Source organism: Psychrobacillus insolitus, from assembly GCF_003254155.1.
GTDB classification, from domain to species: Bacteria; Bacillota; Bacilli; order Bacillales_A; family Planococcaceae; genus Psychrobacillus; species Psychrobacillus insolitus.
In genome coordinates this window covers 230,685-288,355 of the sequence record NZ_QKZI01000001.1, presented here as the reverse complement: position 1 = coordinate 288,355, position 57,671 = coordinate 230,685, and the positions used below count along the sequence as shown (strand labels likewise).

General features: G+C 36.5%; 60 protein-coding genes, 1 other RNA gene and 2 other annotated features (2 of these 63 cut by a window edge). Of the genes, 6 read left to right on the top strand and 55 right to left on the bottom strand.

All coding sequences use genetic code 11. The features are described from left to right. The 17 genes from C7437_RS01380 to gpr all read right to left on the bottom strand — a co-directional run. A protein-coding gene (locus C7437_RS01380) for a sporulation protein YqfD (protein ID WP_111437861.1) crosses the window boundary here: on the bottom strand, positions 1-852 show its 5' portion. The gene continues 255 nt to the left of window position 1, outside the view; 852 of the gene's 1,107 nt are visible here — the first part of the coding sequence; its start codon is at positions 850-852; its stop codon lies beyond the left edge, outside the window. Then, positions 852-1,091, bottom strand: a complete 240-nt coding sequence (locus C7437_RS01375) for a hypothetical protein (RefSeq protein WP_111437860.1) — start codon at positions 1,089-1,091, stop codon at positions 852-854. The genes C7437_RS01380 and C7437_RS01375 overlap by 1 nt, the downstream gene beginning before the upstream one ends. Positions 1,092-1,140: 49 nt before the next feature. After that, positions 1,141-1,572, bottom strand: a complete 432-nt coding sequence (locus C7437_RS01370) for a hypothetical protein (RefSeq protein ID WP_111437859.1) — start codon at positions 1,570-1,572, stop codon at positions 1,141-1,143. A gap of 24 nt (positions 1,573-1,596) precedes the next feature. Beyond that, on the bottom strand, positions 1,597-2,598 hold the full coding sequence (floA, locus tag C7437_RS01365) for a flotillin-like protein FloA (RefSeq protein ID WP_111437858.1): 1,002 nt from the start codon (positions 2,596-2,598) through the stop codon (positions 1,597-1,599). Further along, a complete protein-coding gene (locus C7437_RS01360) occupies positions 2,595-3,917 on the bottom strand; it encodes an NfeD family protein (protein ID WP_111438950.1) in 1,323 nt (440 codons plus the stop codon). Before C7437_RS01360 ends, floA begins: the two co-directional genes overlap by 4 nt. Positions 3,918-4,186: 269 nt before the next feature. Beyond that, positions 4,187-4,360 carry a 30S ribosomal protein S21 gene (gene rpsU / locus C7437_RS01355; protein WP_111437857.1) on the bottom strand — a complete coding sequence of 58 codons (174 nt, stop codon included), beginning with the start codon at positions 4,358-4,360 and terminating at the stop codon, positions 4,187-4,189. A 105-nt stretch (positions 4,361-4,465) separates the two neighbouring features. After that, positions 4,466-5,137 (bottom strand): deoxyribose-phosphate aldolase, encoded by a 672-nt coding sequence (gene deoC / locus C7437_RS01350; protein WP_111437856.1) that lies wholly within the window; start codon positions 5,135-5,137, stop codon positions 4,466-4,468. A 101-nt stretch (positions 5,138-5,238) separates the two neighbouring features. Then, positions 5,239-5,979 carry a 16S rRNA (uracil(1498)-N(3))-methyltransferase gene (locus tag C7437_RS01345; RefSeq protein WP_111437855.1) on the bottom strand — a complete coding sequence of 247 codons (741 nt, stop codon included), beginning with the start codon at positions 5,977-5,979 and terminating at the stop codon, positions 5,239-5,241. Positions 5,980-5,990: 11 nt separating this feature from the next. Further along, positions 5,991-6,935, bottom strand: a complete 945-nt coding sequence (gene prmA / locus C7437_RS01340; protein ID WP_111437854.1) for a 50S ribosomal protein L11 methyltransferase — start codon at positions 6,933-6,935, stop codon at positions 5,991-5,993. A gap of 14 nt (positions 6,936-6,949) precedes the next feature. Then, positions 6,950-8,068 (bottom strand): molecular chaperone DnaJ, encoded by a 1,119-nt coding sequence (dnaJ, locus tag C7437_RS01335; RefSeq protein WP_111437853.1) that lies wholly within the window; start codon positions 8,066-8,068, stop codon positions 6,950-6,952. 295 nt (positions 8,069-8,363) lie between these two features. Next, on the bottom strand, positions 8,364-10,190 hold the full coding sequence (gene dnaK, locus C7437_RS01330) for a molecular chaperone DnaK (RefSeq protein ID WP_111437852.1): 1,827 nt from the start codon (positions 10,188-10,190) through the stop codon (positions 8,364-8,366). A gap of 51 nt (positions 10,191-10,241) precedes the next feature. Beyond that, positions 10,242-10,793 (bottom strand): nucleotide exchange factor GrpE, encoded by a 552-nt coding sequence (gene grpE, locus C7437_RS01325; RefSeq protein ID WP_111437851.1) that lies wholly within the window; start codon positions 10,791-10,793, stop codon positions 10,242-10,244. A gap of 15 nt (positions 10,794-10,808) precedes the next feature. After that, positions 10,809-11,852 carry a heat-inducible transcriptional repressor HrcA gene (gene hrcA, locus C7437_RS01320; protein WP_111437850.1) on the bottom strand — a complete coding sequence of 348 codons (1,044 nt, stop codon included), beginning with the start codon at positions 11,850-11,852 and terminating at the stop codon, positions 10,809-10,811. A gap of 170 nt (positions 11,853-12,022) precedes the next feature. Further along, positions 12,023-13,156, bottom strand: coding sequence for a radical SAM family heme chaperone HemW (gene hemW, locus C7437_RS01315; RefSeq protein ID WP_111437849.1), 1,134 nt, complete (start codon positions 13,154-13,156; stop codon positions 12,023-12,025). A gap of 194 nt (positions 13,157-13,350) precedes the next feature. Continuing rightward, the gene (lepA, locus tag C7437_RS01310; protein ID WP_111437848.1) at positions 13,351-15,180 is read right to left on the bottom strand and encodes a translation elongation factor 4; all 1,830 of its coding nucleotides are present in this window, start codon (positions 15,178-15,180) and stop codon (positions 13,351-13,353) included. 215 nt (positions 15,181-15,395) lie between these two features. Further along, complete coding sequence (gene spoIIP, locus C7437_RS01305) at positions 15,396-16,226, bottom strand: stage II sporulation protein P (RefSeq protein ID WP_111437847.1); 831 nt, start codon at positions 16,224-16,226, stop codon at positions 15,396-15,398. A 55-nt stretch (positions 16,227-16,281) separates the two neighbouring features. After that, complete coding sequence (gene gpr, locus C7437_RS01300; protein ID WP_111437846.1) at positions 16,282-17,298, bottom strand: GPR endopeptidase; 1,017 nt, start codon at positions 17,296-17,298, stop codon at positions 16,282-16,284. A 161-nt stretch (positions 17,299-17,459) separates the two neighbouring features. Between gpr and rpsT the strand changes: the two genes are divergently transcribed. After that, the gene (rpsT, locus tag C7437_RS01295; RefSeq protein WP_111437845.1) at positions 17,460-17,708 is read left to right on the top strand and encodes a 30S ribosomal protein S20; all 249 of its coding nucleotides are present in this window, start codon (positions 17,460-17,462) and stop codon (positions 17,706-17,708) included. A 148-nt stretch (positions 17,709-17,856) separates the two neighbouring features. On the opposite strand, the gene holA is transcribed toward rpsT, so the two are convergent. Further along, complete coding sequence (gene holA, locus C7437_RS01290) at positions 17,857-18,861, bottom strand: DNA polymerase III subunit delta (protein WP_111437844.1); 1,005 nt, start codon at positions 18,859-18,861, stop codon at positions 17,857-17,859. Between the two features lie 152 nt (positions 18,862-19,013). Here holA and C7437_RS01285 point away from each other — a divergent pair, with 152 nt between their 5' ends. After that, on the top strand, positions 19,014-19,148 hold the full coding sequence (locus C7437_RS01285) for a YqzM family protein (RefSeq protein ID WP_111437843.1): 135 nt from the start codon (positions 19,014-19,016) through the stop codon (positions 19,146-19,148). Positions 19,149-19,195: 47 nt separating this feature from the next. Here the strand turns inward: C7437_RS01285 and C7437_RS01280 are convergent, their stop codons facing one another. From C7437_RS01280 to C7437_RS01225, 12 genes are all read right to left on the bottom strand, one after another. Continuing rightward, complete coding sequence (locus tag C7437_RS01280) at positions 19,196-21,454, bottom strand: DNA internalization-related competence protein ComEC/Rec2 (RefSeq protein WP_111437842.1); 2,259 nt, start codon at positions 21,452-21,454, stop codon at positions 19,196-19,198. 23 nt (positions 21,455-21,477) lie between these two features. Beyond that, positions 21,478-22,041: a ComE operon protein 2 gene (locus C7437_RS01275; RefSeq protein WP_111437841.1), complete on the bottom strand. Its 564-nt coding sequence runs from the start codon at positions 22,039-22,041 to the stop codon at positions 21,478-21,480. A 70-nt stretch (positions 22,042-22,111) separates the two neighbouring features. Beyond that, positions 22,112-22,738 carry a helix-hairpin-helix domain-containing protein gene (locus C7437_RS01270; protein ID WP_111437840.1) on the bottom strand — a complete coding sequence of 209 codons (627 nt, stop codon included), beginning with the start codon at positions 22,736-22,738 and terminating at the stop codon, positions 22,112-22,114. A 71-nt stretch (positions 22,739-22,809) separates the two neighbouring features. Further along, positions 22,810-23,547 carry a class I SAM-dependent DNA methyltransferase gene (locus C7437_RS01265; RefSeq protein WP_111437839.1) on the bottom strand — a complete coding sequence of 246 codons (738 nt, stop codon included), beginning with the start codon at positions 23,545-23,547 and terminating at the stop codon, positions 22,810-22,812. Beyond that, complete coding sequence (gene rsfS, locus C7437_RS01260; protein WP_111437838.1) at positions 23,547-23,900, bottom strand: ribosome silencing factor; 354 nt, start codon at positions 23,898-23,900, stop codon at positions 23,547-23,549. The genes C7437_RS01265 and rsfS overlap by 1 nt, the downstream gene beginning before the upstream one ends. Continuing rightward, positions 23,897-24,472 carry a bis(5'-nucleosyl)-tetraphosphatase (symmetrical) YqeK gene (gene yqeK / locus C7437_RS01255; protein WP_111437837.1) on the bottom strand — a complete coding sequence of 192 codons (576 nt, stop codon included), beginning with the start codon at positions 24,470-24,472 and terminating at the stop codon, positions 23,897-23,899. The genes rsfS and yqeK overlap by 4 nt, the downstream gene beginning before the upstream one ends. Further along, complete coding sequence (locus C7437_RS01250) at positions 24,462-25,034, bottom strand: nicotinate-nucleotide adenylyltransferase (RefSeq protein ID WP_111437836.1); 573 nt, start codon at positions 25,032-25,034, stop codon at positions 24,462-24,464. Before C7437_RS01250 ends, yqeK begins: the two co-directional genes overlap by 11 nt. Beyond that, positions 25,031-25,336: a ribosome assembly RNA-binding protein YhbY gene (gene yhbY, locus C7437_RS01245; protein WP_111437835.1), complete on the bottom strand. Its 306-nt coding sequence runs from the start codon at positions 25,334-25,336 to the stop codon at positions 25,031-25,033. Before yhbY ends, C7437_RS01250 begins: the two co-directional genes overlap by 4 nt. After that, positions 25,323-26,153, bottom strand: a complete 831-nt coding sequence (aroE, locus tag C7437_RS01240) for a shikimate dehydrogenase (RefSeq protein ID WP_111437834.1) — start codon at positions 26,151-26,153, stop codon at positions 25,323-25,325. Before aroE ends, yhbY begins: the two co-directional genes overlap by 14 nt. Positions 26,154-26,165: 12 nt before the next feature. Continuing rightward, positions 26,166-27,269: a ribosome biogenesis GTPase YqeH gene (yqeH, locus tag C7437_RS01235; RefSeq protein ID WP_111437833.1), complete on the bottom strand. Its 1,104-nt coding sequence runs from the start codon at positions 27,267-27,269 to the stop codon at positions 26,166-26,168. Further along, complete coding sequence (locus C7437_RS01230) at positions 27,266-27,787, bottom strand: YqeG family HAD IIIA-type phosphatase (protein WP_111437832.1); 522 nt, start codon at positions 27,785-27,787, stop codon at positions 27,266-27,268. The genes yqeH and C7437_RS01230 overlap by 4 nt, the downstream gene beginning before the upstream one ends. A gap of 37 nt (positions 27,788-27,824) precedes the next feature. After that, the gene (locus C7437_RS01225; protein ID WP_111437831.1) at positions 27,825-28,607 is read right to left on the bottom strand and encodes a phosphatidylserine decarboxylase; all 783 of its coding nucleotides are present in this window, start codon (positions 28,605-28,607) and stop codon (positions 27,825-27,827) included. A 191-nt stretch (positions 28,608-28,798) separates the two neighbouring features. Between C7437_RS01225 and pssA the strand changes: the two genes are divergently transcribed. Further along, the gene (gene pssA / locus C7437_RS01220) at positions 28,799-29,338 is read left to right on the top strand and encodes a CDP-diacylglycerol--serine O-phosphatidyltransferase (protein WP_111437830.1); all 540 of its coding nucleotides are present in this window, start codon (positions 28,799-28,801) and stop codon (positions 29,336-29,338) included. Between the two features lie 121 nt (positions 29,339-29,459). After that, positions 29,460-30,188: an RNA polymerase sporulation sigma factor SigK gene (sigK, locus tag C7437_RS01215; protein ID WP_111438949.1), complete on the top strand. Its 729-nt coding sequence runs from the start codon at positions 29,460-29,462 to the stop codon at positions 30,186-30,188. A 346-nt stretch (positions 30,189-30,534) separates the two neighbouring features. Here the strand turns inward: sigK and mtnN are convergent, their stop codons facing one another. The 17 genes from mtnN to cymR all read right to left on the bottom strand — a co-directional run bounded on the left by mtnN (position 30,535) and on the right by cymR (position 47,853). Next, positions 30,535-31,227, bottom strand: coding sequence for a 5'-methylthioadenosine/S-adenosylhomocysteine nucleosidase (mtnN, locus tag C7437_RS01210; RefSeq protein WP_111437829.1), 693 nt, complete (start codon positions 31,225-31,227; stop codon positions 30,535-30,537). A gap of 210 nt (positions 31,228-31,437) precedes the next feature. Beyond that, the gene (locus C7437_RS01205; protein ID WP_111437828.1) at positions 31,438-32,130 is read right to left on the bottom strand and encodes a YrrS family protein; all 693 of its coding nucleotides are present in this window, start codon (positions 32,128-32,130) and stop codon (positions 31,438-31,440) included. Positions 32,131-32,481: 351 nt separating this feature from the next. Further along, positions 32,482-32,955 carry a transcription elongation factor GreA gene (gene greA / locus C7437_RS01200; RefSeq protein ID WP_111437827.1) on the bottom strand — a complete coding sequence of 158 codons (474 nt, stop codon included), beginning with the start codon at positions 32,953-32,955 and terminating at the stop codon, positions 32,482-32,484. Positions 32,956-33,069: 114 nt separating this feature from the next. Continuing rightward, positions 33,070-33,708: a uridine kinase gene (gene udk / locus C7437_RS01195; protein ID WP_111437826.1), complete on the bottom strand. Its 639-nt coding sequence runs from the start codon at positions 33,706-33,708 to the stop codon at positions 33,070-33,072. Beyond that, entirely contained in the window at positions 33,708-34,982 is a 1,275-nt protein-coding gene (locus C7437_RS01190; protein ID WP_111437825.1) for a peptidase U32 family protein, read from the bottom strand. The genes udk and C7437_RS01190 overlap by 1 nt, the downstream gene beginning before the upstream one ends. A 21-nt stretch (positions 34,983-35,003) precedes the next feature. Further along, on the bottom strand, positions 35,004-35,933 hold the full coding sequence (locus C7437_RS01185; RefSeq protein ID WP_111437824.1) for a peptidase U32 family protein: 930 nt from the start codon (positions 35,931-35,933) through the stop codon (positions 35,004-35,006). Positions 35,934-35,938: 5 nt separating this feature from the next. Next, complete coding sequence (locus C7437_RS01180; protein WP_111437823.1) at positions 35,939-36,574, bottom strand: O-methyltransferase; 636 nt, start codon at positions 36,572-36,574, stop codon at positions 35,939-35,941. 92 nt (positions 36,575-36,666) lie between these two features. Beyond that, positions 36,667-37,788: an endolytic transglycosylase MltG gene (mltG, locus tag C7437_RS01175; protein WP_111437822.1), complete on the bottom strand. Its 1,122-nt coding sequence runs from the start codon at positions 37,786-37,788 to the stop codon at positions 36,667-36,669. 123 nt (positions 37,789-37,911) lie between these two features. Beyond that, positions 37,912-38,214, bottom strand: coding sequence for a DUF1292 domain-containing protein (locus C7437_RS01170; protein WP_111437821.1), 303 nt, complete (start codon positions 38,212-38,214; stop codon positions 37,912-37,914). Between the two features lie 11 nt (positions 38,215-38,225). Beyond that, positions 38,226-38,645 carry a Holliday junction resolvase RuvX gene (gene ruvX / locus C7437_RS01165; protein ID WP_111437820.1) on the bottom strand — a complete coding sequence of 140 codons (420 nt, stop codon included), beginning with the start codon at positions 38,643-38,645 and terminating at the stop codon, positions 38,226-38,228. Continuing rightward, positions 38,614-38,913, bottom strand: coding sequence for an IreB family regulatory phosphoprotein (locus C7437_RS01160; RefSeq protein WP_111437819.1), 300 nt, complete (start codon positions 38,911-38,913; stop codon positions 38,614-38,616). Before C7437_RS01160 ends, ruvX begins: the two co-directional genes overlap by 32 nt. A gap of 162 nt (positions 38,914-39,075) precedes the next feature. After that, the gene (gene alaS / locus C7437_RS01155) at positions 39,076-41,709 is read right to left on the bottom strand and encodes an alanine--tRNA ligase (protein ID WP_111437818.1); all 2,634 of its coding nucleotides are present in this window, start codon (positions 41,707-41,709) and stop codon (positions 39,076-39,078) included. Positions 41,710-41,764: 55 nt separating this feature from the next. Beyond that, positions 41,765-41,975 (bottom strand) — a binding site (T-box leader). 36 nt (positions 41,976-42,011) lie between these two features. After that, complete coding sequence (gene recD2 / locus C7437_RS01150) at positions 42,012-44,453, bottom strand: SF1B family DNA helicase RecD2 (protein ID WP_111437817.1); 2,442 nt, start codon at positions 44,451-44,453, stop codon at positions 42,012-42,014. 20 nt (positions 44,454-44,473) lie between these two features. Continuing rightward, complete coding sequence (locus C7437_RS01145; RefSeq protein ID WP_111437816.1) at positions 44,474-45,130, bottom strand: tetratricopeptide repeat protein; 657 nt, start codon at positions 45,128-45,130, stop codon at positions 44,474-44,476. A 14-nt stretch (positions 45,131-45,144) separates the two neighbouring features. Then, on the bottom strand, positions 45,145-46,257 hold the full coding sequence (mnmA, locus tag C7437_RS01140) for a tRNA 2-thiouridine(34) synthase MnmA (RefSeq protein ID WP_111437815.1): 1,113 nt from the start codon (positions 46,255-46,257) through the stop codon (positions 45,145-45,147). A gap of 22 nt (positions 46,258-46,279) precedes the next feature. Continuing rightward, positions 46,280-47,419, bottom strand: a complete 1,140-nt coding sequence (locus tag C7437_RS01135; protein ID WP_111437814.1) for a cysteine desulfurase family protein — start codon at positions 47,417-47,419, stop codon at positions 46,280-46,282. Between the two features lie 11 nt (positions 47,420-47,430). After that, a complete protein-coding gene (cymR, locus tag C7437_RS01130; RefSeq protein WP_111437813.1) occupies positions 47,431-47,853 on the bottom strand; it encodes a cysteine metabolism transcriptional regulator CymR in 423 nt (140 codons plus the stop codon). Positions 47,854-48,057: 204 nt separating this feature from the next. Here cymR and C7437_RS01125 point away from each other — a divergent pair, with 204 nt between their 5' ends. Beyond that, positions 48,058-49,344, top strand: a complete 1,287-nt coding sequence (locus C7437_RS01125; protein ID WP_111437812.1) for a replication-associated recombination protein A — start codon at positions 48,058-48,060, stop codon at positions 49,342-49,344. Between the two features lie 73 nt (positions 49,345-49,417). On the opposite strand, the gene C7437_RS01120 is transcribed toward C7437_RS01125, so the two are convergent. The 6 genes from C7437_RS01120 to hisS all read right to left on the bottom strand — a co-directional run bounded on the left by C7437_RS01120 (position 49,418) and on the right by hisS (position 54,434). After that, positions 49,418-49,612: a hypothetical protein gene (locus C7437_RS01120; RefSeq protein WP_111437811.1), complete on the bottom strand. Its 195-nt coding sequence runs from the start codon at positions 49,610-49,612 to the stop codon at positions 49,418-49,420. 66 nt (positions 49,613-49,678) lie between these two features. Further along, on the bottom strand, positions 49,679-50,440 hold the full coding sequence (locus C7437_RS01115; RefSeq protein WP_111437810.1) for a tRNA threonylcarbamoyladenosine dehydratase: 762 nt from the start codon (positions 50,438-50,440) through the stop codon (positions 49,679-49,681). 131 nt (positions 50,441-50,571) lie between these two features. Then, a non-coding RNA gene (ssrS, locus tag C7437_RS01110) (6S RNA) lies at positions 50,572-50,753 on the bottom strand. Positions 50,754-50,881: 128 nt separating this feature from the next. After that, entirely contained in the window at positions 50,882-51,145 is a 264-nt protein-coding gene (locus C7437_RS01105) for a YqhV family protein (RefSeq protein WP_111437809.1), read from the bottom strand. Positions 51,146-51,382: 237 nt separating this feature from the next. Next, positions 51,383-53,143, bottom strand: a complete 1,761-nt coding sequence (aspS, locus tag C7437_RS01100; RefSeq protein ID WP_111437808.1) for an aspartate--tRNA ligase — start codon at positions 53,141-53,143, stop codon at positions 51,383-51,385. After that, positions 53,136-54,434: a histidine--tRNA ligase gene (gene hisS, locus C7437_RS01095; protein WP_111437807.1), complete on the bottom strand. Its 1,299-nt coding sequence runs from the start codon at positions 54,432-54,434 to the stop codon at positions 53,136-53,138. Before hisS ends, aspS begins: the two co-directional genes overlap by 8 nt. 56 nt (positions 54,435-54,490) lie before the next feature. Continuing rightward, positions 54,491-54,723: a binding site (T-box leader), on the bottom strand. Between the two features lie 112 nt (positions 54,724-54,835). On the opposite strand from hisS, the gene C7437_RS01090 reads away from it, so the two are divergent. Next, entirely contained in the window at positions 54,836-56,377 is a 1,542-nt protein-coding gene (locus C7437_RS01090) for an N-acetylmuramoyl-L-alanine amidase family protein (RefSeq protein WP_111437806.1), read from the top strand. 211 nt (positions 56,378-56,588) lie between these two features. Here the strand turns inward: C7437_RS01090 and dtd are convergent, their stop codons facing one another. Both dtd and C7437_RS01080 read right to left on the bottom strand, forming a co-directional pair. Further along, entirely contained in the window at positions 56,589-57,026 is a 438-nt protein-coding gene (dtd, locus tag C7437_RS01085) for a D-aminoacyl-tRNA deacylase (RefSeq protein WP_111437805.1), read from the bottom strand. 13 nt (positions 57,027-57,039) lie between these two features. After that, positions 57,040-57,671, bottom strand: partial view of a RelA/SpoT family protein gene (locus tag C7437_RS01080; RefSeq protein ID WP_111437804.1) — the 3' portion only. It continues 1,561 nt past the right edge of the window; 632 of the gene's 2,193 nt are visible here — the last part of the coding sequence; its start codon lies beyond the right edge, outside the window; it ends in the stop codon at positions 57,040-57,042.

Below are 57,671 nucleotides of genomic sequence, written 5' to 3'. Positions count from 1 at the left end.
TGAAATCAGCTTTGGAAGGACAATTCCTTTCCAAAAGACTGGTTTTTTCTCTGTCTTTTGTTGAACAATTAACTCTTTTTTACTCGGTTGCGTTAGTTTCAATTCTTTAGGTAGTTCAAATTCAAGTTCAATCCAGTAACTAGCAAACACCTTTCCTTCTGCACTTGTAAGGATTTGTTTCTTCCCTTGCGTAACAAATCCATTAACAAGCCTATCTCCTTTTTCAACAGAAACATTTTTTTGAACTGCTCTTTCACCTTTAACTAGTTCAAAGTCAGTTATTACTCCACTTCTTTTCGCTATTAAATTAGTGGGAGGTAAGTCTTTTATGACCGTGTCTTCTTGAACAGGTGCTAGCATTGGTGAAACGATTAATTTAGATCCAGATCTTGTAAAATGGACCCAAGAATACTCTTTGTACTCGGTCAATAACTTTTGCCTTATTATTTGTTCAGATGGCAATTTTCTTGATTGAATATTTTGGCGGATATCCATTTCTTTTAATTCTTCTAGTAAGAGGATATTCGTCTCTGGTGAACTAGTGTCAATTTGAATAGACCAAATAAACTGCGCAAGAATTACTGGAATACAAAGAAAAAGCAAGACGCCGACTATAGTAATAGAGCGGATATCTATGATTCCCTTTGCTTTTTGATCGATCATCATGACTTTTAACTTCAATTTCCTTCTTACTTTTCGAAAAGCTGATAAATCTTTTTTCCGAATAGAAAAGTAAATATATTTTTCTGTACTATACACTTGAAATACGTGAATATTAACCGCGAGTAATCTTTGAAACAATAAAAACTGATCGGTTTTTACTGAAATTCTTATTTGAATAGTTTGTTGCATCAGCTTTTCACTTTCTTCTGCAATTTCATGTAGTGTAAATCACTCACCTGAATACAAATTTGTTCGGTTGTTAGCGACTTAATCAAAATAGAATTTGCACTAACTTCCAATGTGAAATCCGTGTAAGAGCATTCAACCAAGTTTTCATTTAAACGAAGAATCGTCATGTCATTATCCAAAATAATTTCACTAAAATTATCGATTAAGATACTCGCGTGGAGTGGAAATAGCTTTTGCAAAAAAACACCCCTTTACATGACTTTATGCATGTAAAGGGGTGTTCATGAGTTATCTTTTCGATTTTGGAGGCGCTAATACTTCTGCAAAAATAATCGATTTTATTAGTTCTTCCTTCGAACTAGGTATTACGCTATTTACAAGTGGTTTAGCTGCTTGACGCTCAGGATTTTTTTCTTGAAAAACAGATAAACGACCAGTGCCTCTTGACACTCCTTGATCTCTTTTTTGTGATCGTTCCATTTTTTCTTGGACAACTGGAATGTCCTTCACAACTGGAGGAACTTCTTTCATCTTCATTTGTTGGTCTTTTGTAAACTCTTTGGCAAAATCAGCTAAATCTTTAAAAGGATTTTGGGAAACTGGTTTAGGCTGAGGCGCTGAGTTTGTTCTTTTATTTGCCGGTTCTTTTTCGCTCGACTTTTTATTTTTAAATAAAGCACTAATAATCATTAAGATGATTACTGGAATAAGACCTTCCAAGGAGAAAACCTCCTTTCCGCTATATTATTTTAGCTCATCAGTAGAAGGTTTATCTCCGCCCACTTTACTAATAGAGTCTCTCATACTAGTATCCGCTTTAATATTATTGTAATTCATGTAATCCATTACACCCATATTTCCTTCACGAAGCGCTTCTGCCATCGCTAAAGGAACTGCAGCTTCCGCTTCTACTACTTTAGAGCGCATCTCTACAACTTTCGCTTTCATTTCTTGTTCAGAAGCAACAGCCATTGCACGACGTTCTTCTGCTTTTGCTTGAGCAATTTTCTTATCTGCTTCCGCTTGTTCTGTTTGAAGTTCGGCACCAATGTTTTTACCTATATCAACGTCCGCGATATCAATCGATAGAATTTCAAAAGCAGTACCTGAATCGAGTCCCTTAGCTAACACAGTTTGAGAGATTAAATCGGGATTTTCAAGAACTCGTTCATGACTAGTACTAGAACCAATTGTTGAGATAATTCCTTCACCAACACGTGCTACGATTGTTTCTTCCCCTGCACCACCGACTAAACGGTCAATGTTTGCACGAACTGTAATACGTGCTTTTGCTTTTACTTCAATCCCGTTCATCGCAACACCTGCGATAAATGGTGTTTCAATTACTTTAGGGTTAACAGACATCTGAACTGCTTCTAATACGTCACGCCCCGCTAAATCAATAGCTGCTGCTCGTTCGAATGTAAGATCGATATTCGCACGGTGTGCCGCGATTAACGCATTTACAACACGGTCAACATTACCACCAGCTAAATAATGGCTTTCTAACTGATTAATTGTAACAGCAGCTAATCCTGCCTTATGTGCTTTAATAAGTGGATTTACGATACGTGACGGTATAACGCGACGTAACCTCATCCCTACTAACGTGAAAATACTTATTTTAACTCCTGCTGCTAGTGCTGAAATCCATAATGCAATCGGAAAAAATGTAAAAAATACCGCTAACACGATAAATGCCAATACTATAATTACGATTAAAGTAATTGCCGATCCTGTAATCATTTTGTTTCCTCCCCTTCAATAACTTCTCTAACTACAATTCGAGAACCTTCAACTTTAATAATCTTAACACGTTTGCCTTTATCAATATAGCTTCCATCAGAAACAGCATCGATTCTCTCGTTATCCATACGTATAGTGCCGGCAGGTCTAAGAGGCGTCATTGTTATAGCTACTTTTCCAATTAAATCTGTTCGATTTTCATTAGAAACATACCCTTTGTCTGTTGATGTTGCATCAGACAAAATCATTTTGTTAAATACTCTTAGTTCTTTTCCAAAGAACTTCATGATAATCACCATTCCTACTATAGTTACTGTTAATGCAATGAGCACCGCAATACTCATTTGTGTTACATTACCACCAGCTAATATAATACTTAAAACAATAGCCCCTGCTCCTAATATACCACTGATTCCAAATGGTAAAAAGAATTCTGCCACGATTAGCAATATACCAATTACAAAAAGAATGATCGTTTCATAACCAGCAAGTCCTGCCACTAAGTGACCAAAGAAAAATAAAACAAGCGAGATCAGTCCCATTGTCCCGGCAACACCAAACCCCGGAGAGTATAACTCAATTATTAACCCAAGACTCGCAACAGACAATAAAATCGGAACAATTATAGGATTCGTTATAAAACGTGCAAGCGATTCCATAAAAGTTTCTTCTGACTCTACTACTTTTGCATTTGCCAGATTGGCCATTTCCAGTAATTCCCCAAATGACGAAACTGTTCCTTCAGAATAACCAACTTTCAATGCTTCGGAAGAAGAAAGCGTTAATAATTTTCCGGCAGGCGCTCTATATTCTGGCAGATTCACTGTATCATCTGCCATCGCTTGCGCATAAATAGGGTCCTTTCCTGTCAGTTCAGCTGCATTAATCATTTTCGCTTTCCACGCACTATTTGCTTTTTCACCAGCCGTATTACCACTACTTTCAATTACAGCTGCCGCTCCGATAGTTCCACTTGGAGACATATAAATTTCATCCGTATGAAGTGCTAAATATGCACCCGCAGATAAAGCTTCGGAATTAATATAGGCAATTTTACGAAGAGAAGTAGAATCTAGTAAATTGGCAATATCTTCTGCTGAGTCTACAAAACCTCCAGGTGTATTAATTTCTAATACAATAGCATCCGCTCCAGCTTCTTCAGCATCACCAATCGACCTTTTTAAAAAAGCATATAATCCTTTTTCAACTTCTTGATAAACAGGTATTTTATACACTATGTTTGATTGTGCCGCAGATTCTGGAATCATTAGCGCAAAAGATATTAGAACTAAACAAACAGATAAAACGAAACGAGACATTTTCACCTTTAAACCTCCTTTCTTCTATATGTATACTTACATTTACGGAATAGGATGAAAAAAGTTTCAAAAAAATAAAATAAACCGAGAAAAATTAATTTCTCGGTTTACATAGATTGTAAAGTTTAATCATTCAGTACGTGTTTTGAACGTAGGGATGGTTGGGAATTATTTACCACTTACGTTTACGTGTAGCTTCTGATTTCTTTTTACGTTTCACGCTTAGTATTTATTGAAACCACGATTTCATAGCTTGTAAGATTCTATAATTAGAATTTGCGTTTACGGGCAGCTTCTGATTTCTTTTTACGCTTTACGCTTGGTTTTTCATAAAACTCGCGCTTTCTTATTTCTTGAATTGTACCACTTTTAGATACAGTCTTTTTGAAGCGGCGAAGAGCATCTTCAAGCGATTCGTTTTTGCGAACGACAGTTTTTGACATCTCTTTTTCCCTCCCTCCGAACACACGTCAAGCACATAACCAGTTGTTATGTACTAATAAAAATTATATCTTAAAGTTAACTGTTGGTCAATACTTTGGTATAAATTAATAATCAGATTTACTTGTTAAGCCTTGCATGATATCTACACCAGAGCTTGCACCAATCCTAGTAGCACCTGCTTCAACCATTGTTTGCAAGTCTTCTAAACTACGAATCCCGCCAGAAGCTTTTACTTCAAGTGCTGACCCTACTGTTTCTTTCATCAATTTAACAGCTTCTACTGTAGCTCCACCTGTTGAGAAACCTGTAGAAGTTTTTACGAAATTTGCTCCTGCAGTTTTTGATAATTCACTCGCTTTTACAATTTCCTCATTTGTTAATAAACATGTCTCTAAAATAACTTTGACGATTGCTTTCCCTTTTGCAGCTTCTACAACTGCTTCGATATCTTTTTGTACTAAATCATAATCTTGTCCTTTTAATGCTCCAACATTTATAACCATGTCAATTTCATCTGCGCCATTTTCAATTGCATTTGTTGTTTCAAATGATTTGACTGCTGAAGTAGTTGCTCCTAACGGGAATCCGATTACTGTGCATACTTTTACAGGACTATCTTGTAATAACTTGGCACTAAGATTAACCCATGTTGGATTTACGCAAACAGAAGCAAATGTATATGTTTTTGCTTCTTCACAAATTTTTTCGATTTGATCTTTTGTTGCATTTTGTTTTAATAATGTATGGTCTATTAATGCTGCAATATTTTGGGTCATAAGTATTCCTCTTTTCGAAGTTGTACGTACCTCTTTATCATAAAGTAAATGGTTAAAAAAAGCCAGTGAGATTCTACTCACTGGCTTCAAAAATAAATTTTTTATTCATATTCATAAGAAATTGCAGAAAGTGCATACAATGGTGCTGTTTCCGTTCGAAGAATTCTAGGTCCAAGTGAAATAGATTGAAAGCCATTTTCATGAAGTGCTTTAATTTCATGACGATCCAGGCCACCTTCAGGTCCAAATACGATCAGTATGGATTCTACACCATTGACTTTTTTTAATAGGTCGGAAAAGCGTTGGCGTTCTTCTAACTTCGCATCTTCTTCATCTGCAACAAATCTAACATGGTAAGAGTTAGAAATGTCCAATAATTCTTTTATAGAAATTGCTGTATGAATGTGTGGAATCATCGAACGATGTGATTGCTCTGCTGCTTCTTTAGCTATTTTTTGTAAACGAGCTATTTTTTTCTCATTTTTTTGTTTGTCCCATTTTACAATAGATCTTTTTGCTTCAAATGGATACAGCGTATGCATGCCTAGTTCAGTCGCTTTTTGGGTGATTAACTCAAGTTTGTCCCCTTTTGGAAGTCCACAAACAATCGATACTTTGACAGGCATCTCATTCGTTTGATCCTGCTTGTCTTTCACTTGCAATAAAACAGACTTAGAAGACCCTTCAACAATCGTCATTGTATATGTAACAGCATCCACTACTACATAAACTTCATCGCCAGGGATCATGCGCATCACTTGAATCATATGATGCGCATCCTCACCTAAAACTGTTAGTGTATTATTTTCTGCGATTAACTCATTCGTAAAATAACGTTGCATAACAATCTCCCTTATTTAACTGGTTTTCTAGAAATAATTGTTACCCAGTCTTCCATCATCATTACTTCTTCTATTTCAAAACCAGCATTTATTAAAGAATTACGAACATCTTCTTTTTTCGGTGCAATGATACCAGAAGTAATGAATACTCCGCCATCCTTTACAATCGAAAACGCATCATCCGTAAATGTCATAATAATTTCAGCTAAAATATTTGCTACTACGACATCAGCTTGTTCTTTCACATTATCAAGTAAATTACCATGTGTCACTTCCACTAAGTTTTCTACTTTATTCAATAAAATATTTTCTTTTGCAGATCTAACAGCTACTTCATCCAAATCTAATGCATGTACCGAAGTTGCTCCTAGTTTAGCTGCTCCGATTGAAAGAACGCCAGAACCAGTTCCTACATCAATAACACTTGAATCTGCTTGCACTGTTTTTTCAAGCGCTTGTAAGCACATGACAGTAGTTGGATGAGTTCCTGTACCAAAAGCCATTCCTGGATCTAATTCGATGATTAGCTCATCTGTATTTACTTTTTCATAGACTTCCCAAGTCGGAACAATTGTAAAACGATTGGATATTTTCACTGGATGATAATATTTTTTCCAAGCAGTTGCCCAATCCTCTTCATCTACTTCGTGCACTGTCAACAAATTATGGCCAAGATCAATATTAAAGTTTTCTAAATTGTTAATCGCAAGTTTAATCTCTTCTACCGTTTCTAATAGAAAACTAGTTTCTGCTAAGTAAGCTTTTACACGTACACCGTCGCTTGGAAAGTCATCTGGATTTAAACTATAAATTTCACCAAACATATCTTCTCTTTCTCTGACTAACTCTTGTGAATCCTCAATTACGACACCACTTGCTCCTGCTTCATGCAAAATATTACTTACCGCTTCTACCGCTTCGTTCGTTGTATGAATGGATAGTTCAGACCATTTCACTTGCGCCAACTCCTTTACTCACCTTTTAATGTCTTTTTAATTTTATCAAATAATGAACTGCCTTGTTCTTCTGGAATATCTCCACTAATTTCAGCAAATTCACGTAGTAATTGTTTTTGTTTTTCTGTTAATTTCTTCGGTGTAATTACTTTTACAATAACGTGTTGATCTCCAACTCCGTAACCATGCACATTTTTTACGCCTTTTCCTTTTAAACGGAAATTCGCTTGTGATTGAGTTCCAGCTGGAATTTTAAGTTTTACTTTACCTTGTACTGTTGGAACTTCAATTTCATCTCCAAGTGCTGCTTGAGCAAATGTCAAAGGCAATTCGTGATAAATATCATCGCCATCACGTTCAAAGCGAGGATCTGATTTCACGCGGAATACAATATATAAATCTCCTGAAGGACCACCGTTTACACCCGGTTCCCCTTGACCACTAACGCGTAGCTGCTGACCATCATCTACGCCGGCAGGGATGGTAATTTTAATTTTTTTACGATTATTTACAGTACCTTTACCATGACAAGTTGCACATTTATCTTTAATTAGTTTTCCTGATCCTTGACAATGGTTACATGCACGTTTCGTTTGAATTCGTCCAAATGGAGTGTCTTGTGTCACGTTCACTTGACCTTGCCCATTACAATGCGAACATTTTTCTGGGTGTGTGCCAGGTTTTGCACCTGTACCAGAGCAAGTATCACAATTCTCTTCTTTTGCTACTTCTATTTCTTTTTCTTTACCAAATACAGCTTCTTCAAACTCAATAGTCATAGAATATTGAAGATCGCTACCTTTCCTTGGGGCATTCGGATCACGTCGACGAGAGCCGCCACCGCCACCAAAGAACGAACTAAAAATATCATCGAATCCAAATCCATCTGCGCCACCGCCACCAAATCCTTGGTTTGGACCAGCATGACCAAATTGATCGTACTGTGCACGTTTTTGTTCATCACTCAGAATTTCATATGCTTCAGAAATTTCTTTAAATTTGTCTTCAGCATCCGCTTCTTTGTTTATATCTGGGTGAAATTGTTTTGACAGTTTACGATATGCTTTTTTAATTTCATCTTGAGAAGCACCTTTTGCAACACCTAGCACCTCATAATAATCACGTTTGTTCATAATTCACTCTCCTGCTCTATTAACCTTTACATAAGGGATATTGTAACACGGACAAATTCCGAATAGCAAAAACTTATAAATTCATTTCAAGCTAGACAGTAAGAAAAGCGGAAAACGGCGTTAAACTGCGACGATCAAATGACGGATCCCGAGGAGGTAGTTTCTAAGCCACCGCAGGGAACCGGCATTTGATCTTTAGCGGTTGCCGTTTCAAGCTAGACAGTAAGAAAAGCCAAAGCCGCAAACGGTCTTTGACTTCTCCCACTGACTGACTCACTTACTTAGCTTACAGATCTTACTTTTGATCTTTATCTTCGTCTTTAACTTCTTCAAACTCAGCGTCTACAACGCCGTCATCTGGTTGGCCTTCAGCTTGACCAGCAGCATCCGCTTGAGCTTGTTCATAAAGTTTCATCGTAAGTTGTTGTACGATTTCGTTTAATGCATCTTTTTTCGTTTTAATGTCTTCTAAGTTTCCAGCTTCAAGTGCAGCTTTTAACGCTTCTTTTGCATCTTCAGCAGATTTTTTCTCTTCTTCAGATACTTTATCTTCTAAATCTTTTAGTGTTTTTTCAGTCATGAATACTAATTGATCCGCTTCGTTTTTCACTTCAGCTTCTTCTTTACGCACTTTATCTGCTTCTGCGTTAACTTCTGCTTCTTGTACCATACGTTCGATTTCTTCGTCAGAAAGAGAAGAGCCTGATTGGATTGTAATATTCTGTTCTTTACCAGTTCCTACATCTTTCGCTTTAACATTTACGATACCATTTTTGTCGATATCAAATGTAACTTCGATTTGCGGAACACCACGTTGTGCTGGTGGAATATCTGAAAGTTGGAAACGACCAAGTGTTTTGTTATCAGTAGCCATTGGGCGTTCACCTTGTAACACGTGAATATCTACTGCCGGTTGGTTATCTGCAGCTGTTGAGAATGTTTGTGATTTTGATGTTGGGATAGTTGTATTACGTTCGATTAACTTCGTAAATACGCTTCCCATTGTTTCAATACCTAAAGAAAGTGGTGTAACATCTAGAAGAACAATGTCTTTCACATCTCCAGTTAAAACTCCACCTTGAACTGCTGCACCCATTGCTACAACTTCATCTGGGTTTACACCTTTATGTGGTTCTTTGCCAGTTTCTTTTTTAACCGCTTCTTGTACTGCAGGAATACGAGTAGATCCTCCAACAAGAATAACTTTGTCGATTTGAGAAGCTGATAATCCAGCATCTTTCATTGCTTGACGAGCTGGTACCATTGTACGTTCTACTAAATGAGCTGTTAAATCGTCAAATTTCGCACGAGTCATCGTTACTTCTAAGTGAAGTGGTCCAGCTTCTCCTGCAGTAATGAAAGGAAGTGAGATTTGTGTTGATGTTACACCTGACAAATCTTTTTTCGCTTTTTCTGCAGCATCTTTTAGACGTTGAACAGCCATTTTATCTTTTGATAAGTCAATGCCGTTTTCTTTTTTGAATTCTTGTACTAAGTAATCTATTAATATTTGGTCAAAGTCATCTCCACCAAGACGGTTGTCACCAGCAGTTGCTAGTACTTCAAATACTCCGTCTCCAAGTTCTAAGATAGATACGTCAAATGTACCGCCACCTAGATCGTATACAAGAATTTTTTCATCTGTATCCGTTTTATCTAAACCGTATGCAAGTGCTGCTGCAGTAGGTTCGTTAATAATACGTTCTACTTCAAGACCAGCGATACGACCAGCATCTTTTGTAGCTTGACGTTCAGCATCATTGAAGTAAGCTGGAACTGTAATAACTGCTTTCGTTACTTTTTCGCCAAGATACTCTTCTGCATAGCCTTTTAAGTATTGAAGAATCATTGCTGATACTTCTTGTGGTGTATATTCTTTATCTTCTACTTTTACTTTTTCATTCGTACCCATTAAACGTTTAACAGATGAAATTGTATTTGGGTTTGTAATAGATTGACGTTTCGCTACTTCCCCAACTTGTTTTTCTCCATTTTTGAAAGCTACAACTGAAGGAGTTGTACGGTTACCTTCTGGATTTGGAATTACTTTTGGTTCTCCACCTTCTAATACTGATACACATGAGTTTGTTGTTCCTAAGTCAATACCGATAATTTTAGACATAAATTTTTTCCTCCTAATATATATAAATGAAATATGAGCTAACTTTTTTTATTATTCGTTCACTTTAACCATGGAAGGTCGTAAAATACGATCTTTTAACTTGTACCCTTTTTGTAATTCTTGAAGCACAATACCAGGCTCTTTTGAATCGTCTTTTTCTTGCATAACTGCTTGATGGAAGTTCGGGTCAAAAGCAACACCTTCAGCTTCAATTACTTCAAGACCTTCTTTTGTTACTGCATCTAATAAAGTGCGGTACACCATTTCAACGCCCTTCACTAAAGAAGTAGCTTCTTCCGTTGTTGCATTTACTGCAAGTGCACGTTCAAAATTATCAAGGACAGGCAAAATATCCAATAACAATGGTTGAGCACGATATTTATAATCAGCCTCTTTATCTTTTTGAACTCTACGTTTATAGTTTTCAAAGTCTGCTCTAGAACGAATTGCTTTATCTTGCTCTTCTTCAAGTTGTTGTTTGACTAACGTAAGCTCGTCCACTTCAACTACTTCTTCAACTGAGTCAACAGATACTGCTTGCTCTGTTTCTTCCGTCGAATCTACTACTGAATCTTCTACGATTTCTTCTTGTTTTTCTGACATGTTTGAAACTCTCCTTTATTCATAATGCCCATGTAATAGTTTCGAAAGTTCTTTTGATAAGTCACCACTCATGATGTCTAGTAATGAAACTACTCGTTTATAATCCATCCGAGTAGGACCAATAATTGCAATGGATCCAGTCTGCTCTTCCCCAATTGAGTAAGTCGCTGTAATAACACTGCAGTTTTCCATCGCGAGATGATTATTTTCAGAACCGATGCGAATTTGTATTCCCATTTTATCTAAAGGAAATATACCAGGAATCTGGTTTACATGATCCATCCAATACATAATACTTCTAGCTTTTGCTACGTCATTAAATTCCGGTTGGTTTAACAAGTGCATTTTTCCACCATAGTAAACTTTATCTTCATGTCCATGTTCAATAGAAATTGCCTTGTTAAATGAACCAAAAAGGTTTTCCAAATGCCCAATTCGTTGTTGTAAAATAGTTTTAGTAACTAGTTCAAGCTTCGAAGAAAGTTCATGTAAATGAACGCCCACCAATTTGTCATTTAACATATTGACCATTTTTTCAATATCCGAAGAAGTAAAGTTTTCCGGTATAGAAAATACTCGATTTTCTACATGACCACTATCAGTAACGATAATTGCGACAGCAGAGTCATCTGTTAGCGGAACGATAGAAAAGCGTTTAATTCGATGTTTTCTCACATCAAGTCCTAACAAAATAGAGGTGTAATTCGTTAATTCCGACAAAATTTTTGCGGATTTCCGAATTACTTGCTCCGTCTCCAGCATTCGCTCTTCAAAAACAGAACGTATTTGTTGTAGTTCAACGTTAGGTATTCGCTGTGGAGTTAACATATTGTCTACATAGTATCGATAGCCTTTTTCAGAAGGCACACGCCCAGATGAAGTATGCGTTTTTTCTAAAAAACCCATATCTTCTAAATCCGCCATATCATTTCGAATGGTAGCAGGACTATATGTTACACCCTCCTTTTTCGAAATCTGACGAGAACCAACTGGCTGGGCGGTTTCGATAAAATCATCTACCGTTACTTGCAATATTAATAATTGCCTATTAGTTAGCATGATTATCACCTCTTGTTAGCACTCATTAAGAGAGAGTGCTAATACTCATATAAAATTTATCAAATCTAAAGAAAACTGTCAACGAATTTGATTTAACTTCATATAAAAAATATCTTCTGCGACATAATAAATGTAAAAAGTGGACGCAACTAAGCCGAAGCATGGTAGTTTTAGCGCAGAAAATACTGAAAAACTTCATTCCCTAAAAATCGACCGCGTCTTGTAAGTTTGACAAACTCATTTTCAATAACGATAAATTCTTTTTGAATCAGTTCTTCCATCTCTTTACCATATGCTTCAGTTAAAGTTTGTCCGTATCTATTTTCAAATCTTTTTAAAGATACTCCTGCATTTTTTCGTAAACCTAAAAACATTTCTTCTTCCATTTTCTCAGTAAACGTTACTTCTTTTTGCATCACAAGTGGTTTCTCACCTTGATCTATTGTTTGCATATATTTTTTTAGCGGTCCATGGTTTGAATAACGAGTATTATTCACATATCCATGAGCACCAGCTCCAAATCCAAAATATTCATCATTATCCCAATAAATTAAATTATGCTTCGACTGTTTTCCTTCATGCGAATAATTACTTATTTCATATTGAGAATACCCTTGTTTCTTCATTTCATCCATCAAATATCCATACATCTCAGCTTCTAAATCTTCCCCTGGCAAAGAAAGTTTTCCTTTTGACATAAGGTTATAGAAAACCGTTTTTGGTTCCACTAGTAATGAATAAGAAGAGATATGAGGGATTTTAAGTCTAAATGCTTCTTGCAGTGAATATTTCCACTGCTCCATCGTTTGATTTGGTAAACCATACATTAAATCTATACTAATCGAAGGAAAATCAATTTTCTTCGCATTTTCAATAACCTTATACACATGTTCATTAGAATGTGTTCTACCAAGCACTTTTAGCAAGTCTTGATCAAACGTTTGAACACCCATACTTAATCGATTCACACCAAATTTTCGCATAACCTGCATTTTTTCTAATGTTAACTCATCTGGATTTGCTTCAGATGTAAATTCTACGACATGGTTCATCGGAATATGCTGATGGATTAAAGTTAATAAACGCTCTAACTGAAGTTCAGACAAAGAGGTTGGCGTACCTCCCCCTATAAAAATAGTTTCAATTTGTGCATCTTGTAATTGCTCTTTCCATAATGCCATTTCTTTTCCAAGTGACTCAATATATTCATCTACCGGCTGATTTTGAAAGAAAAACTTATTAAAATCACAGTAGTTACAAATTTGATGACAAAAAGGAATATGGATATAAACACCACGTACCATATATTTCCCTACTTTCTATTAGAAAAGCGAAAGCGCCTATCTCTGCCCCGACAGGCAAATGGGGAATCGCGAGGAGGCAGCTCCTCAGCCACCGCAGTGATTACCCATTTGACCCCGAGGGGCAAGGCGCTGTAGCTAGACAGTTATTATCATTTAAACGAAAAAGGAGGCTTCTAGTGCCTCCTTTTCCTTTTTTATTTATTAGGCTCGTCCATCTTTAGAACTGCCATAAATGCTTCTTGAGGAACTTCTACAGATCCTACTTGTTTCATACGTTTTTTACCTGCTTTTTGTTTATCCAGAAGTTTACGTTTACGTGAAATATCTCCACCGTAACATTTATCTAACACGTTTTTACCAATCGATTTAATCGTCGAACGAGCAACTATTTTTTGACCGATTGCTGCTTGTACCGGCACTTCAAATTGTTGTCTTGGAATTAATGCTTTCAATTTTTCTACTATTAGTTTTCCGCGTTCGTAAGAAAAATCATTATGCACGATAAAGCTTAATGCATCGACCTTTTCACTATTTAGTAAGATATCCATTTTCACAAGCTTGGATTCTTTGTAACCAATTAATTCATAATCAAAAGAGGCATATCCTTTTGTCGTAGATTTAAGTGAATCAAAGAAATCATAGACGATTTCAGACAATGGAATTTCATAAATTATATTCACACGAGCCTTAGACAAATAATCCATCGTAATAAAGTTTCCTCGTTTACGTTGACATAATTCCATAACAGAACCAACATAATCTTCTGGAACCATGATAGAAGCTTTCACATAAGGTTCTTCAATAACAGCCACTTTTTGTGCGTCTGGCATCATAGAAGGGTTATCTACTTTCATAACGTCCCCATTTGTTAACTTCACATCATAAATTACACTTGGTGCAGTGGTAATTAAGTCAATATTAAATTCACGTTCAATACGCTCTTGTACAATCTCCATATGAAGCAGTCCTAAGAAACCACAACGATACCCAAAACCTAAAGCTTGAGACGTTTCTGGTTCGAACTCGAGTGCAGCATCATTCAATTGTAATTTTTCTAATGCATCACGTAAATCTACATATTTAGAAGTATCAATTGGATAAAGGCCACAGAATACCATTGGATTCATTTTACGATACCCAGGAAGTATTTCAGTCGCTGGATTTGACGCTAGTGTAATTGTATCCCCAACACTAGAATCTCCTACAGTCTTCATGGAAGCTGTTAAGAATCCAACGTCCCCTACAGTCAGTTCAGAACGTTGAGTAGATTTCGGTGTAAATACGCCTGTTTCAACAACTTCAAATTCTTTACCAGAGGACATCATTTTAATCGTATCCCCAGGTTTAACCGTCCCCTGCATAATACGAATATAGACAATTACACCTCGGTAAGGATCGAATAATGAGTCAAAGATTAGTGCTTGTAAGGGTGCAGATGGATCCCCTGTTGGTGCAGGAACTTTTGCAACGATTTGTTCTAAAATTTCTTCTATACCAATACCTGCTTTAGCAGATGCAAGAACAGCTTCAGAAGCGTCAATTCCAATTACTTCTTCTACTTCTTTTCTTACTCGCTCTGGGTCAGCGGCTGGTAAATCGATTTTATTGATAACTGGCAATATTTCTAATTCATTGTCAAACGCTAAATAAACGTTTGCAAGCGTTTGTGCTTCAATCCCTTGTGCTGCATCCACCACAAGAATAGCTCCCTCACAGGCCGCTAAACTACGTGATACCTCGTATGTAAAATCGACGTGTCCAGGTGTATCGATCAAATGGAAAATATATTCTTCTCCATCTTTTGCAAGATACGTTAATTGAACAGCATTTAATTTTATTGTAATTCCTCTTTCACGCTCAAGATCCATTGAATCTAACAACTGATCTTTCATTTCACGTGAAGTTAATGTTTTCGTTTTTTCTAATATACGGTCCGCTAAAGTCGATTTTCCGTGGTCAATATGTGCAATAATAGAAAAGTTACGAATCTTCTTCTGTCTTTCGATTCTATCTTCATGATTCATACTTATTCACTCCTATTTAAACTACTATGAATTATAACAGACAACATGCATATACGTAACGCATAATCATTAAATCTATTAGTCAACATAATACTTTCTATGTATTTTCTTTTTTTCCAGACTTTAATCTTACCAAAAAGCAATCCCTAAGACAATCATATGATTAATGACCCAAAAAAGAGTTGAAGTATAAAATATACTCCAACTTTTTTAAACTATGATGGAATTTGTGTCGTGTATAAATTAGAAACCGCTTTTGCTAATACGGAAATCGTCCGATTTATTTCCTCTTCTGTCGTTTCAATACCACCTATTTCTACTAATAAGGAGTTTTTAGAAAGATCTTGATTATACACACCATCCACTCCTTTACCCTTTTTAACGATTACACCTCTTGAGATACCTGGCACTAATTTATTTAATTGTTCGGAGAGATTATTTGCTAATTGTTGGTTCGAACTATAGTTTGCATGCTCCCCTCCAATAACGAATAATAATTTGGCGTAGCTATTATCTCCACTTTTTAAAGTTGTTATTTTGCTCTTTGCAGAGTCTCTGTGCAAATCTAATACAAGATCGTATTCACTATGGGCAAGCGCGTCAATAATAAAAGGTCTGACTGCACCATAAGCTTGGGTAAACTTTTTATTATTCGCTTTCATCTCTTTCATGTTATCGACTTCAAGAAAAGTAGTTTCTAACTGATGGAAGGCAAATTGATCGGAAATAAGGTCTTGATAAGAGCTGATATTTTGTTCCGTGTGATAAACTGCAATCTTTTCATTATTCGCTTCAAGTACAGAAGGATAGGCTTCGTGCGAATGTGTAAAATAGACAAATGCTTTCTTCGGTTCTGTTATTTGAGTTTCCGCCGCAGCTGGTTTTGCCTGTACCTGTGCAGCATAAACTACCGGTGTTGATGTTGTCTCTTCTTTAGGTACCTCTGTTTCATTTGATAAAAGAGGTGTTTGAATCGTCGCTATAATAATTGGAGCTAAAAATAATAATAATAAAAGATTAGTTAAATGCTTCATGGGTTTAGACATAGCTACCACTCTCCTCAGACAATGGTATGTGGAGGAGTGGCAAATTAGAACATAATCATCTGTTTGAAATCCATGTTTCTAAACCGTTTGATAGCAAATATGCGTAATGATCGACCCATGCATCCGTCTCTTTTGGCGTCACAAAAAGAGATGGATTTTTACCAATAAATACTTCCTCAAATAATTTTCTTTTTTCATCCTTCGACCAAGTTACCCACTCGCCAAAAATTGGTTCTAACACTTTCTTATCAATTGTCGTATCTTTTGTTGAAACCATTGATGTGACGGCTAAAGCTGAGGATGGTCTGCCCTTTTCCTCTACTTTCGATGCAATATAATGAATTACTTGTTCCATAGCGTCTGCGTATAAAACTGGTCCGTCGACAACCATCGGGATTCCAATAGCTGTTACCGGGACACCATACACTTCCTCTGAAATTTCTTTTCGTTGATTTCCAACTCCAGAACCTGGATGTATGCCTGTATTTGTTAATTGAATCGTTTTACACAACCGCTCACTATTTCGGGCTGCTAATGCATCTAATACAATGATTAAATCCGGTTTAAATTTATCACTGATGGCCTTGACGAAATCACTCGTTTCAAGTCCTGTTTGTCCAGTCACACCGGGAGCATACATGACTACTTTCACTTTTTCATCGTCCATCGTTAACGAAGTATTTTGTAGATACTCGATTGCTTTTGGGCCAATTGCATCCGGAGTAATGGACGCATTACCAAGACCAATGATTAAAATTTTCGAATTTGTCGAAAGCGGTATTTTTGAATGAATCTCGTCCAAATACTTTATAAACATTTTCTCAATCTGTTTAAAGCTTTGTTCATCATCTGGACTAATAGTTAAATCTGTTAATGTAATATATTTCCCTTTTTTCTTACCAATTCTCTTTTCACCTGCATCATCTACCTCGATAGAAGTTATTAAAACAGCTCCATCTCTACTCTCTTCAAATAATATTCCATCTTCTTCATCTAAAACTTCTTTTTCTTTTTTCGTGCGATGCTGCACCATTTCAACAGATTCATCGATTAAATCAGTTCGTTCCCACATAGTTTTCACCTCAAAAATAGTGTGGACTAAGTGTCAAGTAAATATTCTTTGCATTTCACTGTTGCAATTTGTTTTAGCATTTGTTAAAATAATGCTTGTTGTATTAGACAGTTTCAACAAAGAAAAGTATCATCTCAGACCTATTATAGGAGGTGAAAGGTATGCCAAACATTAAATCTGCAATTAAGCGTGTTAAACAAAATGCTAAAGCATCTGCAGTAAACACTCAAGCTAAATCTACTATGCGTACTGCTGTGAAAAAAGCTGATACTGCTGCACTTAATAGCGAAGTAAACGCTAAAGATCTTATTAAAACTGCAATCAAACAATTAGATAAAGCAGCTTCTAAAGGGTTAATTCATAAAAATACGGCTTCTCGTAAGAAAGCTCAATTAATGAAAAAAGCGTAAATTAATAGACTGATCCGACTTAAAGCGGACCAGTCTATTTTTTTGCGTTTTTTTAAGGTTGTACAATATATGACGTTGGTGAAATAGAAAAATCCTGGTCCACGCTGATTTTCGTAGGGCAGACATAGGCGCTTTCGCTTTTCGTAGTTCACTTCAACAAAAATAATTCCAGTATTCGTTCACGATTTGTACTTAATGTTTTTAACTGTAAATCTACTGTCGCTAAATCATGTAAAGTAGTAAGTAACTTCTGTTCGTTTCGCAAACTTGGATGATCGAACATTAACTTCACTCTGTAAGGGTGCACTTTTAGTTGATTTGCAATTTGTTGGGCGTGATACCCTTTTTTCTTTAAATGACTCACCTGAATCAACAAACGAACCTGAGATGCAATTAGCGCATTTAACTTTAGCGGATCTTCTTTTCTTTTTAATAAATCATGGTAAATTTCAATTGCTACACTTTTATTTCCAGCCAAATACGCAGAACCTAATGTAAAAACATCTTGCTCCAGTGATTTTACCAATAGCAGCTTCACTGTTTCTACGTCTATCTCTTCTTGCTCTCCAATATAAGTCACCATCTTCAATAGTTCCGTCTGTAAATGAACTAAGTTTGTGCCACCTATTTCTAATATTAGATTAATCGCTGCATCTGAAATTGTTTTACCAAGAGCAGAAACTTCGTGAAGAATCCAGCCTTTTAAATCATTTACTTGCAAACTTTTAGCCTCAATCGCATTTGCATGTTGCTTCATCGATTTAGTAATTTTTTTCCGCTCATCTAACTTTTCATAAGGTGCAACGAAAACGGTAACAGCTGTTGGAGAAGGGTTTTTTAACCATTGTTCCAGTAAGGCCGTATCATGAATAACTTTTTCTTTTCCTTTTTCTGTAGCCTTTAAAAAGAAAGCATTTTTAGCAATGACTAGTTTCCTGTCGGAGAAAAAAGGAACTGTATCTGCTTCGTAAATGACTTCTTCCACTTTTTTTTCTTCTAAGTCGAAGTTTATTACTTCTAATTCTCCCAATTCATTAAGCTTACCTTTTAATCTTTTTAATGTTTCCTCAACAAAATAAGATTCTGTTCCATATATCAAATATACTTCTGAAATTTTATTCTTTGAAATTTGCATCCATTTCTCTGAAATCATGTTAGAACCCCTTGCCTGATTTATACTACTATTATACAATAAAAAAAGTGACTAAATTGTGACATTCTAAATCACGAATGGAAATTGGGATAAAGCATGTAGATTTTTCAAATACTATCCTATATAATTAGGTGGAAATAGGAGGGGTAGCAATGAATGATTTTGAACAAAATGTACAGTCGAAACGTAACGATGCAATCGACTCCGGTATAGGTTTCGTAGTCTCCTTTGGTTTTTTTACAATAATGTTTGCAATTGCAGTAATTGTTGAGTTTGTCGCTCGATAATAACTAGAAAAGAGATTTGTCTACAATGGCAAATCTCTTTTCCAATTTTAAGGAATACTTACATAAATTTCTCCCGCTTTTGTTATTTCTACTTCAATTGAACCTTCTATACCAGTTTGTAAAAAAGGAAGCTTTAATGCTTGCAAACGTTCCACTACTTCCGGATGGGGATGCCCATATCGGTTGTTATAGCCGGCAGATATGATGGAAATACGTGGATTTGTTAATTCTAATAAAGCTTGTGAACTGGACGTTTTACTTCCATGATGACCTATTTTCAACAAACTAACATTGTGTAACGCAGCTTGGTATTTCCGAACTAACTCTTCCTCTCCTTCTTTTTCTAAATCCCCTAAGAATAACCCATGAAAATAGGCATTTTTCATAGAAAGTACTAATGAATCATTATTTCCATCATATACAGAATCCTCTGGAGAGATATAGTGAAATTGATAATAAGCTGATTCTATATGGTCCCCTGCGATTTTTTCGACTACGGGAATTTGTTGCTTGTTTATTTCTTCCTTAACATCTCCCATAACATCTTTGTCATACGAGCTTGGTGTAATATGAATTTCCTTCACGGTTATTTGTTCCAGTATTTCTTCCGCACCTTCCATATGGTCTGCATCCGCATGTGTGATTACAAGCGTATCAACTTTTGAAATTCCTCTTCCTTTTAAAAAGGGTACTACAACTTTCCTACCAATCTCATACACTTCATTCGTTTCTGTCCAAGGCTCCTGATCAAACCGAAGTAATCCACCTGTGTCAATCATGATCACTTCTTTTCGGTAAGGCATTTCAATAATAGTGCTATCGCCTTGTCCAACATTTAAAAATGTAATCTTTGTAGAGGAATCTAAATAAGGGGTAATGTGAATCATCATCATTGGTAATAAAAGGACTACACAGCCAAAAAGTTGGTTTTTTTTCGTTTCAAAAGAAAGAAAAAATACAAAAACACTGGCAAAAGCCAATAAAACAAGGGGTAATGTTGGTTTCATAGGATTCCACATTTGATATGGTAAACTTCCCAAAAAGAGGATGAATTCACTTAGTAACGTGCGAAGTGGTTCATAGAAGGAAAAGAAAAAATCACTTAGGGAAATAGAAATATAACTAAAAGCTAGAAAGATTATATTGATGGGTAAGATAACAAATGAGAAAAGTGGAACGAAAACGATATTCGCCAAAAAGGAAGAAAGGGATATCTCATAAAATTGATATAGAAGTATGGGGTACACGATTAACTGACAATGTGTGGTAATTACGAGAGATTGTATCATATAAGATGTGCTATTCTTTAAGATTGATGAAGAATAAATGAGTGAACATGCGGCTAAATAAGACAATTGAAATCCAATTTGAAAAATAACCCAAGGATTCAACCATACAAATCCAATGACACTTAGTGAAAATGCATCATCCATCGCAAGTTTTTTCTTACATAACATACTGATTAAAACGATTTCTGTTACAGAAACAGATCTCCAAACAGACGGTGCCCCTCCAGCAAGAAATGCATACAAAGGCAAAATAATAAGGAGTATCCAATTAGCTGTTTCCTTGCGCACACCCACGCGGATTAACGCTTCATACATTAGCAAAGCAATAAGAGCAACATGCAACCCTGATATTGCAAATAAATGAGTGATTCCGAGTGTCTGATAAGCATTCTGCATATCAGTAGGCATTTGTTCTCGGCTACCTATTAGTAACGCCTCTGCCTCCGCTTGTAAGCTATTAGGAAACGTAGCCTGAATATGCTGCTTCGTTTGAAATCGTTTTTTTGCCATATAACTGACAAAACTAGACTCTTCTCCTGCATACTGATAATTCTCTACGAGTAATTGGCCTACCGCTCCATTACTTTTAATATAACTTTCCATTTGAAAAGCATACTCATGATTTTCTGCTCGTTCTTCTATTTCCTGTGCTTCCACACGAAAAAGCTTTCCAGCGAGTGACTCACTTAACAAAACATTCTTTTCTTCTTCTGACGCTATTTTTAACTGAACATACCATTTTTGCTGGTCATCAGCAGTTACAAAACCTCGAATATAGCGACCATTAATCTTGTATACATCTGTCCAAGTTATTTCAGTAACAGAAACTTCTTTTGCAGGTTGTGGAATCGACAATGCAAAATAATAATAGGAACTAATCCCCAATAGAACAGCCAATACACTAAATAGCACAGCCTTTCTTTTATATAGCAACCAACAAAAAAGTACGCCCAATAAAAACAATAGCCTTATCGATTCATAAGCAGCAAGAGAAGCTATTACAATTGATAAGGCCATATATATTAAATTTCCACGTATTGTTATCGTCCGAATAATTCAGCCACCTTCATTTCATAAGGGGCCAATTCTTCTAAACTTGCTCCCTTCTCACGCAGCTTTGTAATTAGCTCCATGTAGAGTTCTAATTTTTCATCGCTTAAGAAGTCGATCTTACGCTCATCAAACGGAACATGAATTACTTCAATGTCAGCCTGTTCTAATAACTCCAAGGCATATGAATTATTTTTATAATCCTCTGCGTAATAAAGTCTAGAAATACCCGCTTGTATGATCGATTTTGTACAAGGAAGACAAGGGAAATGAGTCACATATAAATCTGCATCCTTTACCGGTACCCCATACTTTGCGCATTGAAGAAGTGCATTCATTTCTGCATGGATCGTACGTACACAATGATTATCTACTACATAACAGCCCTGATCGATACAATGATCTCCACCAGAAATAGATCCATTATATCCTCCTGCCATTATTCGACGATCGCGTACGATTGTAGCCCCGACCGCTAAACGTGTACAAGTGCTTCGTAATGCAAGTAAATGGCTTTGTGCCAAGAAAAATTGGTCCCATGTAATACGCTCCATATAACTACCTCCTATAATCTATTACTCTATAAGTGTAGTAGCTAATTTGCTCACACGTCAATACAACAAATTACTTTACCGAAATAAGTACTTCAAGCTTTTCAAATGTTTTTTGACCGATTCCAGTAACATTCTTCAAATCTGCAGGATCTTTAAATAGGCCTTGTCCATCTCGATGAGCAATAATTGCATCCGCTTTGGCCGGTCCTATTCCAGGTAAGGTCATAAGCAAGCTCGCATCCGCTTGATTTATATTCACTAGCCCTGTACTTTCACTGGAAGTATTTGTGGGTGCTTGCTCTACAATTACTTCCCCTTCAAGAGGTACATAAACTACCATCTCATCTGCCACTTTCTGCGCATGGTTAATGCCTTTGCTATCACTCGTAGGTAAATATCCACCTGCAAGCTCAATCGCCTTTAAGACACGATCTCCTTGGGTAAGTTCGTATACACCTGGATGGATGACGGCACCTTTGACTTCAACAAATAGACTGATGTCCTCTATGGGCTCAGTAATTTCTTCTTGTTCAATTGTAGTTTCATGAATTGGGATTGGTTGAATTGCATCAGCTGTGGGTTCTGATGTTTTAAATTGTGTTTGTAGGAAAAAAAATAATATTACAACAATGACTGTCGTTGGGAGCAACAGTTTTTTCTTATATTTCTGAATAAAAGATGGAAACAGAAATATCATCCTCTCCTAAAAGAGGTAAATTATATGGAGCTAAAATTAACTATACTAAATTTACCTCTTGTTGGAAAGAATTATTTTACTGCTTGGATGAAGTATCGTTCTACTTCCTCTTCATTTTGTTCACCGAAAACAGATGTAGATATAGAAACAGACGAAAAACCTATCGTTTCTAGTAATTTTACATATGTTTCAATCGGATACGTTTGTTGATAATGAGACTCTTCAAATCGTTCGTAATAACCTGAGTCATCACGAACAAAAAAAGTGATGTCATGATAAATAGAGTGTTTCTCTTCTCCTTGTTCCGTATGCCAAATATAAGCAACCTGCTCATCTTCATACGTAAAAGGGCCATTGGGATAAATTTCATCCATTTTATATAGAGAATGCACATCAAAGAATAACTGACCACCTGGAACTAATGCCTCAAAAATTTGCTTAAAAGTCTGGACCACATCATCTAAAGTCTCTACATAATTTAACGAATCTATGGCAATAACTGCCACATCGATTCCATCAATTCCGTCCATCTCTGTCATAGACTGACAAATGAACGTAATAGATGTATTATTCTCGATACTACGATTTTGTGCAATCGTAAGCATAGATTCAGACAAATCTAAACCTACAACATCATAGCCAGCTTTCGCAAACTGGACACTTAATACTCCAGTTCCACAACCAACGTCGAGTAATCGATTCCCGCTAGATACAGGCGCATTTTGTTGCACCCATTCTGCATAGCGTTCATATGGAATATCCGACATTAACGCATCATAAATATTGGCAAACTGGTCGTACATAGCCATTATGCATTTTGTCCGACTTCAAATAATGGTGCATCTCCCCATAGGCGCTCTAAATTATAAAATGAACGCTCATCTTTATGGAAAACATGCGCAACAACATCGCCCATATCAACTAGGATCCAACGAGCTTCATCGAATCCTTCTAAACGTTTCACATTCACTCCTGAAAGTGATGCTTGTTCAGAAAGTTCTTTCGCAATTGCTTGTACTTGACGATCTGAGTTTGCGTGACAGATTAAGAAGTAATCAGCAAGTAAAGATACCCCTTGCATATTTAATATCATGATGTCCTCTGCTCGTTTATCGTCTGCTGCTTTATAAGCTATTTCTATTAAAGATTGTGTAGAAGTCATTCTTTCACTTTTCCTCTCTTTTGCATCATGTCATTGTAACAATGAAATGAATCCGGGTATACCGATTGTCTTTTTTCGATCAAAAATGTAATGCTATGTGCAATACAACTAATCATTGAATCATCTAAATCTTTTTCCGCTTTCTCTCGCAAAACTTCAACTCCAAAAAATTGACGGTTCGGTTCAATCATATCCGAAATATAAATAATTTTTTCTAAATTAGACATTCCAGCCCTACCAGTCGTATGGTATTTGATCGCTTGAAGTATGTCCTCATCTTCTATCTTAAATTCATGCTTCGCAACATAACTACCAACTGGAGCATGCCAAAGCTCATGATGGAATTCTAAAAGAACCGGATCCATGTTCTCAGATATGATGATCTGTTTTAGCCACTCTTTATCCGCATATTTCACACTATCATGCAAAATACCAGCAATTTCAGCCTTCTCAGGATCCTCACCATATCTTTTTGCTAAACGTATTGCTGTCATAGCAACACCTTTAGTATGAACATAGCGTTTCTCTGGCATACGTTCTTTCATTTGGACTAGTAAATGTTCAAATTTCATATAACTTCTCCTTTTGAATAAAATCTCTCACTAGCTCTGGAATAAGAAAACTTGTCGTCTCTCCATTTGCTACTCGATTTCGTACAAGTGTTGAAGATAATTCTATTTGAGGAATATCTAAAGTTATTATAGGATATGCAGTTTCGATCGAAGTATTTGGTCTTGGGACACCTACAAGTTGTACTTTTTTCACAAACTCATCTATTTTATACCATTTCGGCAAATACTCGACCTGATCTCCACCGATGATGAAGTAAAACTTCGTCAAAGGCTCTGCTTTTTGCAAGATTTCCATCGTATCATACGAATAAGAAGTACCTCCACGATCCATTTCAATCGTTTCAACCAACATATGTGGAACATCATGAATTGCTAGTTCCACCATTTTTACTCTTTGTGCTTTTGTTACTCGCTCGTCCTTCTTTTTATGAGGCGGGGTTGCGTTTGGCATAAATCGTATTTCATCCAAATTCAGCGCATGTAACACTTCGTTTGCAATGATTAAATGACCCATATGTGGTGGATTAAAGGTTCCACCTAAAATCCCTACTTTTTTACTCATGCGCGGCTCGCTCTAGGAAGCTCGATTCGTTTATTATTTTTCGATGGTTTGTATAATACAACCATCAAGCCGATTAATTGCACTAATTCTGCTTTAGTTCCTTTGGCAAGAGCTTCTGCTACTTCACGTTTATCGTCTTCACAGTTTTGTAAAATACTTATTTTGACCAATTCACGAACTTCAAGCGCTTCACCGATTTGTTTAATCATCGGATCATTTACTCCACCTTTTCCTACTTGAAAAATTGGTGCTAAGTTGTGTGCTTTACTACGCAAAAATCTTTTTTGTTTACCTGTTAACATAATTTCCTCCTAATTGCTCGGTTAATAATTCAATCATATTTGTTGAATTAGGATATACACCGTTCCAATATGAAAAGGCGATTGCACCTTGGTGAACGAGCATACCTAACCCATTTATTGTTCGAACATTATATTCTTTGGCTGCCTCTAAAAAAGGGGTAACTAAAGGATTATATACAATATCCGCAACAATTGCATCTACTTTTAAGTTTTTTAGCTGAATTGGAAGCGTATTGGCTTGATTTTTCATTCCTTGCGGCGTTGTTTGAATCACAATATCAAAGCTACCCAAATTGTTTTCAGCTTCCTGTAAAGTGATGCCTTGTCCAATTTGTAAATCTGCCATCATTCTAGCTACTTTTTCAGCTGTACGGTTCGCAACAGAGATGTTCGTAAAGCCTGCTTGTTTAAATGCATGAACAATCCCTCTCGCAGCTCCTCCAGCCCCAATCATCAGAATTCGATCTTCCGGTTTAATCGGACCCAGTGACTTGATGAAACCAAGTCCGTCCGTATTGTACCCGATGAATCGATTATCCGCTGTTTTGACAACTGTATTAACAGCACCAATTCCTTTTGCAGACTCATCTATGTCATCTAACAAAGGAATGATTGCTTCTTTATAAGGTACCGTAACATTCCACCCACTACATCCTAGAAGCTTTAGAGCCTTTACAGCATCCTCAAGCTTCCCTTCTTCCACATGGATGGGAATATAACTCGCATCTATATCATTTTCATTTAGCCATTTTTCATGCATAAAAGGAGATAAAGAGTGCGAAATCGGATTCCCAATAACTGCAAACCATTTTTTCAAAATACTTCCCTCCTAGATCAAAGATGGACGAATAGAAACTTCTACTCCAGCTGGTGCATGTGCAGCTACAATCACATCTCCGTGTTGAACAGTGATCCACCCTAGACCTGAGAAAACGATATCTGTTTTCGGATCTTTGATTTTGAATTCATGTCGCACTAAAGGTGGAAATAAATCGATAAATTCCTCTGATGGAGGTGCTAATAATTTACCTTTATGTTCTTTATACAAGTTGTCCGCATTTTCTAGTTTCGTACGATGAATTGGAACATCATTCGCAATATGGCATGTAAATGCTGATCGTTTTCCTTTGATAAAGTCAAAACGAGATAATCCACCGAAGAACAGTGTTTGCTCACTATTTAACTGGAATACTTTCGGTTTAATTTCTTTCTTCGGCATAATATATTTAAGCTCCGATTGATCCAAGTAATGCGCCATTTGATGGTGATTAATAATCCCTGGAGTATCATACAAAGCTTTTTTATCATCTAATGGAATCTCTATCATATCAAGCGTTGTACCCGGGAAATGAGAGGTAGTAATTACTGCATCTTCGCCAGTAACATTTTTAATAATACGGTTAATAAACGTCGATTTCCCAACGTTTGTACAACCTACTACATACACATTTTCACCTTTACGATAATGCTCAATTGCTTCAATCGCTTCAGGCATACCTGTCCCTTTATGCGCGCTCACAAATAGCACATCAATTGGTGACAGTCCTAATTTCTTCGCTTCGTGCTTCATCCAGTTAATTACTTTATTTTTTTTCACTGACTTAGGCAGTAAATCTGCTTTATTGGCAATTAAAAGAATTGGATTATTCCCGACAAAACGGTGTAATCCAGGTAACCAACTACCGTTGAAATCAAAAATATCAACGATTTTTACGATTAATCCTTTTTGTGTACCTAATCCATTTAAAATACGTAAAAAATCATCATCTGTTAAAGAAACAGGTTGTAATTCATTATAATTTTTTAAACGGAAACAACGTTGACAAATAATTTCTTCTTTTTCTAATGAAGAAATGGGCGCATACCCTATTTCTCCTACTTTTTCGGTTTGTATAATTGAACCACAACCGATACATTTTGGTGCTTCTGTCACGCTTCTTCCTCCCATGTCACTTGACCTTTTTTATCTAAATAACGAAAAATTCTTCGCTCTACCATACGGTTAAACTTCGTTACAAAACCATCTGATTTTGCAACTGGAATTACTAATATGGTATGAAGTTTTTGTCGGTTTCCTCCGAACACATCTGTTAACAACTGATCGCCGATAACAACAACTTCTGCTTTTTTTACAGACATAATTTGTAATGCCCGGCGAAAAGCTTTCCCAAATGGCTTTCTAGCTTTGAAAATAAAAGGAATTCCAAGTGGATCTGCAAACGATCGAACACGCATTTCATTGTTATTTGAAACGATTGTCACTTGAATGCCAGCTTCTTTCATCCCTTTAAACCATTCAATAAGCATTGGTGTAGCGTCAGGACGATCCCACTCAACAAGAGTATTATCTAAATCTGTAATAATGCCTTTTATTCCTTTATCTTTTAAAAATTCGGGAGTAATATGAAAAACACTTCTTACAAACTCACTTGGTATAAAATATGAATACAACGACCAACACTCCAATTCGACACTTTATCTTAAACGATTATAGCATATTTGCCACTAACTCACCCATTCGAACAAAATGATCTTTTTCTAAGGTAGGCAAAAATTCCATACTATCTTCGGTAAATAACATAACTACTGTTGATCCAAACGAGAAATACCCAACTTCTTCTCCCTTTTTCCACGAATTTGACGTGTTTGTCAATTCAATTGAATTGACAAACATGGCTCCTACTTTTATAGAAAAACAGTTTTTCCCGTTAGGCATTTTCAATTCTGTAAGTAAACGATAATTTCCACTAATCGTTTTCTTCCCATATTGAAGACCCCATGTATTAACGGGATAAGATTTTTTTCCAAGCAAGTACTGGCGAATAACTTCTCCGTCAACTGGAGCATGAATTCGATGATATTCAGCAGGACTTAAATAGAGAATAATATATTTCCCATTTACATATTTTTCGGCTAATTCTTCAGACCCAAGCATATCTTGTAAAGTGTATGCTTTATCTTTCACATGAAAAATCCCTTTTGAAGTAATATCCCCAAAATTTTCAACCAGTGCATCCACCGGGCTAATAATTCCATGTTCATCCTGATTGATAGGTCGACTTTCTGCTTTTAAATGTCGAGTAAAAAATTCGTGAAGCGTGGTAAATTCTTTTGATTCCCTTACGTTTTCTTCCGTTGTAATACTGAAATACTTCATGTAAAGAGGTATGCTTTTTTTACTCCATGAAGATTGGGCAAATTTCTTAATAAAGGACGATGACCATTTTCCATTTGTTAACTCAATCATCGATTGGTATATTTTATCTTTCATTTGATACTCCTTTACCAATCACACCTTGGCATAATTGTATCCAGATTTTGAATCATTCAAGAACTCGGTGTGCTTAACTAGAGTTCCTCTAACCCACTAGCCTTTTTACACAGGTTTAATAAAGTGCTTACAATTTCGTCATAATCGAAGTATAATAAATAAATATCTAAATTGTAAAGGAGTGGTTATCAATGTTTTTACAAAATGCAATGTTTAATAGCGTAAAAAAATTGAAATCACATGCAGCCAATATGTTAACAATATGTAACCTTGCTTTTGGCGGGGCTGCTATCATGGCAACAATGAATGAACAATTCACATATAGTGTTTTATTTATATTTGTGGCAGGTTTGCTAGATCGATTCGATGGAATGGTCGCTAGAAAGTTTAGTCTTGAATCCGAACTTGGTAAACAACTCGATTCAATGAGCGATATTATTTCTTTTGGAGTCGCTCCTGCTTTGTTAATGTACTCTCTCGTGTTACATGAATTTAGTGTAACCGGCATGGCAATAACAGTCCTCTATATCGCATGTGGTGGATTTAGACTTGCACGATTCAATATTTCTGAGTCAAATGGATTTTTTACTGGTCTCCCTATCACGGTAGCCGGCGTCATACTAACTTTATCTTATTTTGCACTTAATTATATCCCTTCTGTCTCGTATATGTTTTTAGTAATCATCTTGTCCATTTTGATGATTAGTACATTTACCGCTAGAAAAGTTTAACAAACGGCTGCGATTGTAGTCGTTTTTTTCTTTGCCTAAATAATTGTCGCTGCTGAAACTTTTTTCATACGGTCGCATCATTCGACATATACTGAGTTATAAGATAATGGAGGTGAATATGATCTCTGGTCTGATAACTGCTTTTATAAGTCTTGTCACCAATCTCCCGTTAGTACTCGGCTACCTTAAGGGTCAGGCGTTCCATCAACCTTTTACCCCAGAAGAAGAAAAAATAGCAATTGAACGCTTTTTAGCTGGAGATATGAGTGCTAGAGATGAATTGATTGAGCGTAATATGAGGTTAGTTGCGCATGTCGTAAAAAAATTCCATCCAAAACACGAACTATTAGATGATTATATTTCAATCGGCACTATTGGTTTGATGAAAGCAGTAAATAGCTATACACCTACCAAAAAAACGAAGCTAGCAACATATGCGGCCAGATGTATTGAAAATGAAATACTGATGTATTTACGATCGCTGAAAAAAGTGCAAAAAGACGTTTCTCTGCATGAACCGATTGGCATGGATAAAGATGGCCATTCACTAGAAATTACCGATCTCCTGCCAGGATTAGATAAGAGCACCGATGAACAACTAGTCGATCAAGAAGACACGAACAGATTATATAAACATTTATCTAATTTAGAAAAAAGAGAACTAGAAATTATTGTTCGAAGGTATGGGCTAGTGGGGCATTCTCCAATGACACAAAAAGAAATTTCTAAGCAACTGAAAATCTCTAGAAGTTATGTATCTAGAATTGAAAAACGAGCGCTAGTAAAGCTCTATCAATCGTATATACATGAAAAAAACTCTTTTGATGTCACAAACACCAAAAGAGCTTAGAGGATTATTAATCTTCGCTTGTCTCTGATATCATAATTAATGCTATTACTGTAGTAATCAAAATAGACATTGCCATGAGAAATACCATAAAATCCCTCCTACAACAAATTGATAGCAGTTTGTTCCTTTTATCATAGCATATGTTGTCCTACTATTCTTAATAAATTTTTTTGCTTAATTTGTCTAAATGATGACAGATAAAGCGTCCTTTTCCACACGAACGTTTTGGTTCGCTTTGGACAAAACTTATTGTATTAGAATACACGAGAAAAAGAATGAGGAGCTACGTGACAAAATCACGTAGCTCCTCATTCTTTTGGTTGTATAATATATGGCGTTGGTGAAATTATAATGTTTCGATTACACGTAAAACAATTTCTGTTGAGTGTTTAGCAGCAGTCGGTAAAAACTCATCAAAGCTTATCGATGATTCTTTCCCAGCAATATCCGATAGCGCACGGATTACTACAAATGGAACGTCAAACTGATGACAAACCTGTGCCACTGCAGCTGCTTCCATTTCACACGCTTTCATTTGAGGGAAATTACTTCTTACTTCTTCTACTTTTTCAGGGTTGGACATAAAAATGTCACCAGTCGCAATCAATCCAGTTGCAGCTTGATGTTCTCCAATAGCTTTTACCGCTTCTTCTGCTATTTCCATCAAATGTGCATCTGCCTTAAATGCTGCAGGTAATTGTGGTACTTGACCAATCTCATATCCAAATGCCGTAACATCTACATCATGGTATCTTACTTCGTCTGAAATAATGATAGCTCCAACTTCTAAATTCGGATCATATCCACCTGCCGAGCCTGTATTAATCACATAATCAGGCTTGTATGTATTCAATAATATAGACGTTGTCATGGCAGCGTTTACTTTCCCAATACCACTTTTTAACAAGATTACTTCATGGTTTTTATATGTTCCAGTTGTAAATTCACTATTTGCAATTACATTTGTTTCCGCATTTTCAATAACTTCTCTTAATAACTCTACTTCTTGTTCCATTGCACCTACTACAGCAATTTTCATTCTATTTCCACCTCTCTTAGAAAAGCGCAAGCGCCTATCTCTGGCCCGACAGGCAAATGGGGAATCGCGAGGAGGCAGCTCCTCAGCCACCACAGCGATTTCACATTTGACCCCGAGGGGCAAGGCGCAGGAGCTAGACAGATACTTTTTATACTTTCTTGTTCTCTAAAAAAGCACTCCCTTTAAAATAAGACAAAGACGCCTCTAAAGTCAAGAGGCGTCTTTCTTTTTGAGTTTTTCTTTTTTCGTTGGCTTCCATCCTTCTCCGTCAATCCATTCTAAATAAATACGATAGATTTCATTTCCATCTTTAGACGAAATCGTTCCAATTGATTTTTGTGGACTTCCACCATTACCAATAAAGTTCACATACATATTCGAAGAATCTAATCCTGAAGCATATGACAAGGCTTGAACCTTTTCTGTCCAGTCAGTAGTCGAAGCTTTATAACTAGACGCATGTGCACCAGTCTGTGATGTTCCGATAGGCTGCCATGATGAATCAACAATTACTTCCTCGACATTTGGATCATCTGATTGTTCCGAAACGACTGTTGCTTCTTCAGTCTCTTCAGTTGCTGCGTCCTCTATTGTATTAGTATCCTTAGGTTCTGTGCTTATTTCTTCTTCTGTTTCTGGTGTTGTAATGTCTTTTTCAGAATCTGGCAGTGTATCTTGCTCTTCGTCTACCTCATCATCAGCGATTGAATCTGTTGTTTCCTCTGTAGTCGTTTGATCGCTTTCTACTTCAGCAGTTTCCGTATCATTATCCGAAACGATATTAATAACCGTAATGATGATTAATAATGCGACGATTCCTATTAATACATTCAGAAGCGTATTTGTTTTTTTCTTACTATTTTTATAATCCATTCTAGACGATATATTTTTACGATCCGGCATTTTATTCCTCCTTTATTCAACAAGCTATCAGAATAAGTCTACCATTATCAGACGTATTAGCTATGGAAATTGTTTCTAAGAAAAGCGAAAGCGTGGTTCGGTGGTGCCAGTCACCAGGGAAACACTGATTTATAAAATATGGAAAAATGACTATACGACTTATCCGCAAATAAGTGCCAACAGAGACTTTTTTCATATATTTGCACTTATTTTAAAATATGTCGTATGTCAGTTTTGCACAATTATGAGGTTGGTGACTTTTTTATTGAATAGCCGATAATATTCTTATACTTTCTTATTCTTCCAGAAAAAAAGAGGTAAACAATTAAGTTTACGCTCTTCTATTTTGAATTATGAAATTGTTTTAACTTCAACTTCCATTTCTCCACCAGGAGTTAAAATTCTCACTTTATCTCCAACTGTTTTACCTAATAACCCTTTAGCAATCGGAGAATCATTTGAAATTAGTCCCTCTAAAGGATCAGCTTCAGCCGAACCAACAATTGTGTAGGTTTCTTCATCGCCGTCAGGAAATTCAATGAATGTTACTGTTCTACCTAAGCTGACAATATCATTATTTCCTTCTTCTGCGATAATTACTGCATTTCGAATCATAGACTCCAAAGTAGAGATTCGACCTTCTACAAATGCTTGGTCTTCTTTTGCAGAATCATACTCAGAGTTCTCTGATAGATCACCAAAACTTCTAGCAATTTTAATACGTTCTACTACTTCTTTACGTTTTACCGTAATTAACGATGTTAATTCATCTTGCAATTTTTGTTTACCAGCGACGGTCATTGGAAATTGTTTCTCTGTTGACACTTCTCATACACTCCTTTGAATACACATATACAACAATGTGGTTTACCATTCATATGATTAAAATTATAATGATATGAATTTTCATAATTTTTTTGTTAATCCAGAATCATTCTATTATACAATACCATCCGAATCAAGAATAGTTTTAATTTTCGTTACCACTAAATCGATTGCGACCTCATTTTGACCGCCTTCAGGGATTATAACATCCGCATACCTCTTCGTTGGTTCGATAAATTGATTATGCATTGGTCGAACAACCGATAAATATTGATCAACTACTGACTCTACTGTACGTCCTCTATCTTTGATATCACGCAGAATACGTCGAATAATGCGTAAATCTGAGTCGGTATCGACAAATAATTTAATATCCATTATGTCACGAAGACGTTGATCTTCTAATACCAAAATACCTTCTAAAATAATAACATCTTTTGGTTCGATTGTAATTGTTTCACTTGAACGAGTATGTTGTGCATAATCATATACTGGCTTTTTAATCGACTGATTATTTAACAAGTTTTGAATATGTTCAAGTAATAAGTCATTGTCGAAAGCTAGCGGATGATCATAGTTTGTATTTAAACGTTCTTCAAAAGCTAAATGACTTTGATCTTTATAGTAGTAATCTTGTTGAATGACAACTACTGAATGATCTTTAAAAACCTCACTAATTGCATTTGTCACACTTGTTTTACCTGAACCAGAGCCACCGGAAATCCCAATAATAAGTGGAGTTTTAGTACCCATTATTTTAACCCCTTTCTCATCATGTTATTAGGATAAAGTTTAACCGGACATTTAAATTGAATGACCTCAAGAGGATGTCTTGCTGCATCTAATACTTGTCCTTCTTTGTTTGTTATTTCACCTAGCATCAGTCGAACATTTTCCATCTCTGGTCCGAAAAATTCAACTTCATCACCCGGTTTAAAATAGTTACGCTGCTGAAGTGTTACCATTTGTGTCTCATCGTTATAGTCCAGTACAAGTCCGACAAAATCATAACCTAGTTTCTTATCATGGACTCCAAACATTTGTTGCTCGAAGCCTGGTTCGCTTTCAAAGAAGGATGAATCCGTTTCACGGTTGGCACATTTTTCAAGCTCAGTGACCCATTCTTCTAGCATTTGAAAGTTTTCCGGATCCGCACAATATGCATCAATTACTTTTCGATACACACTTACAACCGTTGCAATATAGTGAATCGACTTCATACGACCTTCCACTTTTAACGAATCAATTCCAATTTCAATCATTCTTGGAATCGATTCTAATAGTTTCAAATCTTTTGGACTCATGGCAAATGGAACTTCCTCTTTGTCGAACAAAGGAGTTTCTTCTCCATTGTTTCCATCATATAAGTCATAATCCCAGCGACAAGATTGACAGCATCCACCGCGGTTTGAATCTCGGGCAGTCATATGATTCGAAAGTGTGCATCTTCCACTGTACGCAATACACATTGCACCGTGGACAAACGTCTCAATTTCGATATCTACTTTTTCTTTCATCAACTCAATCTCATCACCACTTGTTTCACGGGCAAGAACTACACGATGAAGACCTTCTTCTTTCCAATATTGCACAGCTTTCCAATTGGTAAGAGATTGTTGTGTACTTAAATGGATTTCCAGTTTAGGTGCAGCCTTTTTACATGTCTCGATAATTAGCGGATCAGCTACAATGATACCTGTTACTCCTGCTGATTCGATTGCTTCTAAATATTCTTCTAAGCCGTCCATATTTTCATTGTGCGCGAAAATATTAGTTGTTACATAAATTTTGGCACCATATTGCTTTGCAAATTCTACACCTTCTCGCATTTCATCGATTGAAAAGTTACCTGCGTTTGAACGCAATCCAAACTCTTGTCCACCGATGAAAACAGCATCTGCTCCGTAGTGCACAGCAATTTTAAGTTTTTCTAAACTTCCTGCTGGCGCTAGTAACTCAGGCTTTTTTGTGATAACGCGCTTGCCGTCTATTAGTTCACTTATTTTATCAATTTTAGTAGTTGTCACTTGAAAGCTTCCCTTTCTTACTTAGTAAACCGATTCTTTAAAGAAGAATCCAGTATCTAAGGGTCTTAGTGGAGGTTGAATTGCTTCAATTTTATTGAATAGCTCTTTTTTGATTTCTTTATAAGTTGCTCGTGATTCAGCATATGCATCAATAGCTTGTCGGTAGTAAGAAGTTACGGCAGTTACATAAGCCGGATCATGAAGGATACCGTCTATTTTCAAGCTATCCACTTCTGCGTCGATTAGTTCGTTTAACTCATCAATCATACACATATCATTTGGACTGAATATATGCGTTCCGTTTGCATCTTCAAAAATCGGATATTTGTTAGAACGTTCTTTATCATGTAAAAACATGGTTTTATTGTTCGAATGATTTTCTACTTCCATTACTTTATCCTGGTATAAGAAATAATTTCCAAGTAATGACCGTTTAGATTGGAACATGCAAGTCATCCCATGCACTTGTACTTCAATTTGTATAGCTGTATTTTCTTTCGTTTCTACTATTTCGTCTAAGCTAAGCTCTCTTGCTACTACAGCACGTGTAGCGCCTCTTTTACCCCAGTAATTTGCTTGGAAGTAATTGGTCGCTGTTTGTTCTGTATTCCAGTGGAGTGGAATTGTTACCTCTGCTTCTCGTCGTGCGATAATAATGGCTGGATCTCCAAAAACGATGCCATCTACGCCAATCTCTTGAAGTTTTATCATGTACGGAGCAAGTATTTCTACTTTATCGTTATGATAGATCCCATTCATTGCTACATATAATTTTTTACCATGTTGTTTTGTCAGTAAACTGGCATCACGGATATCCTCCAGTGAAAATTCTCCCGCAAGTCGTAACCCGAATAACTGCTCTCCCACTAGAAAAGCATCAGCTCCCGCTTGGATTAATTCTTTCATATGGTCAACACTTGCTGGTGTTACTAGAAGTTCTGGTTTTTTCATCTTATTCACCTCTTAATACTTACTAACATGCCATCCCCTACAGGAAGAAATGCAGTGTCGTAAGCAGGATTATTCATCAGCCATTCAGTAAACTGGTGCTGATTTCGTACCATCGTTCTTTTTCTTCTCGGTACTTCACTCATCGGAAGCTCTGATAGGCCATTAAGCAATAAATTATCACAGTAAATAACGCCCCCATCACTTAAGAATGGTGCGTACTTTTCAAAAAACTTTTTATATTGTCCTTTGGCAGCATCAATGAACATGGCATCAAACTTCTTATCCGCGAAAAGATCATCGGAAATTTCTAAAGCATCTCCAATAATTACTTCAATACGGTTTTGTAGATTACCACGTTTAATGTAGGCTTTAGCAAGTTCTGCCTTTTCTACATCTCTTTCGATTGTAACAATAGTTGTCGACTCTAATTTCGTTGCAATTCGCATCGATGAATAGCCAATCGCAGTGCCTAATTCTAAAACCGATTTTGGTTTTTGTAAGGAAAGTAAATGTATCAAAGATTCCATTCCCATTAATTGCATAATAGGAACATGATTCTCTTTTGCGTATAATTCCATTTCCATAAAAATGTCTGATCGAGGTTTGATCAGGTCTTTTAAATAGTCGTCACTTACGTTCATAAAACGTTAACCCCTTTTTTCGTCTAGGCTCAGACGCATTTTATATTAACACAGAAAGAGAAGGAATGCAGTATGATTCCTCCTCTTGTTTACTATTTCTTTAAAAATTCGTCTATTTTTTGAAGATGCTCATCATATGTTTTAGAGAAATGATTGGTACCCTTTTTGTCAGCCAAGAAGTAAAAGTACTTACTGTCTGTTGGATTAAGAACTGCTTCAAAAGAAGATTGTCCAGCATTCGCTATGGGACCTGGTGGCAAACCTTTGTTTTGATACGTATTGTATGGGTTGTCCACTTCTAAATCTTCAAATAGTACTCGATCTTTATGGCTACCAAGTGCATATAAAACAGTCGGATCCGTTTGAAGCGGCATTCCTTCTTCTATACGATTATAGAAAACACTAGCAATAGTTTTACGGTCTGTCGTTGCTGTTGCTTCTTCTTCTAATAGTGACGCAAAAGTTACTAGCCAATGAACAGATTTTCCATCTTCCGCAAGCAATTCATAATAACTCGAAACATTGCTTTCCATTGCCGTTAACATCGTTTCTACAATTACCTCAAGAGATGGGTTGTCTTCATAAAATGGATACGTTGCTGGATATAAATACCCTTCAAGTGCGTATTTTACATTTTCTGCTTTAATTTCCGCTGTTAACAATTTAGGATACTTGACCATCATTTTATCAACAAATGCATCAGTTGTTACTAGTGTCAAGAAATCTTCTGAAGTATGTACAGTTGCCTTTTCGACAACATTACCTATCTCTCCTAGGGTCAATCCTTCTGGAACAGTCATTGAAAAGACAGGCTCACGGTATAATTTACCCGTCTTAAGCGTTTGTATAATTTCGTCAAGTGTCATCGCTTGCGTTAAAGTATAATCCCCTGCTTGGAAATTGGATTCATTATTAAACTTTGCATAGTATTTAAATATCTTCGCATTTTTAATAACTCCATTTTGTTCGAGTGCAGTAGAAATTGTATCTAAACCTGATCCAATTGGTACTTGTACAGCAATGATTTCTTCGGACTCTGGATTTAGTGGTTCTAAGGCACTTTTCACATAACTATACGCAAAATAACTAGCAATTCCTGCAATCAATAATACAACTAATACAATAATCGACACAATTTTTCTTACGGTTTTTACTTCTTTTTTCTTTTCCTTCATTCGCTTGAACATAATCTCTTTTTTGGATTCGTTTTCCACGGGTTCCCCCCCTTTATTCCAATTCATTATACTTTATAATGAACAAAAAGAAAAAGGAGGAATGAGATAGTCTCTTTCCATCCTTTTTCTAACTATCAAGTACGCATTTTGGTGAAAGCCGAATTATTCTTCGTCTTCTTCCTCTTCTTCTTCTTCTTCTAAGAATGTATTTAACATTTCTTCGATTACTTCCCATTCTTCATCTGTTTCGATTGGAAGAAGCTCTCCATCATTACCATCTTCGTTAGGAGTGAATGAAGATGCATGAATTTCAATCTCTTCGTCTTCATCTTCATCAGCACCTACTGGGTAGTATAGTACATATGATTTTTTGAATTCATCTGATTCAAATGTGAAAAGAATGTTGCAAAGTTGTTCATTTCCATTTTCATCTACAACTGTAATATTTTCTTGACCGTGTTCCATTTGTAGTCACCTCACCTATTTTTTCTATCAAGAAAGCCCTGTAATATCAATACAGCAGCCATCTTGTCAATCACTAGTTTCCGTTTTTTACGGCTAACATCTGCATCTATTAACATACGTTCTGCAGCCATCGTTGTCAATCTTTCATCCCACATTGTCACAGGAAAACTAAATTTATCCGTGAGCAACTTTGCATATTGCTCGGAAGCTTCTGCTCTCGGACCTATAGAATTATTCATGTTTTTAGGATATCCAACTACGAATTCTGTTACATTATGCTCTTTAACGAGTGCATCAATACGTTCTAAACCAAACTCTAGATTTTCCTCGTTAATTTTGATTGTTTCAATTCCTTGTGCGGTCCATCCAAGTCCGTCGCTAATTGCAACGCCAACTGTTCTAGAACCGACATCTAAACCCATTATTCGCATTTTTAAGCCTCATTATTTTTTTAATATAAAACTTAACTAGTTCTTCTAGAATTTCGTCTCGCTCTAATTTTCGTATCATGTTCCGGGCATCTTGATGTCGAGGAATATAAGCTGGATCACCAGATAGCAAGTAGCCTACGATTTGATTGATTGAATTGTACCCTTTTTCTTCTAATGCTGAGTGAACTTGTAGCATCACATGTTTGACCTCTTGTTCCATAGACTCTTCTGGAAAGTTGAATTTCATTGTTTTATCAAATGAACTCATGATCAGCACCTCGCTTTCGATTTTAATACACAAACTTATATATATTCTACAGTATAACCGAAGATGTAAAGACTTTCAAATAAGCTAAAGTAAATTTGACCTATTGATCAAATTTACCTAGGCGTATTTACTTCCTTTTCTCTTGGATCAGCTCTGCAGAAATTAGACTGATTTGATGTAATCAAACACTGAATTTAAAGCTGCTTCTAGTTTAGAGCCGTCTTTAGCACCTGCCATTGCGAAGTCAGGTCTGCCGCCACCTTTACCTCCACATTGTTCCGCTACTAATTTGACGATATTTCCAGCATGGTAGTTCCCGCCTACTAAATCTTTTGTAACACCTGCAGAAATCATTACTTTATCCCCATCTACAGCACCTAAAACAATGACAGCTGATTCCAGTTTTTGTTTCAAATCATCCATCATTTGACGCAATTGATTGTTATCTTTTGCATCAACTTTCACCGAAAGTACTGTTATATCATTCACTTTTTGTGCGGATGACAACACGGACGATGCTTGACTATTTGCAATTTTCGCAGATAAAGATTCATTATCTTTTTGAAGGTTTTTTAATTCAATTAGGGTTAGAGCCACTTTTGAAACTAAATCTTTTGGTTGTGCTTTTAATTGATTTGCTGCTTCCACAAGTGTTTGTTCTTCTTGTTTTATAACTTCAAAAGCACCTTTACCAGTTACCGCTTCAATACGTCTAGTACCTGCTCCAATTCCACTTTCAGAAAGGAGTTTAAAGAATCCAATTTCCGAAGTATTAAATACATGTATTCCTCCACAAAGTTCTAAAGAGAATTTACCCATTTGAACTACGCGTACGACATCTCCGTATTTTTCACCGAATAATGCCATTGCACCCATTTGCTTCGCTTCATCAATGTTGCGGAGACTAGTCACAACAGGAATATTCTCCCACACTTTTTCATTTACAATGCGTTCAATTTTTTCTAACTCTTCTTTTGTCACTTGTCCAAAATGAGAGAAGTCAAAACGCAAACGATCTGGACCAACATAAGATCCTGCTTGGTTTACATGCGTACCTAGAACATCTTTTAATGCTTGGTGAAGTATATGTGTTGCTGAGTGATTTTTCACTGTATGGCCACGTTGTGAACGGTCTACTGTTGCAGTAATTTCAGAACCAGTTGTTACTTCACCTGATTCAACTATAACTGTGTGTAAATTTTGTCCGTTTGGTGCTTTTTGAACATCTTTTACAAATCCTCTAAATGTATCATTTTCAATCGTTCCATGATCAGCTACTTGACCACCACTCTCTGCGTAAAATGGAGTTTGAGATAAGATTACTTTAATTTCATCTCCCTCATGAGCTGTTTTCACTAATGCATCCCCATGAATAATGGATGTGATTTTTGATGTTACTGTTAATGTATCATAGCCGACAAACTCACTGACTTCAATAATATTGCTATACACTTCTGATTGAACTTGCATAGAATCTACATTTTGACGAGCTGCACGAGCACGATTACGTTGTGCTTCCATTTCTTTTTTGAAACCTTCATGGTCCACTGTCATATTCGCTTCTTCTGCATATTCTTCTGTTAACTCAATTGGGAAACCATACGTATCGTATAGTGTAAATGTTGTTGTTCCAGGAATAGAAGATTCACCTTTAGAACTTTGTTCAGCAATTACTTTTTCCAAAATGGCAAGACCATCATGTAATGTTTCATGGAATCTTTCTTCTTCTGTTTTAATCACACGCATGATAAAGTCTTTTTTTGCAGTTACTTCTGGGTAGAAATCTTGCATGATTTCGCCTACAACTGGCACAAGTTCATATAAGAACGGTTTTTCAATGCCTAATTGTTTTGCAAAACGAACAGCACGACGTAGAAGTCTTCTAAGTACATAACCTCTTCCTTCGTTTGAAGGTAGTGCTCCGTCTCCAATTGCGAAAGCTACTGTACGTACGTGATCTGCAATAACTTTAAATGCAGTGTCATCTGTTTCATTATCACGATATACTTTACCAGAAATCGCTTCTGTTTGACGAATAATTGGTATGAATAAATCTGTATCAAAGTTAGTTGGTACATTTTGCACAACACTTGTAATTCGTTCTAATCCCATACCTGTATCAATATTTTGCTTTGGAAGTGGTGTATATGTATGGTCTGGATTATGGTTAAATTCAGAGAATACCAAGTTCCAAATTTCTAAATAGCGGTCATTCTCTCCACCCGGATATAATTCAGGATCCGTTAAATCATTGCCATATTCTTCTCCACGATCATAGAAAATTTCAGAGTTCGGACCACTTGGACCTTCCCCGATATCCCAGAAGTTTCCTTCTAGACGTATCAATCTTTCTTCCGGAATACCAATTTCATCTCTCCATATAGCATATGCTTCTTCATCTTCTGGATGAATCGTTATAGATAATTTTTCTCCTTCGAATGCCATCCACTTTTCATCTGTTAAGAATTCCCAAGCCCACTCGATTGCTTCTTTTTTAAAGTATTCACCAATTGAGAAGTTTCCTAACATTTCAAAAAACGTATGATGTCTAGCAGTTTTCCCTACATTTTCAATATCGTTTGTACGAATCGATTTTTGTGCATTTGTAATACGTGGATTTTCCGGTACTACACGACCATCAAAATATTTCTTTAGCGTAGCTACTCCACTATTAATCCATAAAAGAGAAGGATCATTAATCGGTACGAGTGGTGCAGATGGTTCTTGTGTATGTCCTTTCTCTATAAAAAAGTCTAAATACATTTGTCTAATTTGAGCACCTGTTAATTGTTTCATTCCATTTCCTCCTAGAAGTTATTCATTTTTGGACACAAAAAAGCCTTCATCCCATAAAAGGGACGAAAGCTATCATTTCGCGGTACCACCCTAGTTACACAATAATTACTATTGCGTCTCTCAAGAAGCCTTAACGCGGCTAAACGGCAGGTTTTGAACTGCACTCAAGAGTAGCTTTCCACATTGTTGTACCTTGAGGATTCTTTCAGCCGTGGAATCCATCTCTAAACAGGTAACAAGTGTACTTTCTCTGTCAACATTTTACTATATGCAATTGATTATAAAAAACTATCGCCTTAATGTCAATTATCAGCTTCTAAAAATTGATAAGGAGTAATGCCATTCATCCCTATTAATGGATCTACTACATGATAATTATCAGCAGATAAATAAGAAAAATCCTTTGCATGATAATCGATTGTTTCTTCATTTGTATATTCATCCGATAATGTTTTCGTTTCTTCTTTTACCTCAACCGGCTCTTCACTTGTAGTCAACCGATCTTTCAATGTAGTTAGACGTTGTAAATCATCCGTTCTTTCTACACCAAACCGGAATACTTCTGGATCTCCACAAAGAATGAGGAAACTTTTCGCCCGAGTAATACCGGTATATAATAAGTTTCTCCGTAACATTTTCATGTAACTTCTTGTAACAGGCATAATGACCGTTTGAAATTCGCTGCCTTGCGATTTGTGTACAGAACAACAATAGGCCAACGTAATTTGATTTAAATCCGATTTTTCATATGTAACTTCTGTGTTATCAAATGAAATAACCATCATTTCTTTCTTCTCAGCAGTTTCTGCTGCCTTGAAAATACTCACGACTTCTCCCATATCACCGTTAAATACATTGCTTTCTGGTTGATTGATCAATTGCAGTACTTTATCACCTATTCGATACACGGTTTCGCCAAATACCATTTCTTTTCGTTTACCGTCTGTATTTGGATTGACCATTTCTTGAATCATTTTGTTTAATGCATCTATTCCCGCTGGACCTCTATACATAGGTGCAAGAACTTGAATATCTCTAATAGAGTGCCCTTTTGAAAGCGCACTTTTAAGTACTTGCTCTACTACTTTTGGAATTTGTTCGGTTGATGCATTGATAAAGGAACGGTCCTTTGTTTTAGCAAGTAGCGATTGTGGCACCCTTCCTTGCTTCATCTCATGGGCAAGTTCAATAATGGAAGAACCATCAGCTTGGCGATAAATATCGATTAATTCCACTGTTGGCACTCGTTTTGATGCAAGTAAATCTTTTAACACTTGACCTGGGCCAACTGGTGGAAGTTGATCTTGATCCCCTACAAAAATAACTTGGGCATCTTTAGGAATGGCTTTTAATAGTTGGTGTCCAAGCCATGTATCAAGCATAGAAGTTTCATCAATAATGATTAATTTACCTTCTATTTCTTTGCCTTCTGCATCATTATCTTCTTGACCATTGAAGCCGAGAAGCCTATGTATGGTCATTGCAGGTAATTCGGTGGATTCACTTAAACGCTTTGCCGCACGACCGGTTGGTGCAGCTAATACAACTGGAAATGGTTTTTTATCTTTTGCCCATTCTTTAGGGTCCAGGGATAGTCCATGTAATTCTGCATATAATTCTACTATTCCTCTAACAACCGTTGTTTTCCCAGTACCAGGTCCCCCCGTGAGTAACGTCATACTAGAATTTAAAGCAGTTTCAATTGCTTTTACTTGCGTCGCCGCATATTGTACACCCAGACGTTCTTCTATTCCACCTAAATGCTTTTTCATCTCCGCTATGGGAAACTTGTGATGAGCATCCTGTTCAGCAAGTAAAGACTCCACTTTCGAACTGATCCCTACTTCTGAATAATAGAGAGAGGGAATGTAAAAGCGATTTACTTCTCCTACAATTCTACTTTCCTCTGCAAGTTCAATGCAGCATTTTGTAATAGATTCATAGGATATTTCTTCTCGTTGTGCATTTTCTAGTAACTTTTTAACGGAATCTAATAGTTGCTCTGCATATAAAAATACATGCCCCTCACTAAGCGAAGCATTTTGTAATAAATGATAAATAGCAGCTTTAATACGATCCGGATGATTTCCTGTAATACCCAGTTTATACCCGAGTTCATCTGCCCGAACAAATCCTACACCTTCCACTTCTTCTATTAAGCGATAGGGATTTTTCGTTAGAGCTTCAAGCGTATTTTCTCGGTATGCTTGATAAATTTTCATCGCAACCTGCGGACCGAATCCCCAATCATTCAGCTGAATCATCACTTTTTCTAAACCTAAATTTTGTTCTAGGACTGCTCGAATCGTTTGTTTTTTATCTTCTCCTAGTCTTGGAATCACATCTAGAGAAGCGGGATCATCTAATATTTTTTTAATAGCATTTTGGCCTAACTTTTTCACGATTTGTTCTGCTGTTTTCCTTCCGATTCCAGGGAATAAATCACTTGATAAATAATGAATGGTTCCTTGTTCTGTTGCAGGGACTTCTTTTTGGAATGTTTCGACTTGAAATTGAACACCGTATTTAGGATGATTTTTTATCAATCCAGTAAATTTATAAGGTTCCTCTAATACTAATGAAGGGAAATAACCTGTTACGATTATTTCTTTGTCTGTATAGGTTGTGTTTGTGGATTTAATCTTTAGTTTAATGATAGAGAATAAATTTTGGGGATTATGAAATATGGTGACGATAGGACGACCAGTGATAAAATTCTTTTCAATATTCATTTCATTGGTCATACTATCGCCTCCTAAATCGCTTAATTTGTTAGAGAAATCATGTCATATACATATCTTGCTTGATCGTAACTTGGTTGAATCGTGAAAGCTTCTTTTAAATGATAAAGAGCTCCCTCTGAATTTGTTGTTGAAACAGCATATAGTACACCTAAATTATAGTGTGCATCTGCATTTTTTGCATCTATTTCCAAAATTTCTTTCAAAACAGGCTCTGCTACATCGAACATTTCCAAGCTAGCTAGTGAAATTGCATACGTAAGCTTAATCTGAACATCCTCTTTATCCAGCTCATACGCACGTAGTAAGTACGGCAAAGCAAGTTTCGTATGTCCTTCTTTTTCAAAGCTCTTCCCTAACATAAAGTATGCATCTGGGCCTTCAATTCCATTAGCAATAGCTTTTTCATATAGCTTTGCTGCTTCTTCAAAACGGTCTGCTTCATAATATAAATTTGCTAAACTATAGTAAGCTGTTGCCGCTTTTTCGTCTAGTATAATTGCTTTTTGGAAAAAACGTTCTGCACGATCATTTTCATTCATGGATGCTAATAGATTACCAAAATTTATATAACCAATTGAGTCTTCCGGGTTTTCCTCCACTGCTTTATTAAACCATTCTGCTGCTTTTTCATAATCTTCTTCTTGTATTGCTTGAATACCTAATTCATTGTAATTCAATTTATGTCCTCCATTTAACCAACGTAGTCTAGTTTCAGTCCGTTTTTAAACACTTCATCAATAGTTGCTCCACCAAGACACTCGTCCCCTTGATAGAAAACAACTGCTTGTCCAGGAGTTATTGCTCTTACGGGATGATCAAATGTTACTAACACACGGTCTTCTGAAATAATTTCTACATGAACCCCTATATCCTCTTGGCGATATCTAAACTTCGCTGTGCAATCAAACTCTACTGGTTTTTCAAGCGTTGTCGTAAAGGATAGATCAGTTGCAGTCAAACTAGTTGAAAATAATGCGTCATTTTCAATATTTTGCCCCACCAATAAAACATTCCGTTCTAAATCTTTTCCAATGACAAACCAAGGGTCCCCTGCTCCGCCAATACCTAGTCCTTGACGTTGACCAATTGTATAATACATCAATCCATCGTGATTGCCCATCGATTTACCATCCATCGTTTCCATAACGCCTTGTTGAGCTGGCAAATATTGACCTAAAAATTCTTTGAAGTTACGTTCTCCGATAAAGCAAATCCCTGTAGAATCTTTTTTCATAGCAGTTGCAAGTCCTTGCTCTAATGCAATTTCTCGAACTCTTTTCTTTTCAAGATTACCAATTGGGAACATAACTTTTTCTAATTGTTCTTGATTTAATTGATTGAGGAAGTAGGTTTGATCCTTATTCGCATCTTTACCACGAAGCATGCGTGTTTGACCATCTCTTACTTCCACTTGTGCGTAGTGACCTGTTGCTAAATAATCTGCTCCAAGTGCAATAGCATGCTCAAGAAATGCTTTAAATTTAATTTCTTTATTGCACATAACGTCTGGATTTGGCGTTCTTCCTGCTTTATACTCTGCCAAAAAGTACGTAAACACTTTATCCCAATATTGTTTTTCAAAATTTACTGCGTAGTATGGAATTCCGATTTGATTACAAACCTTAATGACATCTTCATAATCATCTGTTGCTGTACAAACACCAAATTCGTCTGTATCATCCCAGTTTTTCATGAAAATACCGATGACATCATACCCTTGCTCTTTCAACAGATAAGCAGCAACGGATGAGTCTACACCTCCGGACATTCCGACTACTACACGTGTATCTTCTATTTTTTTCATCTTTATCACTCATTTCAATTATTCATTTGGCTTTAGGAATAATTTTACTTATTTTCTGCGCAGCATCTATTACTTGCTGCTCCGTATTATTAAGTCCAAAACTGAATCGAACGGAATTGCGGAGCTCTGGCGATTTTTCACCGTACATAGCTACTAGAACATGAGATGGATCAATAGAGCCTGCAGTACATGCAGAGCCACTTGATGCATCAATTCCAGCTAAATCTAGTTGAACTAAAAACGTTTCTACATCTGTTTGTGGGATACTAAGATTCAATACATGGGGAAGAACATTGTCTTTCGGACCGTTAACTTTAAACTGTACGCCGCCTTTTTGAAGTTGCTCGGTAAACACATGTTTCCATTTTTTATATTGGCTAATAGTCTCTTCCAAATGAAGCTGTTTCAGTTCTACTGCTTTTGCAAAAGCAACTACAGCAGGAACATTTTCAGTACCTGCACGTTTTTTACGTTCTTGCTGCCCACCGTAGAACAAAGGTTTTAATAACAAACCTTTTCGTTGATATAAAAACCCAATCCCTTTAGGCCCATTTATTTTATGGCTTGAAACACTTAGAAGATCAACATGTAAATCATTCACATTAATTGGGACAACCCCATATGCTTGCACTGCATCGGTATGAAAATATGCAGTATGATCTTGTAATAACTCGCCAATTTGCCCGATAGGCTGAATTGAACCAACTTCATTGTTGCCGTACATTACTGAAACTAATATAGTATCTTCTCGAAGTGATTTTTTCAAGTCATTGATATCAATCAGGCCATCTGCATTCACTGGCAAATAAGTTACATCAAAGCCTTCTCGCTCTAGTTGTTCACATGCATGTAGTACGGCATGATGTTCAATAGTCGTTGTGATAATATGCTTTCCTTCATGCTTACGTGCATAGGCAGTCCCAAAAATTGCGTAATTATCCGCTTCTGTACCACCACTAGTAATGGTAATCTCATTTTCATGTGCATGAATACTGTTTGCTAATAGCGTTCTTGCTTCGTCTAATTTTTTTCTTGCACTTCTACCCGTATGATGAATACTGGATGCATTGCCGTAATCGGAATTCATTTCATTCATAAAAACGTTTAAAACGTCTTTTGCCATTGGTGTTGTGGCAGCATGATCTAAATATATTCTCGTCATTTCGAAGCTCCTTAAATATAAAACATATAGCCAGAATCATCTGGTTCTTCATCCGTATATTTTGCTAAATCATCTATCGTTGTTGTATCTAATACATTTTTCACTGCATTACTAACAGTTGTCCAAAGATGACGTTGTGATGGGGCCTCATTTTCAATTCCTTCTACTAGTTGAATTGGGCCTTCCAATACTTTAATAACATCGCCTGCTGTAATCGAACTAGGTTCATTCGCTAACATATAGCCTCCGTATGCTCCACGTACACTTTTCACTAAACCTGCATTACGTAAAGGAGAAACGATTTGTTCTAAATAAGCTTCCGATAGATCATTTGCAGCTGCAATTTGTCTTAGTGCAACTGGTCCCTCACCGAACTGTCTTCCTAACGCAATCATAATAGTTAAACCATAACGTCCTTTTGTTGATATTTTCAATCTATTTCACCTCATCGATTAGTTAAAAATTCTTTCCCTAGTATAGCATAATTACATGTTATAACGACTTCAAAATGACTTTTTCGTTATAGTTCGATATAATTAAAGAACAGATGTTTGAATTCATAACAAAATCGGAAGCGCCTATCTCTGCACAGAGGGGCATAAGCGCTGGAGTCTAGACATGAATAAGGAGAGATCATTTTGAGCAATGAACCATTAGCATATCGCATGAGACCTCAAACAATAGATGAAATTGCTGGACAAAAACATGTGATCGGCAAAGATACAGCAATGTATAAAATGATCCAAAATGGACATGTCCCGTCCATGCTCTTATACGGAGATCCAGGAGTTGGGAAAACATCACTTGCTTTTGCCATTGCTGGAACAACTAAGCTTCCTTTCGTTGCACTAAACGCGACAAAAGCAGGAAAAAAAGATGTAGAAGATGTGGTAGCAGATGCCCGTATTACTGGAAAAGTCATCTTATTTTTAGATGAAATTCATCGCTTTAATAAATTGCAACAAGATACACTGTTACCACATGTAGAAAACGGCTCTATTATTTTAATAGGAGCAACAACAGAAAATCCATTTCACGATGTAAATCCCGCTATTCGTTCTCGTTGTGGGGAGATCAAACAATTAACGCGTTTAACAAGTGAAGACATTGATGTTTTGCTTCAAAGAGCTTTGCTAGATCCAGTTAAAGGCCTCGGCAAGATGAAAATCGCTATTACAGATGAGCAACGTAAAAAAATGGCCGATGCGGCAAATGGCGATGCACGAAAAGCGCTCACTCTATTAGAATCTACCGTTTTTGCAAGTTCTGAAGAAGATGGCATTACAATAGTAGAAGATGCATTAGTGAATAGCTTAGTGGACCGTGTTGGTGTTTTTGGAGATAAAAAAGGATCACATTATTATAATCTCTTATCTGCGTTACAGAAATCTGTTCGTGGTAGTGACACGGATGCAGCTTTGTATTATTTAGCTCACTTACTTGAAAACGGTGACCTCGTCGCTGTTTCGAGAAGACTTCTTGTCATGAGTTATGAAGATATCGGACTGGCAAACCCTTCTGTAGGACCTCAAGTGCTTGCTGCTATTCAATCAGCAGAAAGACTTGGGTTACCTGAAGCACGTATTCCGTTAGCAAACGCGGTTGTTCTTATGTGTTTATCCGAAAAATCCAATTCTGCCTACGCTGCATTAGATGCTGCAATGGCGAGTATTCACCAAGGAAAAACTGGCGCTATTCCTAGTCATTTAAAAGACACTCATTATGCAGGTGCAAAAGATTTAGGACACGAGGGTTATATTTATCCACATAATCATAAAGTTGGGACATTTGGTGGCTGGGTCAATCAAACATATTTACCAGATAATTTAATTGGTACGAAGTATTATGAACCGATTGAAGCTGGTGAAGAGAAACGACTGGCAGCTATTTATAAACGACTTGAGAAATTTAAAACGGAAAAATAATCATGAAAAAAATCCAGTCTTAGCAAATGCTAGACTGGATTTTTCTTTTCATGCCTTTTGTAAAGGGTTAAACTTATACGCCCATTTTACGTCTTGTGTTACTTACTTTTTTAGTCATTTGACTTTTCATCTTTTTACTTGAATCTTGCCCAGCAGCTTGGTTTTTTCCACCTGATGCTTGATTTCTCTTAGCTTCAAGTTTTTGTTGTACAGCTTCTTGTAATGTCATTTTCTTTTTTGGTTCTTCTTGATTAGTTGTTTCAGTCATTTTCATACACTCCTTTATTAGGTATTGTTATTATAGCATAGGATATATCATTGAAAACTTCCAGTCCTATTGCACTCGATTGATATGAATTTCTTTCGTTATGTCATTTATTACCCAACTTGCACAGATTAAACCAACTGTTGATGGAACAAATGCATTAGATGATGGAGGCATTTTCGCTTTTCGAATAGTTGCATCTGGCTTCCCAACTGTTCCGACTACATCTTCACGAACAACGATTGGACTTTCGTCTGAAAATACAACAGGAATTCCTTTTGTAATACGGTCTTCTTTACGCAATTTTGTACGAATTATTTTGGCAAGAGGATCTGTATGTGTTTTGGAAATATCCACAATTTTAAATCGAGTTGGATCCGTTTTATTTGCAGCACCCATACTTGAAATAATTTTAATCCCACGTTTTAGACATTCTTTCATCAGATGAATTTTGTAAATAATCGTATCCGATGCATCGATGACATAGTCAATATTCATCGCAAAAAATTGTTCATATGTTTCTTCTGTATAAAACATATGCATATCCGTTACTTCACAATCCGGGTTAATGTCTGCAATACGCTCTTTCATAACTGCTGATTTAGAGCGACCTATAGTCGACATATACGCTACTAATTGACGATTAATATTCGTTATATCCACATTGTCTTTATCGACTAAGATAATTCGACCTACTCCACTTCTAGCACATGCTTCCGCAGCAAACGATCCCACTCCACCAACACCTAAAATGGCTACCGTCGTATTTTTTAATAAATCAATGCCTTCTGTACCTATAGCTAGTTCATTTCTAGAAAATTGATGTAACATCTCTAAACACTCCATATCAAATACAACTCGGCGCTTAAACGCCTAATCATTTAATTATATCAAATTAGTTGGAATTAATCCCACAAAAAACCTCTAGCAAAAAATGCTAGAGGTATATTAATGATTTTAGAACGAATCCCAATCGTGCCGTCCATAGAGCTTATCGTTTTGAACCCGCAATTTGCAGGTGGGTGTCCTCTTTATAACTTTTGACGTCCTGTTAAGGCATGTCATTCATTATAAAAGTTAGACTCCCGACGATATAATTGTTCGGTCAAAACTGATTGGCATGTAGCGAACACATCAGGATTCGTATTACTTGTATAATAGCATACGATTTCAAAAACATCAATAGTTTCAAATTGTTATTTTTCAATTATTCTGATTAGTTTGCAATCATTTTAATCTCAAAAGTGAAATCCTAACGGCGTTTTATGTACATTAATTAGACCTTAAACTATACAAAATAAGGATAATTCCACTGAAGAGACAGACCATCCTCGTGATAGAGATCTTTTCTGTTAGTCCAGTTAACGCTAGTCCTGTGGTAACAACTAAAATTATTGGTCCTACTAAGGCTAATAATGTATTAATATAAAAAGCTTTTTCTAAATCATTGTATTTCATCATAAACATGGCCGCTGTTAACTCGATGCTTCCTGAAAGCAGTCTTAACATAATGATCAGTAACAATGCTTTTTCCATATTGATGAACTCCACCCTTCTACTTAATTCCCATTAAAGTATATGAATGCAGTCCTTTTTTTATTATGAAACCTCAAAAGAGGAATGGTTTGAGCTAAAAAAACTGGTCAAAGCAATCTAAAAATAATCGTGTATCTCGTGTTCCAAGTCGGTGAAATTCTCATGCTTTCTTAATCTACAAAAAAAGAGCCACCCCAAAATTACTTTGGGATAACTCCTCTCTTATAAAACACACCATTATTTTCTAAGTCTTAAACTTAATTCTTCTAACTGTGCATCTGAAACTGCGCTTGGAGCTTGCGTTAACAAGTCACTAGCACTCGCAGTTTTAGGGAAAGCGATTGTATCACGTAAGTTTGTGCTACCTGTTAGTAACATAACTAAACGGTCTAAACCAAATGCAACACCACCATGTGGAGGAGTTCCGTACTCAAATGCTTCCATTAAGAAACCAAATTGAGCTTTTGCTTCTTCATCAGAGAATCCAAGAATTTCGAACATTTTTTCTTGCACATTACGTGAATAAATACGTAACGATCCTCCGCCTAACTCATAACCATTTAATACTAGATCGTACGCTTGTGCGCGAACTTTACTTGGATCTGTTTCCATTAACGGAAGATCCTCGTCAAACGGTCTTGTGAACGGATGATGGGCAGCGTAGAAACGACCTTCTTTTTCGTCGTATTCAAATAATGGCCAGTTAACAACCCATAAGAATTCAAAGCGACTTTCATCGATTAATTCAAGTTCTTTCCCAAGTTTTAAACGAAGTGCTCCTAATGTATCTGCTACAACTGATTTTTTGTCTGCAACAAATATTAACAAGTCTCCTTCAGATGCTTCTAATGTACTTATCAAGCTAGTTGCTGCTTCACCTTCAAAGAATTTAGCGATAGGGCCTTTAAGACCTTCTGCATCTACTTTTAACCAAGCAAGACCTTTTGCTCCGTAAACGCCAGCAAATTCTCCTAAAGCATCCATATCTTTACGTGAGTAGTTTTCAGCTGCTCCTTTTACATTAATTCCTTTTACTTGTCCGCCACTTTCAATTGCTTGAGCAAATACTTTAAATTCGCTATCTTTAACAGCTTCAAATAGGTCCACTAACTCTAAACCAAATCGAACATCTGGTTTATCTGAACCGAATCGAGCAATAGCTTCATCATAGTTCATACGATTGAAAGGTATTGTTACATCCACGCCTTTTACATCTTTCATGATTTTTTTCATCATGCGTTCATTCATTTCCAAAATATCATCCATAGATAGGAAACTCATTTCCATATCGATTTGTGTAAATTCTGGCTGACGATCAGCACGTAAATCTTCATCACGGAAGCATCGAGCAATTTGATAATATTTTTCAAATCCAGCTACCATCAACATTTGTTTAAATAATTGTGGTGATTGTGGTAATGCATAAAATTCTCCATCATGTACACGGCTAGGAACTAAATAATCACGAGCTCCTTCTGGTGTAGATTTCGTAAGAATCGGTGTTTCTACTTCTAAAAATCCTTCGTCATCTAAGAAACGTCTAACTGTTTTTGTAATGTCTGAACGCATTTTAAATGTGTCGTACATTACCGGTCTTCTTAAATCTAAATAACGATATTTTAAACGAACATCTTCTCCAGCTTCTGTTTCGTTTTCGATTGCAAATGGAGGATTTTTCGCATCATTAATAATAACGACTTTTGATACATGTACTTCAATTGCACCTGAAGCGATATTTGGGTTAACTTGATTTGCTGCACGTTCAATAACTTTCCCGTGCACTTCGATTATATATTCATTGCGAAGTTTGTCTGCAATTTGAATGGCTTCTTCAGATAACTCTGGGTTAAAGACAACTTGCACTAGACCAGTACGATCTCTCACATCTACGAATATTAATCCGCCTAAATCTCTACGTTTTTGTACCCATCCGATTAATTGAACCTCCTCACCAATATGTTGTGCATTTAATTCGCCACTTGTATGTGTTCTAGTCATTTTTTTCTTCCTCCAACTGTGTTGTTAAATTGTTTTGCAATTGTTCCAGTAACGAGTTAAATGGAACAAGCTGTTGTTCACCTGTTGATAAATCTTTTAGCATAGCACTTTGTTTTTCCAGCTCATCATCCCCTACTAAAAGGACAAATTTAGCTTTTAAACGGTCTGCCGATTTCATTTGTGATTTCATTTTACGATCTAAATAATCCATTTCTGCCGTGATGTTATTTTGGCGCAATGAATAAGTCAGTTCAACTGCTTTTTTCTTAGCAGCTTGCCCCATCGCAATTACATATACATCTAGAGTAGCCAAGTCTTCCCACGTATTGTTTTCTGCTTCAATTGCTAACAATAATCGCTCAATACTCATGGCAAAACCAATACCAGGCGATGCTGGGCCACCAAGCTCTTCAACTAGACCATTGTATCTTCCACCACCAGCTAAAGTTGTAATGGCACCAAAGCCTTCTGCAACGCTCATAATTTCAAATGCCGTGTGATTGTAATAATCAAGGCCGCGAACTAAGTTAGCATCTACTTCATATGGGACGTTAAGAATATTTAAGTATTCTTTTACTTGTTCAAAGTAAGCTGCTGATTCTTCGTTTAAATAATCTGTTAAAGAAGGTGCTGTTTCCATTAAAGGATTATTGCGATCTACTTTACAATCTAATATACGAAGTGGATTTTTTTGTAATCTATTTTGACAATCTGAGCAAAAAGCTTCAATATGCGGTTCAAAATGATTAACTAATGCTTCTTTATGAGCCACTCGACTTTCTGTATCTCCCAGTGAATTGATTACTAGTTTTAATTTTTTTAAACCTGCTTTTTGGTAAAGAGCCATTGCAAGTGAGATTACTTCTGCATCAATTGCAGGATCTGCACTTCCGATTGCTTCAATTCCTAATTGAACAAATTGGCGGTATCTACCTGCTTGTTGTCTTTCGTAACGGAACATCGGCCCCATATAATATAATTTTACTGGTTGATCTGGATATCCAAACATTTTGTGCTCGACATAGGCACGTACAGCCGATGCAGTTCCTTCTGGACGAAGCGTAAGTGAACGGTTGCCACGATCTTGGAATGTGTACATTTCTTTTTGCACAATATCTGTAGTATCTCCAACGCTTCTCGTAAATAATTCTGTGTGCTCAAAAATAGGCGTGCGAATTTCTTTATAGTGATACACGCGACATGTTTCTCTTATTAACTCTTCTACCACTTGCCACTTTGCAGTCTCTGAAGGCAAAATGTCTTGTGTTCCTCTTGGTACTTTTATATCCATTTTCAGGACTCCTCTCTAATGCAAATAAAAAAGCCCTCATCCCTTGCTAAAAAATAGCAAGGGACGAGAGCTTGTATAAGCTACCGCGGTTCCACCCTAGTTGGTCAAAAAATGACCCTCTCTTCTCTGGATAACGACCAGTTCCGTTTTTGCCTACTAAAGAATACCTTTTCGACAAAAAACCTCACGAATGTTGTTCACTGAGTTCGTCTGTAGGAAAGATTACAGCCAAGTCTCTCCCTCTCTTGTCATCCGTTTGAACAGTTACTTTTTCGGTCATAGGTTTTTATTACATATTATTATACTTTATCTTAATAACAGGAAGGAAATAAGTCAACCTTTTTGAATAAAAGGTAGAAATTTGGAGTCATTCTTATTACAATGGATATAGGAGGGATTGGATGACCGATAAATTATTACATAAAATGACCCTATTTTTACTTTCCTTCATTCTACTTATCCCGATGGTAGAAGTTCATGCACAAGAAGATGAAGTAACAGTCAATGTATCTACACTGAAAGTTCGTTCTGGTCCTGGACTAACCTACGAGACAATTGGAGCAGTTAATAAAAACGAACAATTAGTAGTGATTGGCAAAGAAAACGATTGGATTCAAGTCAAATACGGAAATACAACTGGTTGGGTAGCAAGTTGGTATACATCAAGCGAGTCTACTCAAATGGAAAACCAACAAATTGTATCGAAAGTGAATAACTTAAACGTACGAACAGAGCCTTCTACTTCTTCGTCAGTAATCGGACAATTACAAAAAGGTGATAAATTACCTGCATTTACAACAGAAGGTGAATGGATCGAAATATCATTTCAAGGAAATAAAGCTTGGGTAAACCAAGCATATGTGACCATTACTGAACAGCAATCTAAAGAAGCAACCACTGTTCCATCTACTTCTAGTGAGTCAGTTTTTGTTGTTTCGGTTGATGTGTTAAACGTTCGAGAAAAAGCAGATTTATCCTCAAAAAACATTGGACAAGTATCTAAAGGACAGAAATTCGCTATACTTTCAACTGATTATAACTGGGTTCAAGTTGAATTAGAAAACGGTAAAAGAGGTTGGCTTTATAGTTTTTACGGCAATATAACAGATGGTTCTACATCGGCAGGCTCAACTGATATGGAAGGTTCTATTACCATTTTATACAATGGAACAAATTTACGATCAGATAGTAAAACAAGTAGTGAAGTTGTTCAACGTGTGGACGCTGGTGAATCATTTACAGTATTAGACAAAGTAAACGATTGGTACAAAATATCACTAGGTGGTAATTCCTCCGCTTATGTTGCCAGTTGGGTAGTATCTTCCGCAACAGAAACAACTTCCTCTGTAGAGACACCTGTTCAAAAAGAGCAATCTCCTGCAAGGAAAAAAGGAACTTTAGAAGGACTTACAATCGTTATTGATGCTGGACACGGCGGTAACGACCGAGGTACAACTGGTGCTTTAGGTACAGATGAGAAAGACATTACGCTAATAACGGCGGAGCTTTTATCGTCTAAATTACAAGCTGCTGGTGCCCATATATTAATGACAAGAGAGTCAGATGAATACGTTAATCTTCGAAAACGCATTTCTGTAGGACATCAAGCCGGTGCAGATGCCTTTATAAGTCTGCATTATGATGCGGTGGAAAACAGTTCCGTTAGTGGATTTACTACTTATTACATGCACAGTTATCAGCAAAATTTTGCTTCTTATGTGCATAAAGAACTTGGAGATATGGTTTCTATACGTGACCGCGGTGCACAGCATGGAAACTATTTAGTTCTTAGAGAAAATAAACAAGTTGCGATATTAATAGAACTTGGCTATTTAAGTAATCCGAACGAAGAACGTAGCATCACAACAGCTAAATTCAGAGAACAAGCTACTCATGGCATTTACAATGGAATTATCGACTATTTCGATGATCAGTTAAATTAAGACAAACAAGTGCGGTACTAAAAGTCAATTATGGACTTTGGTACTGTATTTTTTTGTTATTATTGCTCTCGACACGTGTTTTGTCATATTCGACTTGGTTTTTGTCGCGTTCGAGAGCAGTATTGTCGCTTCCATGACCTATTTTGTCTCAGATCGGAAAAAATTGTAAAAAAAGAAGCATTCCTCTTAAGAGAGGAATGCTTCTACTTGTTTATGCTTCTAACATTATTGTTACAGGACCATCATTTGTAAAAGTTACATCCATCATCGCACCAAAAACACCTGTTTCCACAACAAACCCTTTGTCACGAAGCTTTTGATTGAATAACTCCCACAATGGCTTTGCTAACTCAGGACGCGCAGCATCTGTAAAGCTTGGTCTTCTCCCTTTACGCGTATCCGCATAAAGCGTGAACTGAGAGACAGAAAGGATAGAACCTCCGCTCTCTACAATAGATAGATTCATCTTCCCTGATTCATCCTCAAACAAGCGAAGTCCTGCAATCTTATCACTTAAATAATTAATTTCTTTTTCGCCATCCGTTGCAGCAATACCGACAAGTAATACATAACCGTGCTCAATAGCTCCAGTTACTTCCCCATCGACTGTTACGGATGCATTTTTACAACGTTGAAGTAAGACTTTCATTAAAACTACTCCCTTAGTTAATAATTCGTTGAACTGAATATACATCTGGTAATTGTTTAATACGGTCAGCCACTTTATTCAAATGTGCAGTATTGGAAATTTTGATCGTTAGATGAATTGCTGCAATATCATTTTCAGTCTTACCACTTACTGCAGCAATATTTGTTTTCGATTCCGTTACAACTTGTAACACTTCGTTTAACAAACCAGGTCGGTCAAAAGCTGATACCTCGATATCAACAGCATATTCTTTTTTCACCTGTGTATCTAAATGTTCCCATTCTACATCAATAATTCTTGCATGAGCTTCATCATTCTGTACGTTTGGACAATCTACGCGGTGAACAGATACCCCTCGTCCTTTTGTGATAAATCCTACTATTTCATCACCAGGAACGGGGCTACAGCATCTTGATAATCGAATAAGAAGATTCTCGATTCCCTTCACAATAACGCCAGATTCCGTCGATTTTTTAATAGGTGGAGCACTCATCACCGTAGTAATTTTTTCAAGCGCTTCTTCTTGATCTCTTATTTTGCGCTTTCTTTCAGCTAAACGATTCACTATTTGTTGAGCTGTAATACCATTGAACCCAACAGCCGCATACAAATCTTCTTCCCCCGCGAAAGCATACTTCTCACAAA

Coding starts and splice junctions, on each gene's coding strand:
- floA (WP_111437858.1), bottom strand. CDS start 2,598: ATGATTACAGGATCGGCAATTACTTTAATCGTAATTATAGTATTGGCA.
- pssA (WP_111437830.1), top strand. CDS start 28,799: ATGTTTTTACAAAATGCAATGTTTAATAGCGTAAAAAAATTGAAATCA.
- rpsT (WP_111437845.1), top strand. CDS start 17,460: ATGCCAAACATTAAATCTGCAATTAAGCGTGTTAAACAAAATGCTAAA.
- hisS (WP_111437807.1), bottom strand. CDS start 54,434: ATGGATATAAAAGTACCAAGAGGAACACAAGACATTTTGCCTTCAGAG.
- yhbY (WP_111437835.1), bottom strand. CDS start 25,336: ATGTTAACAGGTAAACAAAAAAGATTTTTGCGTAGTAAAGCACACAAC.
- gpr (WP_111437846.1), bottom strand. CDS start 17,298: ATGTGGGAACGAACTGATTTAATCGATGAATCTGTTGAAATGGTGCAG.
- C7437_RS01135 (WP_111437814.1), bottom strand. CDS start 47,419: ATGACGAGAATATATTTAGATCATGCTGCCACAACACCAATGGCAAAA.
- C7437_RS01160 (WP_111437819.1), bottom strand. CDS start 38,913: ATGAGTTCATTTGATAAAACAATGAAATTCAACTTTCCAGAAGAGTCT.
- mnmA (WP_111437815.1), bottom strand. CDS start 46,257: ATGAAAAAAATAGAAGATACACGTGTAGTAGTCGGAATGTCCGGAGGT.
- dnaJ (WP_111437853.1), bottom strand. CDS start 8,068: ATGAACAAACGTGATTATTATGAGGTGCTAGGTGTTGCAAAAGGTGCT.
- C7437_RS01265 (WP_111437839.1), bottom strand. CDS start 23,547: ATGGCTATGTACGACCAGTTTGCCAATATTTATGATGCGTTAATGTCG.
- dtd (WP_111437805.1), bottom strand. CDS start 57,026: ATGAAAGTCTTACTTCAACGTTGTAAAAATGCATCCGTAACAGTCGAT.
- C7437_RS01275 (WP_111437841.1), bottom strand. CDS start 22,041: ATGGAGCGTATTACATGGGACCAATTTTTCTTGGCACAAAGCCATTTA.
- C7437_RS01115 (WP_111437810.1), bottom strand. CDS start 50,440: ATGTTACATCAATTTTCTAGAAATGAACTAGCTATAGGTACAGAAGGC.
- ruvX (WP_111437820.1), bottom strand. CDS start 38,645: ATGCGAATAATGGGTTTAGATGTCGGTTCTAGAACAGTTGGCGTTGCA.
- C7437_RS01180 (WP_111437823.1), bottom strand. CDS start 36,574: ATGAACGTAAGTGACGACTATTTAAAAGACCTGATCAAACCTCGATCA.
- hrcA (WP_111437850.1), bottom strand. CDS start 11,852: ATGCTAACTAATAGGCAATTATTAATATTGCAAGTAACGGTAGATGAT.
- C7437_RS01105 (WP_111437809.1), bottom strand. CDS start 51,145: ATGGAAAAAGCATTGTTACTGATCATTATGTTAAGACTGCTTTCAGGA.
- grpE (WP_111437851.1), bottom strand. CDS start 10,793: ATGTCAGAAAAACAAGAAGAAATCGTAGAAGATTCAGTAGTAGATTCG.
- C7437_RS01185 (WP_111437824.1), bottom strand. CDS start 35,933: ATGAAAAAACCAGAACTTCTAGTAACACCAGCAAGTGTTGACCATATG.
- C7437_RS01090 (WP_111437806.1), top strand. CDS start 54,836: ATGACCGATAAATTATTACATAAAATGACCCTATTTTTACTTTCCTTC.
- aspS (WP_111437808.1), bottom strand. CDS start 53,143: ATGACTAGAACACATACAAGTGGCGAATTAAATGCACAACATATTGGT.
- recD2 (WP_111437817.1), bottom strand. CDS start 44,453: ATGACCAATGAAATGAATATTGAAAAGAATTTTATCACTGGTCGTCCT.
- C7437_RS01360 (WP_111438950.1), bottom strand. CDS start 3,917: ATGTCTCGTTTCGTTTTATCTGTTTGTTTAGTTCTAATATCTTTTGCG.
- holA (WP_111437844.1), bottom strand. CDS start 18,861: ATGATTTCAGAGAAATGGATGCAAATTTCAAAGAATAAAATTTCAGAA.
- deoC (WP_111437856.1), bottom strand. CDS start 5,137: ATGACCCAAAATATTGCAGCATTAATAGACCATACATTATTAAAACAA.
- C7437_RS01250 (WP_111437836.1), bottom strand. CDS start 25,034: ATGAGTAAAAAAGTAGGGATTTTAGGTGGAACCTTTAATCCACCACAT.
- C7437_RS01120 (WP_111437811.1), bottom strand. CDS start 49,612: ATGACTGAAACAACTAATCAAGAAGAACCAAAAAAGAAAATGACATTA.
- C7437_RS01345 (WP_111437855.1), bottom strand. CDS start 5,979: ATGCAACGTTATTTTACGAATGAGTTAATCGCAGAAAATAATACACTA.
- mtnN (WP_111437829.1), bottom strand. CDS start 31,227: ATGAAAATTGCTGTAGTAGGTGCAATGGAACAAGAAGTAGAGTTATTA.
- C7437_RS01170 (WP_111437821.1), bottom strand. CDS start 38,214: ATGGAACACGGTCAAGAAAATATTACAGTTGTAGATGAAAATGGAAAT.
- alaS (WP_111437818.1), bottom strand. CDS start 41,709: ATGAAACAATTAACAGGTGCTCAAATTAGACAAATGTATTTAGACTTT.
- lepA (WP_111437848.1), bottom strand. CDS start 15,180: ATGAATCATGAAGATAGAATCGAAAGACAGAAGAAGATTCGTAACTTT.
- dnaK (WP_111437852.1), bottom strand. CDS start 10,190: ATGTCTAAAATTATCGGTATTGACTTAGGAACAACAAACTCATGTGTA.
- C7437_RS01205 (WP_111437828.1), bottom strand. CDS start 32,130: ATGCCGGATCGTAAAAATATATCGTCTAGAATGGATTATAAAAATAGT.
- rsfS (WP_111437838.1), bottom strand. CDS start 23,900: ATGACTTCTACACAATCTTTAATAGAAATAGCTTATAAAGCAGCAGAC.
- rpsU (WP_111437857.1), bottom strand. CDS start 4,360: ATGTCAAAAACTGTCGTTCGCAAAAACGAATCGCTTGAAGATGCTCTT.
- hemW (WP_111437849.1), bottom strand. CDS start 13,156: ATGGTACGTGGTGTTTATATCCATATTCCTTTTTGTCATCAAATTTGT.
- C7437_RS01270 (WP_111437840.1), bottom strand. CDS start 22,738: ATGATATTTCTGTTTCCATCTTTTATTCAGAAATATAAGAAAAAACTG.
- udk (WP_111437826.1), bottom strand. CDS start 33,708: ATGGGTACTAAAACTCCACTTATTATTGGGATTTCCGGTGGCTCTGGT.
- C7437_RS01285 (WP_111437843.1), top strand. CDS start 19,014: ATGAATGATTTTGAACAAAATGTACAGTCGAAACGTAACGATGCAATC.
- C7437_RS01280 (WP_111437842.1), bottom strand. CDS start 21,454: ATGGCCTTATCAATTGTAATAGCTTCTCTTGCTGCTTATGAATCGATA.
- spoIIP (WP_111437847.1), bottom strand. CDS start 16,226: ATGTCTAAACCCATGAAGCATTTAACTAATCTTTTATTATTATTATTT.
- C7437_RS01225 (WP_111437831.1), bottom strand. CDS start 28,607: ATGAAAGATAAAATATACCAATCGATGATTGAGTTAACAAATGGAAAA.
- yqeK (WP_111437837.1), bottom strand. CDS start 24,472: ATGAAATTTGAACATTTACTAGTCCAAATGAAAGAACGTATGCCAGAG.